Origin of the sequence: Rhizobium sp. Root483D2, assembly GCF_001426685.1 — a bacterium.
GTDB lineage: Bacteria > Pseudomonadota > Alphaproteobacteria > Rhizobiales > Rhizobiaceae > Pararhizobium > Pararhizobium qamdonense.
This window is the reverse complement of record NZ_LMFB01000020.1, coordinates 57,260-114,930: the sequence shown is the minus strand read 5'-3', so window position 1 is coordinate 114,930 and position 57,671 is coordinate 57,260. Positions and strand designations below refer to the sequence as shown.

General features: G+C 61.9%; 50 protein-coding genes (2 of these 50 running past the window's edge). 6 read left to right on the top strand and 44 right to left on the bottom strand.

What is annotated here, in order from left to right:
* The 9 genes from ASD32_RS19370 to speB all read right to left on the bottom strand — a co-directional run.
* A protein-coding gene (locus ASD32_RS19370; protein ID WP_060639691.1) for a carbon-nitrogen hydrolase family protein crosses the window boundary here: on the bottom strand, positions 1–24 show its beginning. It extends 753 nt beyond the left edge of the window; only the first 24 of its 777 coding nucleotides appear in the window; it begins with the start codon at positions 22–24; its stop codon lies beyond the left edge, outside the window.
* Positions 21–821 carry an ABC transporter permease gene (locus tag ASD32_RS19365; RefSeq protein ID WP_060639690.1) on the bottom strand — a complete coding sequence of 267 codons (801 nt, stop codon included), beginning with the start codon at positions 819–821 and terminating at the stop codon, positions 21–23. The genes ASD32_RS19370 and ASD32_RS19365 overlap by 4 nt, the downstream gene beginning before the upstream one ends.
* Positions 818–1,672: an ABC transporter permease gene (locus ASD32_RS19360; RefSeq protein WP_060639689.1), complete on the bottom strand. Its 855-nt coding sequence runs from the start codon at positions 1,670–1,672 to the stop codon at positions 818–820. Before ASD32_RS19360 ends, ASD32_RS19365 begins: the two co-directional genes overlap by 4 nt.
* A complete protein-coding gene (locus ASD32_RS19355; RefSeq protein WP_060639688.1) occupies positions 1,669–2,706 on the bottom strand; it encodes an ABC transporter ATP-binding protein in 1,038 nt (345 codons plus the stop codon). Before ASD32_RS19355 ends, ASD32_RS19360 begins: the two co-directional genes overlap by 4 nt.
* Positions 2,707–2,879: 173 nt before the next feature.
* Complete coding sequence (locus ASD32_RS19350; protein WP_060639687.1) at positions 2,880–3,968, bottom strand: ABC transporter substrate-binding protein; 1,089 nt, start codon at positions 3,966–3,968, stop codon at positions 2,880–2,882.
* Between the two features lie 94 nt (positions 3,969–4,062).
* Positions 4,063–4,710 carry an amino acid ABC transporter permease gene (locus ASD32_RS19345; protein WP_060639686.1) on the bottom strand — a complete coding sequence of 216 codons (648 nt, stop codon included), beginning with the start codon at positions 4,708–4,710 and terminating at the stop codon, positions 4,063–4,065.
* Positions 4,707–5,375, bottom strand: coding sequence for an amino acid ABC transporter permease (locus tag ASD32_RS19340; RefSeq protein ID WP_060639685.1), 669 nt, complete (start codon positions 5,373–5,375; stop codon positions 4,707–4,709). The genes ASD32_RS19345 and ASD32_RS19340 overlap by 4 nt, the downstream gene beginning before the upstream one ends.
* A 4-nt stretch (positions 5,376–5,379) precedes the next feature.
* Positions 5,380–6,186, bottom strand: a complete 807-nt coding sequence (locus ASD32_RS19335) for a transporter substrate-binding domain-containing protein (protein ID WP_060639684.1) — start codon at positions 6,184–6,186, stop codon at positions 5,380–5,382.
* 289 nt (positions 6,187–6,475) lie between these two features.
* Positions 6,476–7,537: an agmatinase gene (gene speB / locus ASD32_RS19330; RefSeq protein WP_060639683.1), complete on the bottom strand. Its 1,062-nt coding sequence runs from the start codon at positions 7,535–7,537 to the stop codon at positions 6,476–6,478.
* Between the two features lie 255 nt (positions 7,538–7,792).
* On the opposite strand from speB, the gene ASD32_RS19325 reads away from it, so the two are divergent.
* Together ASD32_RS19325 and ASD32_RS19320 are read left to right on the top strand one after the other, a co-directional pair.
* Positions 7,793–8,839 carry a LysR substrate-binding domain-containing protein gene (locus ASD32_RS19325; RefSeq protein ID WP_060639682.1) on the top strand — a complete coding sequence of 349 codons (1,047 nt, stop codon included), beginning with the start codon at positions 7,793–7,795 and terminating at the stop codon, positions 8,837–8,839.
* A gap of 48 nt (positions 8,840–8,887) precedes the next feature.
* Entirely contained in the window at positions 8,888–10,066 is a 1,179-nt protein-coding gene (locus tag ASD32_RS19320; protein WP_060639681.1) for an aminotransferase, read from the top strand.
* A 31-nt stretch (positions 10,067–10,097) separates the two neighbouring features.
* Here ASD32_RS19320 and ASD32_RS19315 read toward each other — a convergent pair whose 3' ends face one another.
* From ASD32_RS19315 to ASD32_RS19300, 3 genes are all read right to left on the bottom strand, one after another.
* Complete coding sequence (locus tag ASD32_RS19315; RefSeq protein WP_060639760.1) at positions 10,098–10,943, bottom strand: DMT family transporter; 846 nt, start codon at positions 10,941–10,943, stop codon at positions 10,098–10,100.
* Positions 10,944–11,419: 476 nt separating this feature from the next.
* Positions 11,420–12,853 carry an aldehyde dehydrogenase family protein gene (locus ASD32_RS19305; protein ID WP_060639679.1) on the bottom strand — a complete coding sequence of 478 codons (1,434 nt, stop codon included), beginning with the start codon at positions 12,851–12,853 and terminating at the stop codon, positions 11,420–11,422.
* 802 nt (positions 12,854–13,655) lie between these two features.
* On the bottom strand, positions 13,656–14,573 hold the full coding sequence (locus ASD32_RS19300) for a transglutaminase family protein (RefSeq protein ID WP_060639678.1): 918 nt from the start codon (positions 14,571–14,573) through the stop codon (positions 13,656–13,658).
* 266 nt (positions 14,574–14,839) lie between these two features.
* Here ASD32_RS19300 and ASD32_RS19295 point away from each other — a divergent pair, with 266 nt between their 5' ends.
* Entirely contained in the window at positions 14,840–16,756 is a 1,917-nt protein-coding gene (locus tag ASD32_RS19295) for a PAS domain-containing protein (protein ID WP_082546830.1), read from the top strand.
* 18 nt (positions 16,757–16,774) lie between these two features.
* Here ASD32_RS19295 and ASD32_RS19290 read toward each other — a convergent pair whose 3' ends face one another.
* The 10 genes from ASD32_RS19290 to ASD32_RS19245 all read right to left on the bottom strand — a co-directional run bounded on the left by ASD32_RS19290 (position 16,775) and on the right by ASD32_RS19245 (position 27,488).
* Positions 16,775–17,173 (bottom strand): response regulator, encoded by a 399-nt coding sequence (locus ASD32_RS19290; RefSeq protein ID WP_060639676.1) that lies wholly within the window; start codon positions 17,171–17,173, stop codon positions 16,775–16,777.
* Between the two features lie 286 nt (positions 17,174–17,459).
* Positions 17,460–18,731: a glycerate kinase gene (locus tag ASD32_RS19285; RefSeq protein ID WP_156383247.1), complete on the bottom strand. Its 1,272-nt coding sequence runs from the start codon at positions 18,729–18,731 to the stop codon at positions 17,460–17,462.
* A gap of 3 nt (positions 18,732–18,734) precedes the next feature.
* A complete protein-coding gene (locus ASD32_RS19280) occupies positions 18,735–19,049 on the bottom strand; it encodes a Dabb family protein (RefSeq protein ID WP_060639674.1) in 315 nt (104 codons plus the stop codon).
* 9 nt (positions 19,050–19,058) lie between these two features.
* The gene (locus tag ASD32_RS19275) at positions 19,059–20,714 is read right to left on the bottom strand and encodes a GMC family oxidoreductase N-terminal domain-containing protein (protein WP_060639673.1); all 1,656 of its coding nucleotides are present in this window, start codon (positions 20,712–20,714) and stop codon (positions 19,059–19,061) included.
* Positions 20,715–20,938: 224 nt separating this feature from the next.
* On the bottom strand, positions 20,939–21,712 hold the full coding sequence (locus tag ASD32_RS19270; protein ID WP_060639672.1) for a 3-ketoacyl-ACP reductase: 774 nt from the start codon (positions 21,710–21,712) through the stop codon (positions 20,939–20,941).
* On the bottom strand, positions 21,709–23,205 hold the full coding sequence (locus ASD32_RS19265; RefSeq protein WP_156383251.1) for a GMC family oxidoreductase: 1,497 nt from the start codon (positions 23,203–23,205) through the stop codon (positions 21,709–21,711). The genes ASD32_RS19270 and ASD32_RS19265 overlap by 4 nt, the downstream gene beginning before the upstream one ends.
* An 11-nt stretch (positions 23,206–23,216) precedes the next feature.
* Complete coding sequence (locus ASD32_RS19260) at positions 23,217–24,329, bottom strand: ABC transporter ATP-binding protein (RefSeq protein ID WP_060639670.1); 1,113 nt, start codon at positions 24,327–24,329, stop codon at positions 23,217–23,219.
* A gap of 4 nt (positions 24,330–24,333) precedes the next feature.
* On the bottom strand, positions 24,334–25,215 hold the full coding sequence (locus ASD32_RS19255; protein ID WP_060639669.1) for a carbohydrate ABC transporter permease: 882 nt from the start codon (positions 25,213–25,215) through the stop codon (positions 24,334–24,336).
* Positions 25,212–26,093 (bottom strand): sugar ABC transporter permease, encoded by an 882-nt coding sequence (locus ASD32_RS19250; protein WP_060639668.1) that lies wholly within the window; start codon positions 26,091–26,093, stop codon positions 25,212–25,214. The genes ASD32_RS19255 and ASD32_RS19250 overlap by 4 nt, the downstream gene beginning before the upstream one ends.
* Before the next feature lie 171 nt (positions 26,094–26,264).
* Positions 26,265–27,488, bottom strand: a complete 1,224-nt coding sequence (locus tag ASD32_RS19245; protein WP_244490207.1) for an ABC transporter substrate-binding protein — start codon at positions 27,486–27,488, stop codon at positions 26,265–26,267.
* Between the two features lie 371 nt (positions 27,489–27,859).
* Between ASD32_RS19245 and ASD32_RS19240 the strand changes: the two genes are divergently transcribed.
* Positions 27,860–28,903, top strand: a complete 1,044-nt coding sequence (locus tag ASD32_RS19240; protein ID WP_156383246.1) for a LacI family DNA-binding transcriptional regulator — start codon at positions 27,860–27,862, stop codon at positions 28,901–28,903.
* Positions 28,904–29,172: 269 nt separating this feature from the next.
* On the opposite strand, the gene ASD32_RS19235 is transcribed toward ASD32_RS19240, so the two are convergent.
* The 5 genes from ASD32_RS19235 to ASD32_RS19215 form a co-directional block, all read right to left on the bottom strand.
* Complete coding sequence (locus ASD32_RS19235) at positions 29,173–30,684, bottom strand: aldehyde dehydrogenase family protein (RefSeq protein ID WP_060639666.1); 1,512 nt, start codon at positions 30,682–30,684, stop codon at positions 29,173–29,175.
* Positions 30,684–31,463: an enoyl-CoA hydratase/isomerase family protein gene (locus ASD32_RS19230; RefSeq protein ID WP_060639665.1), complete on the bottom strand. Its 780-nt coding sequence runs from the start codon at positions 31,461–31,463 to the stop codon at positions 30,684–30,686. Before ASD32_RS19230 ends, ASD32_RS19235 begins: the two co-directional genes overlap by 1 nt.
* Positions 31,456–33,069 carry an acyl CoA:acetate/3-ketoacid CoA transferase gene (locus tag ASD32_RS19225; protein ID WP_060639664.1) on the bottom strand — a complete coding sequence of 538 codons (1,614 nt, stop codon included), beginning with the start codon at positions 33,067–33,069 and terminating at the stop codon, positions 31,456–31,458. Before ASD32_RS19225 ends, ASD32_RS19230 begins: the two co-directional genes overlap by 8 nt.
* Positions 33,070–33,314: 245 nt before the next feature.
* Positions 33,315–34,316, bottom strand: coding sequence for a Gfo/Idh/MocA family oxidoreductase (locus tag ASD32_RS19220; protein ID WP_060639663.1), 1,002 nt, complete (start codon positions 34,314–34,316; stop codon positions 33,315–33,317).
* On the bottom strand, positions 34,313–35,362 hold the full coding sequence (locus tag ASD32_RS19215) for a LacI family DNA-binding transcriptional regulator (RefSeq protein WP_060639662.1): 1,050 nt from the start codon (positions 35,360–35,362) through the stop codon (positions 34,313–34,315). Before ASD32_RS19215 ends, ASD32_RS19220 begins: the two co-directional genes overlap by 4 nt.
* 334 nt (positions 35,363–35,696) lie before the next feature.
* On the opposite strand from ASD32_RS19215, the gene ASD32_RS19210 reads away from it, so the two are divergent.
* On the top strand, positions 35,697–36,860 hold the full coding sequence (locus tag ASD32_RS19210) for a dihydrodipicolinate synthase family protein (RefSeq protein ID WP_060639661.1): 1,164 nt from the start codon (positions 35,697–35,699) through the stop codon (positions 36,858–36,860).
* Between the two features lie 19 nt (positions 36,861–36,879).
* On the opposite strand, the gene ASD32_RS19205 is transcribed toward ASD32_RS19210, so the two are convergent.
* The 17 genes from ASD32_RS19205 to ASD32_RS19125 form a co-directional block, all read right to left on the bottom strand.
* Complete coding sequence (locus tag ASD32_RS19205) at positions 36,880–37,740, bottom strand: TIGR01459 family HAD-type hydrolase (protein WP_060639660.1); 861 nt, start codon at positions 37,738–37,740, stop codon at positions 36,880–36,882.
* Positions 37,737–39,026: an FGGY-family carbohydrate kinase gene (locus ASD32_RS19200; protein WP_060639659.1), complete on the bottom strand. Its 1,290-nt coding sequence runs from the start codon at positions 39,024–39,026 to the stop codon at positions 37,737–37,739. The genes ASD32_RS19205 and ASD32_RS19200 overlap by 4 nt, the downstream gene beginning before the upstream one ends.
* Positions 39,023–40,078, bottom strand: a complete 1,056-nt coding sequence (locus tag ASD32_RS19195; RefSeq protein WP_060639658.1) for a class II aldolase/adducin family protein — start codon at positions 40,076–40,078, stop codon at positions 39,023–39,025. Before ASD32_RS19195 ends, ASD32_RS19200 begins: the two co-directional genes overlap by 4 nt.
* 15 nt (positions 40,079–40,093) lie before the next feature.
* Entirely contained in the window at positions 40,094–41,605 is a 1,512-nt protein-coding gene (locus ASD32_RS19190) for a glycerol-3-phosphate dehydrogenase (RefSeq protein WP_060639657.1), read from the bottom strand.
* Between the two features lie 66 nt (positions 41,606–41,671).
* Complete coding sequence (locus tag ASD32_RS19185; RefSeq protein ID WP_060639656.1) at positions 41,672–42,343, bottom strand: class II aldolase/adducin family protein; 672 nt, start codon at positions 42,341–42,343, stop codon at positions 41,672–41,674.
* A gap of 10 nt (positions 42,344–42,353) precedes the next feature.
* Complete coding sequence (locus ASD32_RS19180) at positions 42,354–43,391, bottom strand: 2-hydroxyacid dehydrogenase (RefSeq protein ID WP_060639655.1); 1,038 nt, start codon at positions 43,389–43,391, stop codon at positions 42,354–42,356.
* A 10-nt stretch (positions 43,392–43,401) separates the two neighbouring features.
* Positions 43,402–44,964, bottom strand: a complete 1,563-nt coding sequence (locus tag ASD32_RS19175; RefSeq protein WP_060639654.1) for an FGGY-family carbohydrate kinase — start codon at positions 44,962–44,964, stop codon at positions 43,402–43,404.
* Positions 44,964–46,088: an ABC transporter ATP-binding protein gene (locus tag ASD32_RS19170; RefSeq protein ID WP_060639653.1), complete on the bottom strand. Its 1,125-nt coding sequence runs from the start codon at positions 46,086–46,088 to the stop codon at positions 44,964–44,966. Before ASD32_RS19170 ends, ASD32_RS19175 begins: the two co-directional genes overlap by 1 nt.
* On the bottom strand, positions 46,085–47,203 hold the full coding sequence (locus ASD32_RS19165) for an ABC transporter ATP-binding protein (RefSeq protein WP_060639652.1): 1,119 nt from the start codon (positions 47,201–47,203) through the stop codon (positions 46,085–46,087). The genes ASD32_RS19170 and ASD32_RS19165 overlap by 4 nt, the downstream gene beginning before the upstream one ends.
* 3 nt (positions 47,204–47,206) lie before the next feature.
* A complete protein-coding gene (locus ASD32_RS19160; protein WP_060639651.1) occupies positions 47,207–48,064 on the bottom strand; it encodes a carbohydrate ABC transporter permease in 858 nt (285 codons plus the stop codon).
* Positions 48,065–48,074: 10 nt separating this feature from the next.
* Positions 48,075–48,998, bottom strand: coding sequence for a sugar ABC transporter permease (locus tag ASD32_RS19155; protein WP_060639650.1), 924 nt, complete (start codon positions 48,996–48,998; stop codon positions 48,075–48,077).
* Positions 48,999–49,154: 156 nt separating this feature from the next.
* Positions 49,155–50,591, bottom strand: coding sequence for an extracellular solute-binding protein (locus ASD32_RS19150; RefSeq protein WP_060639649.1), 1,437 nt, complete (start codon positions 50,589–50,591; stop codon positions 49,155–49,157).
* A gap of 201 nt (positions 50,592–50,792) precedes the next feature.
* Positions 50,793–51,758 (bottom strand): sugar-binding transcriptional regulator, encoded by a 966-nt coding sequence (locus tag ASD32_RS19145; protein WP_060639758.1) that lies wholly within the window; start codon positions 51,756–51,758, stop codon positions 50,793–50,795.
* Between the two features lie 215 nt (positions 51,759–51,973).
* Entirely contained in the window at positions 51,974–52,957 is a 984-nt protein-coding gene (locus ASD32_RS19140) for an ABC transporter permease (protein WP_060639648.1), read from the bottom strand.
* Between the two features lie 6 nt (positions 52,958–52,963).
* Positions 52,964–53,911 (bottom strand): ABC transporter permease, encoded by a 948-nt coding sequence (locus ASD32_RS19135; protein WP_244490206.1) that lies wholly within the window; start codon positions 53,909–53,911, stop codon positions 52,964–52,966.
* 52 nt (positions 53,912–53,963) lie between these two features.
* Positions 53,964–55,460: a sugar ABC transporter ATP-binding protein gene (locus ASD32_RS19130; protein WP_060639646.1), complete on the bottom strand. Its 1,497-nt coding sequence runs from the start codon at positions 55,458–55,460 to the stop codon at positions 53,964–53,966.
* Between the two features lie 84 nt (positions 55,461–55,544).
* Positions 55,545–56,528, bottom strand: coding sequence for an ABC transporter substrate-binding protein (locus ASD32_RS19125; RefSeq protein ID WP_060639645.1), 984 nt, complete (start codon positions 56,526–56,528; stop codon positions 55,545–55,547).
* Positions 56,529–56,705: 177 nt separating this feature from the next.
* Here ASD32_RS19125 and ASD32_RS19120 point away from each other — a divergent pair, with 177 nt between their 5' ends.
* Positions 56,706–57,671: the 5' portion of a LacI family DNA-binding transcriptional regulator gene (locus ASD32_RS19120; protein WP_060639644.1), read on the top strand. 111 nt of this gene lie beyond the right edge of the window; 966 of the gene's 1,077 nt are visible here — the first part of the coding sequence; the start codon lies at positions 56,706–56,708; the stop codon falls past the right edge of the window.

Here is a 57,671-nt window from a genome sequence, read left to right as displayed (position 1 = left end):
CTGCAAGGCGGCGAGCGTGATCATGTGTCGTCCGATGACATGGCGCCGAGCAGCTTGGGCAGATCGCCAAACCGCGCGACAAGGGAGAAGATGACCGCCGCCGTTGCGACGAACAGGATGGTGACCGATGCCATGGTCGGCGTATAGCCATAGCGCAGCGCGTTGAAGATCTTGATCGGCAGTGTTTCCATGGTGAAGCCGACGGTCATATAGGCAACGATATATTCGTTGAGCGACAGCACGAAGGCAAATGCATAGCCCGAAACGATATAGGGCAGGATCAGCGGCAGCACGACGGTGCGGAAGATCGTCCGGTCATCGGCGCCCATGGTCGCCGCAGCCTCGACCAGCGAGCGGTCGATCGCGGTAAAGCCGAGCGACAGCGTCACCAGCGGCAGCGTCACGAAAAAGATCGCGTGGCTGACAACGGCGGTCCAGGGCTGGCCATAGAAACCGGTCGTTGCCCAGAAGGTCAAAAGGCCAAGCGCCGTGATGACAGGCGGCAGCGTGAACGGCGCGATGCCGAGAAGCTGGAAAATATTGGCCCAGGGCGCAATCCGCCGCCACAGGAACCAGGCAAGCGGCAGCGCGATGGCAACCGCCAGGGCGGCCGACAGGACCGCAAGCGTCAGCGAGGCAAACAGCGCATTGCGCCATTCCGGATTGAGGAAAATCTCGCCGTACCAGGAGAGCGAAAACCCCTTGGGCGGAAAGGCGAGCGTCTGCCGGGCATTCACTGACACGCCGGCAACGACGATCATCGGCGCAGCCAGGAACAGGCCGATCAGGAAGAAATAGACTTTGCTCAGCGCCCCCGTCATGCCGCTTCTCCCTTGCGTCCGGCAAGCACGGTCAGAGCGACCAGCCCCAGCGTCACCAGCACCAGAAACACCGCCATTGCTGCGGCAAACGGCATGTTCGACTGGTAGATCGCCTGGTCGGTGATCAGCACCGACAGCGTCCAGTGCTGCGGCCGGCCGAGCAGCTGTGGCAGGAGATAGGAGCCGAGCGCGAAGATGAACACCATGATCAGCGTCGCCGTAATCGTGTTGCGAAGGGCCGGAATGACGACCGTGAAGAACGCCTTGACAGGCGATGCGCCGAGCGTTCTCGCCGCTTCGGTGAGTGTTGGATCAAGCCGCACCAGTGCGGGATAAAGCACGAGGACCGTGTAGGGAAAGGCCTGGTAGACCATGCCGGTCAGCACCGCGCCGAAGCTCGGCAACAGCGCCTTGGCCTCGCTCATGATACCGGCCATGACCAGAAGATTGGTGATCCCGGCCGTGCGCGAAAACAGCGTTGACCAGGCAAAACCGATAATGACCTCGGACAGCGACAGAACCGACAGCAGCGCCACCAGCCAGATGATCTGCACCTTCCGGGTCATGCGGGTCAGGAGATAGGTGAAGGGAACGGCGAGCACAACGCAGCAGATCGCCACCGTGACCGCGAGCATCAGGGAGAAGCCCAGCACGTTGGCAAAGAACAGGCTGAGGAAGCGCTGGTAATTGGCGAGCTCGAACGCCGGTACGTAGAAGCCGCCCTGTTGGCGCTGGAAGAAGGAGACGGCGATCATCGTCGCAAACGGCACGACGAAGAAGACGATGAGCATCATCGCCGGAAAGAACAGCGGTCCGTAATCGCCGAGTTTTTGCGGGGCTTCGCGTCTCATTTGGCCAGCACCACGCAAACATCGGGAAGCAGCACCACGCCGACCGGCTGACCGACGGTGACATCCGGCCGGGCGCGCGGCGTCGAGACCGCAACGATCTGGCGGCCGGCGATATCGACGAAGGTTTCGATCGTGCCGCCAAGGTCGCGCACGAAGGTGACGGTGCCGGACAGCGCGCCATCGCCAGGCGCCGTCAGATGCACGTCTTCCGGCCGGATCGACAGCGTTGCCTTGCTGGTAGCGGCACCGAGAGACAAGCCGGACACCGGCTGGCCGAGCACGGTGACGCGGCCGGCGCTATCGGCTTCGGCCTCGAGCAGATTGGTCGAGCCGATGAAATCGGCAACAAACGTATCGGCCGGGCGGCGGTAGATCTCGATCGGCGACGCGGCCTGGCGGATTTCGCCGCCCTTCATGACGACGACCGTATCGGCCATGGTCATCGCCTCGCGCTGGTCATGGGTGACCACGATGGTGGTGATGCCGAGCTGCTGCTGCAGCTGGCGTAATTCCACCTGCATCGCCTCGCGCAATTTCGCGTCGAGCGCCGAGAGCGGCTCGTCGAGCAGGAACAGTTTCGGCGAGATCGCCAGCGCCCGGGCAATCGCCACGCGCTGCCGCTGGCCGCCGGACAGTTTCGACACCGGCCGGTCGGAATAGCCGCTCAGATGGATCATCGACAGGAGTTCATCGACCCGCTTCTTCTGATCCTCCTTCGGTGCGCCGCGAATGCGCAAGGGATAGGCGATGTTTTCACCGACCGTCAGATGCGGAAACAGCGCCAGCGACTGGAACACCATGCCGAGATTGCGCTTGTGGGTGGGAACATGGGTGATGTCCTCGCCATCAAGCCGGATCGCACCGCCAGTCGGCAGGTCGAGCCCGGCGATCATCCTGAGCAGCGTGGTCTTGCCGCAACCGGACGGTCCCAGCATGCAGACAAACGTACCATGCGGCACCGTCAGCTCGACATTGTTGACCGCAGTGAAAGTCCCGAATTCCTTCGTGACATTGTTGAGGACGAGGCCTGACATCGTGTTCCTGTCTTTTCGCATCATGCGGAAATCGTATCTTCAGTCACCGCGCAGGACCCATGAAGGTCGTGGCGCAGCGCAGCTGCGGGTGGGGGTGATCCCTTGTTTGGCGCAAAAGGTCACCCCACCCCGGCACTGCGTGCCGACCCTCCCCCTCAAGGGGAGGGTAGAAATCAACCGACGATCAGTTCCGTCCATTTCTGGTTCAGCCAGTCCGACTTCGTCTGGTAGAGATCGTAGCGCGGAATGATCGGTTCGATATCGGAGGAGACGGCGGAAAATTCCGCGTCCGTAAGGTCCGTCAGCTCGCGCTTGACCGTCGGCGAGGTGCCGACCTTGCGCGACAGGATTGCCTGGATCGACGGCTGGCTCATGTAGTTGATGAATTCATGGGCCTCATCGACCTTCGTCGATGCGCGCGACAGCGCCCAGCAACCACTGTCCTGAATGCCGCCTTCCTTGGGGAAGGTCGAGCGGACGGGATTGCCGTCGGCAGCGGCAAGGCCGGTGACGTCGTGGTAATACTGGCCCATCGGGATTTCGCCAGATTTCAGCGCCTGTTCGAACTGGGCTTCGTCACGGTACCACAGGCGCACGTTCGGCTTGACTTCGGCCAGCTTGTCGAAGGCCTTCTGGACGCCCTCTTCCGTATCCAGCGCATTGGTGCCGCCAAAGAAGGTCTTGGCTGTCACTTCGAGCAGGAAGGAATTGGACACCAGCGCCAGGAGACCGAGCTTGTCGGCATTTGCCGGATCCCAGAACGCCTGCCAGGATGTCGGGGCTTCCTTGTAGACGTCGGTATTGGTAACGAGCGTGATGTACCAGGACACGGCACCGATGCCGGCGACGCGGCCGTCCGGATACTTGTTGACGAACCGCTCGATGAGGTTTGCGCCATTGGGGATCTTCGCCATGTCGAGCGGCGCCCAAAGGTCGGTCGCCTGCCCCTTCAACATCGCCACCTGCGACATCATCGACACGTCGGCCGGAGCCTGGCCTGCCTTGGCGGCCTGATCGAGCTGCACCAGCCAGGCTTCGCCGGTCGGCTCCGCGATCGCCTCGACGGCAATGCCAGTCGCCTTGGTGAAATCCGGGAAGATGTTCTTGTCGAAGGAATCCTTGAAGTAGCCGCCATAGACGCCGACCTTCAGCGACTTTTCCTGCGCGCGCAGGATGGACGGCATGGCCAGCATCGATGCACCGGCAAGGCCGGCACCGAGCACGGCGCGGCGGCCGATCGTCTGTTTGAGAAAGTCTGTCATCCTAGTTCTCCTGTTCTATGCCGGTGCCGTCTTTGTGGCTTCCGGTCTGTTCCCAATTTTTGGTCCGGCTTGCAAGCCCCGGACCACGGATTGATCAGTGTTTTAGCGCGCGAAGCTCCAGCATCTTGGCGTAGCGCGTCAGCGGAAAACACAAGGCGAAATAGATCAGCGCCACGAAGCCATAGACCTTGAACGGCTCGAAGGTCGCATTGTTGATCGCATTCGAGGTCCTGACCAGTTCCTCAAATCCGATGATCGATGTCAAGGCCGTGCTCTTGATCAGTTGCACCAGAAAGCCGACCGTCGGCGCCCGCGTCATCGCAAAGGCCTGCGGCAGGACGATCAGCCGCAACTGCTTGAGATAATGCAATCCCAGGCTGCTGCCGGCATCCCATTGCCCAAGCGGCACCGCCTGCACGCCGCCGCGCCAGATTTCCGCCAGAAACGCGCTGGCGCACAGCGTCAGGCCCAGTACCGCAGCCGTCCAGGGCTCGATGCGCAGGCCGATCAGCGGCAGGCCGAAGAACAGCAGAAACAGCTGCATCAACAGCGGCGTGCCCTGAAACAGGCCGATATAATATTCGGCAAAGCGCTGCACCCAGCGCCGCTTGGAAATGCGCATGAACAGGATGACAAGGCCGACGATCGTGCCGCCCACGAAGGCGACGGCCGACAGAAGGATGGTCCAGCGCGCCGCCAGAAGCAAATTGCGGATGATGTCCCAAAGGGTGAATTCGATCACGACACGCCTCCCGCCAGAAAGCGGTTGCCGCCGGCGACGAGCAAGCGGCGCAGGCCGATGCTCATGGCAAGATAGACGAGCGTCACGATGAAATAGGTCTCGAAGGCCCGGAACGTTCGGGCCTGCAGGAGATCTGCCTCATAGGTGAGCTCGCGCACGGCGATCTGCGAGACGACGGCCGATTCCAGCATCATGATGACGATCTGGCTGGTCAGCGCCGGGAAGATCACCTTCAGCGCCTGCGGCAGCACGATCTTGATAAACACCAGGCGGGGCCGCAGGCCAAGCGCAAGCGCCGCCTCCTTCTGTCCCTTGGGCACCGCATCGAGACCGGCGCCAACGATCTCCGTCGTATAGGCCGTCATGTTCAGAGTCATCGCCAGGATCGCAGCCACCACCGGATCGAGGCGGATGCCGAGGCTGGGCAGCCCAAAGAAGATGAAGAACAGCTGCACCAGAAACGGCGTGTTGCGGATAAGCTCGACATAAGCGGCAATCGCGCGGCGCAACAGAGCGTAGCGGCTGCGCCGCGCTGCTGCACCCAGAACACTGAGCACGATGCCGGCAACAGCCGACACCGCGATCAGGAACATCGTCATGGCCGCACCGCTTGCGATCAGGGAGACCGCATCGCTCAGCCAGCCGAAGTCGAGCACATAGCCCAAAGGATCAATCCTTCAGGTTTTCAGGATTGAGCGGCACTTTCAGCCAGGCTTGCGAACTCGCATCCAGCTTGCCATCGGCCAGCATCTTGGCAACGGCATCGTTGACCGCCGCCTTCAGCCGGTCTTCGCCCTTGTTCAGCGCGAGATGCGAAGGCGAGGTCATGAGCTGGAATTTCTGTTCCGGCTTCAAGGCTTCCTGACGGGCCAGAACCTGGGCGCCGACATCATTGCCGACAACCATCAGTTCCGTCTGGCCGGATATGAACGCCTGGATCACCGAGTTGTAGTTGTCGAAACGCTTGATATCGGCATCCTTGGGGGCGGCTTCCGTCAGCGAGGTGTCTTCCAGCGTGCCGCGGTTGACGGCGATGGACTTGCCGGAAAGGTCTTCCTTGCCTTTGACGTCCATGGCGGCCGGGCCGATGACGGCGATGTAGTAGGGCGCGTAGGCTGCGGCGAAATCGATGACTTCGGCGCGCTCCTTGCTGTAGCCGACGCTGACAAGCAGATCGACGCGCTTTTCAGTGAGATACGGGATGCGGTTCTGACCGGTGACCGGCACCGGAACCAGCTTCACCTTCAGGCTATCGGCAATATATTGCGCAACGTCGATGTCATAGCCCTTCAGGCTCATGTCGGCGCTGGCAGACGAAAAGGGCGGAAAATCGGCAAACACGCCGACATTCAGCACGCCCGCCTTGGTGATGTCGTCGATCGCATCGGCATTGGCGGCGGATGCGAAACCGAGCACGGCACAGCTCAGCATCAGCGCGGCGGTAAGACCGGATTTAAAGGTTGAGAGTGTGGTCATGGTATTCCCCTTTGTGATTTTTGTTTGTGGCAGGCACGGTATTCGGATTGGGGACGTGCCCCTCACCCTAACCCTCTCCCCGTAAACGGGGAGAGGGGACGATCGAATTTGCCGTTAGCTCCCCAAAACTGCCCGGAGCAACGGAGTTTGCCGCGTATCCCTTCTCCCCCGCAGGGAGAAGTGCCGAGCGCAGGCGAGGCGATGAGGGGGCGGTCGGCAGTTCGGAGCGTTCGGCCCCCTCATCCGCCCTTCGGGCACCTTCTCCCCGCTGGGGAGAAGAGAAAATGCCCTAATCCCTTGTCCCGTTGACGAACGGGCTGAACACCATCAGGCTCAGGATTTCGAACAGGACCTGCGAGCCGACATGCGCTGTGTTGGTGGTCGAATCATATTGCGGCGCGACTTCGACGACATCGCCGCCGACGAGATTCAGCCCCTTCAGGCCACGGATCAGCTCCAGCACTTCGCGGGTGGTGAGACCGCCGATTTCGGGGGTGCCCGTGCCCGGCGCAAAGCTGGGATCGACGCTGTCAATATCGAAGGACAGATAGGTCGGGCCGTCGCCGACGATCGTCTTCGCCTTCTCGATGATGGCCGGAATGCCCATGCCGGTCACGTCCTCGGCATGAATGACGGTCATGCCGGACTCGTAGGAGAACTCCCAGAGATATTCGGAGGAGCCGCGAATGCCGATCTGGATCGTGCGGGTCGGATCGAGCACGCCGTCGAGCACAGCGTTGCGGAACGGACCGCCATGATGGAACTTGGTGAGGTCATAGGCGCCGCCGGTATCGCAATGGGCATCGATATGGATCATGCCGACCGGGCGCTTCTTGCCGACGGCTTTCAGGATCGGATGGCTGATCGAGTGGTCGCCGCCGACCGACAAAGGCACCACGCCGGCCTCGACGATCTGGTTGATGCGCTTTTCGATATCGTCATGGCTGAGTTCGAGCCGGTAGCGGCTCTGGAACGGCACGTCGCCGATATCGGCCACGCGCAGGTCATGCACGGGCGCGCAGCCGAGCACGTGATTATAGGGGCCGATGCGCTCGATGGTGCGCATGGCGCGCGGCCCGAAACGCGAGCCCGGACGGTTGGTAACGCCAAGATCCATCGGCACGCCGACAATGGCAACCTGCAGATTGCCGAAATCCGGCTCGTTGGCATCGACAGGCACATAGGGCGCCATCAGGAAGGTCGGAACGCCGGAGTAAGGCGCAAGGCGCGTGCCGTTCTTGGAGAAGATCTTGTCGGCAACCTTGCGGAAGGTCGGGTCGAACATCTCGCCACCATGGGCTTCGCCATACTTCGCCTTCAGTTCGTTGAGCTTGCTGTCATCCCACGCCATATCCGCTTGACCTCGTGTTGGGCCTGGAAAACCGTGCGATTCTAATGGTTATCGAGCGTGAAATGCGCTGCTCGTGCCGCCAAAAGCCGGAAAACCGCCCCTGTTTGCCAGAGAAGCGTCCGGATGCATGTTCCCCAGGCTTTTGCCTTTGTTGATCACATTAGGAAACAATTTCATTGGAAAATCAATTGACATTGTTATAGCGTTTGATGTGAGAAAAACTAACATCATGATCGACGCCCCGGAGCGTGCCTCTTGTCCAGCCGCCTGCCCCCGCTGAACCCTTTGCGCGCCTTCGAGGCGACCGCCCGGCGTGGTTCGGTTTCGGCCGCCGCCCGCGAGCTGAACGTCACCCATGGCGCAATCAGCCATCAGATAAGAGCGCTCGAACTATCCTTCAACGCCGCCCTGTTCGAACGCGGCGGCAAGCGGTTGAAACTCACCTCGCAAGGCGCGCTGCTCCTGCCCGCCGTCACCCACGCTTTTGAAGGCATAGCCGCCGCCACCGCCGCGATGACGCGGCCGACCACCAGCGGCGAGCTGCGGATCGTCTGCGTGCCGGCGCTTTTGTCCTTCTGGATGATCCCGCGCCTGCATCAGTTCACCGAACAGTTCCCCGACGTGCAACTGACGCTGATCGCCTCCAACGATGCCGCCAATCTTTTTTCTGCCGATGTCGATATCTGCCTGCTCTATGGCGACGGCAACTGGCCCGATTGCTGGGCGCGGCTGTGGAGCCGGCTGGAGCTGTTTCCGGTCGTCAGCCCCACCCTCCTCAACATGCGGCCGTTGCGCTCGCTGCGCGATCTGCGCGATCATGTGATCCTGCATGGCGATGACGGGCGCGAATGGAACACCTGGCTTGCCGCCGCCGATGGCATCGATATCCAGCGCGGCCGCCAGCACTTCATGAGCGACGCCCGGCTTTCGACGGAGGCGGCGCTGCACAATCAGGGCGTGGCGCTTGGCGATACCATTACGGCCGGCAGCCTGATTGCCAAGGGCGAGTTGATCGCCCCCTTTGATCTCACCGTTCCGGCCAACGATGCCTTCTATGTCGCCTGCCGCAACGAAAACCGCGCGGCGCCGATCGTCAAGGTCTTCATCGACTGGCTGTTTTCGGCCCTTGAAAACGACCCCATGCCGGAGCTACAGACCTCGGCACGCACCATCATCCGCGCCCGCACTCACAAGGTGAGCGCGCCCGAACGCCTCCCCGCCAAGGACAGCTTTCAGCCCGTCTCCTCGCCCGCCCGCAGCAGGCGTCCGGAGCCGACGCCGAAACGGCGGGCCAAATCATAAGAACCGCAAGATTAATCAGTCACGTCTTAGGAACCACAGGACAATCCGATGCCGCATTTCAATCCGCTGATCGCCAAGCTCTCGCCGCCGCCCGTGCCGTCCGTTCTGGCCTGGGCCAAGGACTATGACGGCGCGCGCGGACCGCTGATTGATCTCAGCCAAGCCGTGCCCGGCTATCCCGCCCATCCCGACATGCTGACCTGGCTAGGCGAGGCCGCCGCCTCCCCCTCATTCACCGGCTATGGCGCCATCGAAGGCGAGGATGTCCTGCGCAGCGCCTATGCGCAGCATGTTTCCGGCCTCTACGACGCCAAGATCGGACGTGAAAACATCCACATCACCTCCGGCTGCAACCAGGCCTTCATCTGCACCGCCATGGCGATTGCCGGTGCAGGCGATACGATCCTGATGACCAATCCCTTCTACTTCAACCAGCAGACGACGCTGGCAATGCTCGGCATCGGCGTCGAACTGGTACCGTGCGATGCGGGCAGCGGCTTCCTGCCGGATGTCGATGCCATTGCCGCAGCGCTGAAACCTGGCATCCGCGCGCTGGCGCTGGTAACGCCCAACAATCCGACCGGCGCCGTCTATCCACCGGCGCTTCTGCACCGGATCTACGATCTGTGCCGCGCCAACCGCACCTGGCTGATCCTCGACGAGACCTATCGCGACTTCCTGCCCGACGGCAGCGGCGCGCCGCATGATCTCCTGTCGATCAAGGGCTGGCAGAACAGTATCGTCTGCCTCTACAGCTTCTCAAAATCTTTCTGCATTCCCGGCCACCGTCTGGGCGCCATCACCGCGGGACCGGCCATGGTCGAGCAGGTTGCCAAGATCATGGACAATCTGCAGATCTGCGCCCCGCGCTCGGCGCAATCGGCCGTCGCCAAGGCCATTCCCGCGCTGGCAGACTGGCGAGCGGGCAACCGGGCCGAAATCGCCACGCGCGCCGACGCGCTCCGCCACGTCATGGGCAAGCTGAAGGGCTGGAAATTGCAGGCGATCGGCGCCTATTTCGCCTATATCCGCCATCCCTATCCGGATATCCGCTCGGAATTCGTCGCCGAAAAGCTGGCAAAGATCGCCGGCATCGTCTGCCTGCCCGGCGACTATTTCGGCGAGGGCCAGGAAGGCTATCTGCGCTTTGCCTTCGCCAATGCGGATGCGCAGACCATCCTGAAGCTTGAGGAACGGCTTTCCGGATTCAATCTGCCCGGGATCTGATCAGGAAGTCTGATCCCCGGGTCGGGCAACATCAGCCGCGGCGGGCGATCAGGATGCCCGCCAGCACGATCGCGCCGCCGATGGCCTGCATCAGGCCGACGGGTTCGCTAAGCAGCAGCCATGCGAGGATCGCCGCCACGACCGGCTGCAACAGCAGCGTCAGCGACGAAAATGCCGGCGGCAGGAAAGCGAGCGCATAGATGATCAGCCCCTGCCCGCCGGCATGGCTGATGAAGGCAAGCCCGAACAGGATGGCCCAGCCGAACAGGGCGGTGGGCATGAAGCTCGCCTCGAAGAAGAAGGCGATCGGCAACATGCAGAGCGCGGCCGATGCCGTGCTCCAGATCATGATACGGTTGGTGGAAAAGCGGCTGCGGAGCCGGCCGATCGACAGGATATAGCCGGCGTAAAATACCGCCGCCAGCGCCGCCGTGGCATCGCCGGCCAGCTGGCCGTCGCCCAGCGCCATCGGCCCGCCCTTCAGGATGACGACCCCAGCCAGCGCCGTTGCAAGGCCGGCAATGAACACGCCGCTGACATGGGCGCGAAACAACAGCCATGAGCCAAGCGTCACGAAGATCGGCGCCAGATTGGCAAGCAGGGTCGCGTTGGCAACCGAGGTCATGTGCAGTGCCAGATGCCAGGCCGCGAGATCGACGGCAAGGAAGATGCCGGGCAGCACCAGCAAGCCGTAATCGGCAAGTCCGGCCGGCCGCTGATCGGTGACGGTATGCCCCGCCGTTTTCGACCAGATGACGAGCGGCAGAAGCGCCAGCGCCACCCGCCAGAATGCCGTTGCCATCGGCCCGACTTCCGACAGCCGCACAAAAATGGGCGAACCGCCGATCGCGGCACCGCCGATCAACAGGGCGATCAGCGCAAGCCGGTTGGCCGATGGCGAGGCCGGTTTCGATGGTGAGGGAAGTACGGTCTCTGACACGGGCGCTGTCCATAGGTCTGGCACGGCGCAATCCGCCGGCGCGATAACGCTCTGCAGGTATCAGAACGCCCCGCCGGGAAACAGCGACTTCTCCTGATGGGATGATGAGAGTTCGTGAACCAATGCCCGCAAGCACGTGCCTGCGGGCATATCACCCACCCCGTCATCTTCGCCCTTCACACACCCCGTCATCCTCGCCCTGAGGCGAGGATCCAGCCACCCGATGTCCGTCGGGTCAGAAAGTCTCTCAACCCAGAAACTTGGGGCCAGCTCGGTTTTCATGACAAGCACGGAGATGACTGACATCTGGGTCAGTTTTCTCTTGCTCGGTTCAGTGTCCGACTCTGGATCCTCGCCTCGAGGGCGAGGATGACGGTAAATGGGGTCGCACCAAAAGTTAACTCAGCCAATCATCAGGCGGCGTCAGGCCGGTGAACAGTCTTCACTTCGAGGAAATCCTCGAGCCCGAAACGGCCGCCTTCGCGGCCATTGCCGGATTGCTTGTAGCCGCCGAACGGGCTGCCATAGCGATGCGGCCCGCCGTTGATATGGACCATGCCGGCGCGAAGCCGTGCGGCAACGCGTTCGGCGCGCTTGGGATCACCGGTCTGGACGTAAGCCGCAAGCCCGTAATTGGTGTCGTTGGCGATCTCGATCGCTTCCTCTTCGGTCTCGAACGGCATGATGGCAAGCACCGGACCGAACACCTCTTCGCGGGCAATGCGCATGGTATTGTTGACATCGGCAAAGATCGTCGGCTTGACGAAATAGCCGGTCTCAAAACCGTCCGGCTTGCCGGCACCGCCGACGAGAACACGCGCACCTTCGGCAATGCCAGCCTCGATCAGGGCCTGCACCCGGCCGAACTGGACATCGCTGACCAGCGGCCCGATATGGCTGCCTTCCTCGGCGGGATTGCCGACTTTCGCCTCGCTTCCGACCCGCGTGGCGATCTCGACGGCCTTGTCATAGACCGACTTCTGTACCAGGAGACGCGTTGGCGCATCGCAGGACTGGCCGGAATTGTTGAAGCATTCCAGCACGCTGCCGGAAACCCGGTCTTCAAGATCGGCATCTTCGAAGACGATGTTCGGCGACTTGCCGCCAAGCTCCAGCGTCACGCGCTTGACCGTTTCGGCCGCATCCTTGCTGACGGCGATGCCGGCGCGGGTCGAGCCCGTGAACGACATCATATCGACGTCCTTGTGCTTGGAGAGTGCGGCCCCGACGTTCGGGCCATCGCCATTGACGAGGTTGAACGTGCCGGCCGGAAAGCCGGCCTCATGCACCATTTCGGCATAAAGCAACGCGTTCAGCGGCGTGAATTCCGATGGCTTCAGCACGCAGGTCGAGCCGGTCGCAAGGGCGGGCACCACCTTCAGCGCGATCTGGTTGATCGGCCAGTTCCAGGGCGTGATCAGGCCGCAGACGCCGATTGGCTCGCGCAGCATGACATCGCCATTGGGCAGCACTTCGCGGCTGTGCAGGCGCTTCAGCGCGTCGATAAAGCCCTGGAGATGGCCAACGCCGACATCGGCCTGCTGTTCGCGGCTCATGGACAGCGGCGCGCCAAGCTCCAGCGTGATGGTCTGCGCCATCTCTTCGTAGCGGCGCTTGTAGATGGAAAGCAGCTTTTCCAGAAGGGCCAGCCGCTCTTCCGTCGTCGTGCGGCTATAGGTCGCAAAAGCCGTTTTGGCAGCGGCGACGGCGCGGTCGATATCCGCAGCACTTCCCATGGAAATCACCGCGACCGGCTTTTCGGTCGCCGGGTTCAAAACCTCGAGATCGTTGGCCACAAGGGGAGCGACCCATTCGCCGTTGATGTAGAATTTGCGCTTGTCGAGCATGTTTCTTGTCCTTCCCGTCTGATCGTCTTCTGTTTTTCAGTGCGCCAACCGGGATCGATTGGCGATAGCGTTCACCGCTGAAAACTCGCTTGAGCCGCCGCAGCGGTTGCTGCAGGCGCCGTAAAAACCCCTCCCCCTCCTGGGCAGGGTTGCGGAAGGACCCACTTTGAAACAACAGGCATCCCTCCCAACCGCTTCGCTCCGACACTCCTCACACGAAGGAGGGTCGGATCTCAGACGGCAAGGCTACGATATCCGCAAGACTGACGGCAAGGGGGATGATGTGGCCGTCCGCAACCGCCGTCGATTGCGGCATATGCGCCACGGGGTCAAATCAGCTGGGCCGGATGGGTTTTTAAGAGGAAGAGCACGCATGGATCGCAGTGCAAGAAATCTTCTCGTGTACCCCTAAACGCAAGGCCCCTACATCCGGAGGGACGCAAGGGCCTGAAAATGTTAATTTTTTGATTGGACCGCTCAAATCGCGCCAAAAACCAGCGCTGTCACGAACAGGAAGGCGGCGGCAAGGGCTGTGGCCTGCGCGGCCATTGTCCAGGAAAACTGCGGTGCCGGATGAACGCTGTAGCTCACCGGACTTTTCTGCATGACTGGTTTCGAACCTTGCATAATGTCCTCCACTTGAGTTGTTGCAGATTATCAGAAGCCTGAAGGGCGACTGTGTCTGGTACTTTTCTCCGCTATTTTACACCAAGTTTATAGAGATTATTTTCTACCTTTTGCGCGGTTAAGGAAAAAACCAACCTGAAGCATGATTTTCACCGGGCGAAATACCCGGCCACTCTCAATGCCCCCGCTCCAGCTCCCGCTGCTGCACGAGCTTGGACCAGCGTTCGCTGAACCACGGCGTCAAAAGCGACACATCCGCCCGGCTATGCCGCTTGGTCAACGCACTGTCCGTTTCCTTTGAGGTCCACACTTTGAACGTCGTCAATTCATGCTTGCCGAATGTCTGGATCAGCGGAATGTCGGCGGCATCGCGGCCTCGCGCAACCGCGACCCGGCCGATGCGCGGGGCATTGTGGCGGGCATCGAACGTATACCACCGGTCGTCAAGGTAGACTTCGAACCAGGCGTTGAAATCCATGGGGGCTGGATGATCGGTTTCGCTGAAATCGCCCATATAGCCGTTGACGTAACGCGCGGGCATATTCATCGCACGGCAGAGCGCCACGGCAAGATGCGCATAATCGCGGCATACGCCCGACCGCTCATCATGCGCTTCCATCGCTGTGCGCAGCGTCGCCGTATAGCCATAGCTGAAGGTCAGGCGCTGATGCACGTAGTCGCAGATTGCCTGTACACGGGCCCAGCCCGGTTCCACTTCGCCGAACAGACGCCAGGCAAGTGCGCCGAAACGGTCGGTCTCGCAATAGCGGCTGGCGGAAAGATAGGGAAGGCATTCGGCGGGCAGGTTTTCGACCGGCACCTGCTGTGCGGCCCTGTTGACCGGGTCCGGCCGGCCACTGTCCTTGATCACCGCATCATAGCTGAGACGCAGCCCGCCGGCTGGAACGACCATACGCATGCAGACATTGCCAAAAGGATCGGTCACTTCCCCCATCTTGACGACAGGATCGGAAATCGGTCCGCGTTCGCTGACGATATCATGCCGTCTGGCGCGATCCACCGACAAAAACGTCATCATCGGGGTCGGCTGATCGCAGCTGATGCCTATTTCGTAACCCAACCGAATGAACATAAATGCTTCCTCCACCACATCGCAGGAACGGGCAAAAGGTGAATTTGTTCCGGTGTGATGCCTCGAAAAAGAGCCGGACGGGCAGCCAGAGAAGGACGCCGGCTGAACGTTCTGACCCGTCCGGACCGGGCGAATATTCGCTCCGCCTTGGTAAGTGCCGATGAAGAAAAACCGTGTGCAAAGGATGACTTCCGGCAAACCCTCTCTATATGCCGGGTTCTCGCCAAGGCCCGATGAGGGCCGCCCGTCAGAGCATTTGAGAGCGCATGGATAGTCAGTCGTCTTTGTTTTCCCGATCAGGGGGAAAGATCCCAGCCAAACTTGCCGCCAGCGAGATGCTGCGCCGGTTCAATGGCTTGAATTGGGCGACGACAAGTCTTGGGGCCCTCGACGGCTGGCCTGACGCACTGAAGGCTGCCTGCCGGATGCTGCTGGCATCGCCGATCCCCATGGCGCTGCTGGCCGGGCGCGACGGCATCATGCTCTACAATGACGGCTATATCGCCATCGCCGGCGGCCGCCACCCGGATTGTTTCGGCGCATCGGTCCTTTCCGCATGGCCTGAGGTGGCGGACTTCAACGCCGATATTATCGGTCGCGTATTTGCCGGCGAGAGCCTGTCCTTTGAGGACCAGGAGTTTACGTTCCATCGCAATGGCATGGCGGAAAACGTCTGGCTCGATCTCGACTACAGCCCGATCCTGGATGACGACGGCAGCACCGTCGCAGTCCTCGCCCTGGTCGTCGAGACGACCAAGCGTGTGACTGCCGAACAGGAACTGGCCCACAGCCGCGAACAGCTTTCGCTGGCGCTTGGCAGCTCCGCCGTTGTCGGTACCTGGGACTGGCATGTTCCTGAAGATCGTGTCTATTCCGACGAAAAGTTCGCGCAACTCTACCGCGTCGATCCCAAGGTCGCGCGCCATGGCGCCCCGATTGCGGATTTCATCCGCACGATCCATCCCGACGATGTCCAACAGGTCGGCGGCGCCATGCAGAACGCCATGCAAACCGGCGGGCGCTTTTCAAAGGAATACCGGCTTGTTCAGGAAGATGGCAGCATCAAATGGGTGCTTGCCGAAGGCCAGCCGCTGATCGACGAACACGGTACATGCATCCGGTTTCCCGGCGTCTCCGTCGATATCACCGCCCAAAAGGAAGCGCTTGAGGCGCATGCCCGCTCTGAAATCGGCTTTCGCACCCTTGCCGATGCCATGCCGCAGATGGTCTGGTCGACGCTTCCGGATGGTTTTCACGACTATTACAATGCCCGCTGGTACGAATTCACCGGCGTTCTAGAGGGATCGACCGATGGCGAGGGCTGGAACGGCATGTTCCACGAGGAGGACCGCGAACGCGCCTGGGCCACCTGGCGCCAATCGTTGCAGACGGGAGAGGCCTATCAGGTGGAATACCGCCTGCGCCATCACAGCGGCGTCTATCGCTGGGTGCTCGGACGCGCATTGCCCATTCGCAATGACAGCGGCGGGATCATCCGCTGGTACGGCACCTGCACGGATATTCACGACACCAAGATGGTTCAGGCCGAACGCGAGATCGTTGCGCACGAACTCAGCCACCGCATTAAGAACATCTTTTCAGTTTTGAGCGGTATCATCAGCCTGTCCGCCCGTTCAGCGCCTGAATCGCGCGGCTTTGCCGATCTCCTGCGCAAGCGCATCGAAGCGATGGGCCGCGCCCATGATTTCGTCCGACCGCACAGCCGGACGTCGCGACCGGTGGATCTGGAAACCAGCATCTTCGGCCTGACACAGCGGCTGCTCGAGCCCTATGGGCTGGAGGATATGGAAAGCCGGATCATCTTTGCAGGCGACGACACCGTCATCGGCGACAGCGCCGCCACGCCGCTGGCGCTGCTTCTGCATGAACTCGCGACCAATTCCGCCAAATATGGCGCCCTGTCCCATGCCGGCGGACGCCTGGCCATTGCGGGCCGCCACGACGGTGAAAACTACGTGCTGGAATGGAAGGAAAGCGGCAATGAAATTGCTGTGCGCCAACCGGACCAGGAAGGGTTCGGGTCGCGCCTGATGCGGATCAGCGTCGAAGGGCAGCTCGGGGGACAATTTCATCGTCAATGGGACGAGGATGGCGTGCGCGTCCATGTGACGGTGCCGCTCGCCTCGATCGTGCGCAGCAGCAAGCTTGCGGCGCGGCCATGACGCCGCGCTGAGAAAAATTTACTGGAAGACCCGCAGACGTGGCGGCACGTCGGCTGCAACCGAATTCCGCTTGGCGACCGCATAGCTGACCACCTGGCGCAGGTCGTCTTCACCAACCGGCTTGGAAATCACCCCAACCGTGCCCGGAACGCCATCGGCAAGCTGTGACGGATTGGCAGTCATGAACAACACCGTGACCCCGTGCTGTTCGGCCAGCATGCGGCCGATCTCGGTTCCTGTCGGCCCATCGCGTAGATTGAGATCGACCAGAGCGATCTCGGCGAACGGCGCGAGGTTGAAAGCCGATACCCGGTCCGCAGCGATGCCGATCGGGTTATGCCCAAGTTCTGCGACCAGATACTCAATTTCGGTGGCAACGAATATTTCGTCTTCGACCACCAGGATTTTGCAACTCATTTTCAAACTTCCGTACATACATCATGTGCGTTCTGCGGAGCGCGGCATAGGGGAACGATATTGGTTTGAGAAGCCCCCTTCATCGTTCACGTCCATTCATCGTCTCCGAAGGAAAGAAGTTCACAACTGGCGGCAACTCCCGCAGTGCGGAATCTCGAACCTTCGATGGCGGGCAACGCATGCCTCCCGGAATTGTTCCAGCCCATATGCGCAATATCTACAATATCCACAGTTACCCGCTTTGCAGCGGCTGGATGGCCGCGCATGCCGGTTTTCCGATGCTGTCTTAAACGATCAGCATCGCCCTGAGGTCGTTGACATTGGTGCCGGTCGGGCCAGGCACGAAGAGATCGCCGCTCGCATGAAATGCGCTCCAGGCATCGTGGCGGGCGAGATGCTCGCGCGGATCGGCGCCTGCCGCGCGCATGCGGGCCGTGGTCGCGCCATCGGCAAAAGCGCCGGCATTGTCCTCGGACCCGTCAATGCCATCGGTATCGGCGGCCAGCGCATGCACGCCGTCAAGGCCGTCGATATCCAGCGCAAGCGACAGCAGGAATTCGCTGTTGCGGCCGCCCTTGCCATAGGCATCGCCCGAAATCGTCACCGTTGTTTCGCCGCCGGACAGGATCACCACCGGCTTTGAAAACGGCCGGTTGCGCAGCGCCGTCTCGCGCGCGATCGCCGCATGCATCCGGCCGATATCGCGGGCCTCTCCCTCGATCGCATCCGACAGGATGACGGCCTCGACGCCAAGCGCCCGCGCCTGCGCAGCCGCAGCTTCCAGCGATACGCTGGCAGAGGCAATGATATGATGCTCATGGCCGGCGAATGCGGGATGGTCCGGCCCGTGCGCTGCCGACTGCTCCGATTGCAGGTGCCGCATCACGCTGTCAGGCAGCGTCATTCCGTAGCGGCTGATGACGGCAAGCGCATCGGCGGGCGTGGAGACATCGGGAATGGTCGGCCCGGAGGCGACGAAGGCGGGATTGTCGCCGGGTACATCCGATACGATCAGGCTGACCACCCGCGCCGGGGCGCAGGCAAAGGCCAGCCGTCCACCCTTGATGCGGGAGATATGCTTGCGCACCACGTTCATTGCCGAGATCGGCGCGCCGGAAGCAAGCAGCGCCCGGTTGACGGCGATTTCGTCGGTGAGGGTCAGGCCTGCCGGCGGCGCGGGCAAAAGCGAGGACCCCCCGCCCGAAATCAGGGCCACCACCAGATCGTCCGGCGTCAGCCCCTCGACCAGCGCCAGCAACGCGGCCGATCCTGCAAGTCCGGCCTCGTCCGGGACCGGATGGGCCGATTGCAGGACCCGGATGCGCTTGCAAGGGGCGACCGGGCCATGGCGGGCAACGACTGCGCCTTCCAGAGGTCCATCCCACAGGCTTTCGAACGCCGCCGCCATCTGGCTTGCCGCTTTTCCGGCACCGACAACGATCGTGCGTCCCTTGGGCTTTTCCGGCAGATGGGCGCGGATGGCCGCCAGGGGATCGGCGGCTTTGACGGCAGCCTCAAACAGGCTCGTCAGGAAGGCGCGGGGTTCGGCGATCATCAAAACTCAGCCCGCAATCTCGAAATCATAGACGAAGACGCCATCGATACCGCCCTCGGCCGCCGCCACGATGCGGCCGCCAGCCTTTTCATGGGCGGGATGGACGAGATAAGCGTCACGCGCCGCAACATCGGCGAAGTCGATGATGAAGCCGCTATTGTATCCCTTGCCGAGACCTTCCGGGCTGGAATTCCCCCCCGCCGTAAACGCCAGATAGCCGGGAACCAGCCGCTGCAGCGCGGCAATATCGGCAAGTATCGACTGACGCTCGGCATCGGCGATGGTGGACTGGAAGCGGATGAAGACACAATGGCGGATCATTTCAGGTTCCTATCGGATATCGGCGCGCGCCCGCGGCCGCTGGTCGTTGCGCTCATGGCTGAAGATGGTGGCCGGCAAGGGTTGCCGCCCGCGGATGATGTCGGACCCCTTTTCACCCATCATGATCGTCGGCCCGTTGGTATTGCAAGAGGGAACACGCGGCATGACCGAACTATCGCAGACGCGCAGGCCCTGCAGCCCATGCACCTTCAAGTCCAGCCCGACGACCGCATCGGCGCCGGTGCCCATCTTGCAGGTCCCGACCGGATGGTGATCGGTCTTGGCATTGGCGCAGCCGTAGTCGAACAGTTCGTCATCGGTCATCACCTTCGGCCCCGGCAGCCGCTCGGCCATGATGAAGGGTTTTAGCGCCTGCTGCTGGAAGATTTCGCGGGCGATCTTCAGGCCTTCGAGCGACATCTTGCGATCATGCGGGTCGCTCCAGTAATTGGGATCGATCAGCGGGGCTGCGACGGGATCGGACGACGAGAGCCGCACGGTGCCGCGCGAGCGCGGATGCAGGTAAGCCGAGTTCAGCGTCACGCCGGCATTCTTCAGTTTCTCGACACCTGCCTCGATGCCCGACCCGAGACCGAGATGGAACTGGATATCGGGCGAGCGCGCATCCGGATCGGCATACCAGAAGCCGCCGGTCTCAAACAGCGACGAGGCAACCGGCCCGGAGCGGAACAGCACATATTGCAGCCCCGCCCAGACGGTACGGTGCAGCTTTGCGACGCCGTCATAGGTGTGGTCGCCGGTGCATTCTGAGATCACAAACAGGTCGAGATGGTCTTGCAGATTGCTGCCGACGCCCGGCAGGTCATGTTTCACCTCAACGCCGACAGAACGCAGATGATCGGCCGGGCCGATGCCCGACTGCTGCAGAAGCTTCGGCGATCCGATGGCGCCCGAGGAAACCAGAACCTCGCGCTCCGCGCGGATGATTTCGAGCCCCTTTGCGGCCGCGACCTCGACGCCGGCGGCGCGTGTCCCTTCCAGCACGATCCGCGTGACGCGGGCGCCGAGCCGCACCGTCAGGTTCTTGCGGGTCCGGATCGGATTGAGATAGGCGAGCGAGGCCGAGGAACGGCGGCGGTTGCGCTGGGTCAACTGATAGAAACCGACGCCCGCCTGCTGCCTACCGTTAAAATCGTGATTGTAGGGAATGCCGAGCTCCTGGCCCGCGCGGATATAGGCATCGCAGATCGGCAGGCCGGAGACCGGCATGGAGACCCCGAGCGGCCCACCATAGGAATGATAGTCGTCGGCGAAACGCTGGTTGTCCTCGGACCGTTTGAAATAGGGCAGCACGTTGCGGTAATCCCAGCCGGTGCAGCCGTCCTCGCTCGCCCAAAGATCGTAATCGGCCGCATTGCCGCGCGTATAGAGCTGCGCGTTGATCGACGAACCACCACCGATCACCTTGGCCTGCGTATAGCGCAGCACCCGGTTCTTCATATGCTTCTGCGGCACCGTCTCCCAGCCCCAGCTGGCGACGCCCTTGGTCATCTTGGCAAAGCCGGCCGGCATGTGAAACAGCGGATTCCAATCGCTCCCCCCGGCCTCCAAAAGCAGCACCTTGACATCGGCGTCTTCGGTCAGCCGATTGGCCAGCACGCAACCGGCCGGTCCGGCACCTGTGATGATGTAATCGTAGCTCATGTCGTCGTCCTTAAAACACAATCGCTGTTCAGCGATCTCAAACGGAGCAAGCCGCAGGCTCCCTCTTCTCCCCAGCGGGGAGAAGTGCTGAGCGCAGCGAAGCGATGAGGGGGTCTCGCCGCAAATTCGCGTGTGCTTGGCTCCCCCTCATCCGACCCTTCGGGCCACCTTCTCCCCGCTGGGGAGAAGAGGGTGCGCCCCGCCCCTTCCCAGCCAAAACTCGCCTACAACCGCCCGATCGACAGCCCGCCATCCGCGTTAACAACCGTCCCGGTCGCAAATCCGAAACTGCCGTTTGCCAGCGCCGCCACCATGCGGCCGATATCGTCCGCCTCGCCCCAGCGCTTCATCGGCACCAGACCGCCATCGATCAGCGCGTCGTATTTCGCAGACACGCCCGCCGTCATGTCGGAGCGGATAATGCCGGGCCGCACCTCGAAAACGGATATACCGGTCTCTGCCAGACGCAGCGCCAGGCCTTGCGAAAAGGCGGCAAGCCCGGCCTTGCTCATGCAGTAATCCAGCCGCTCCGGAGATGTCATCGCCGCAGAAACCGAGGTGATGTTGACCACAGAGCGCGGCCCGTTGGCACCGGCGGAAAGCATGGCTCTCACCACCGCCTGCGTGAAAAACACCGTGCCGCGCAGATTGGTGCCCATGATCACGTCGAAATTTTCCGGCACAAGGTCGAGAAAATCCCCGCGCAGCACCGATGCCATGCCGGCATTGTTGACGAGGCAGTCGATCCCGCCAAACTCAGCCAGAACCGCATCGACCGTCGCCTGATGGCCCGAAAGGTCGGATATATCCGCTTTCAGGAAGATTGCCCGGACGCCCAGCGCCTCAAGGTTTTTCAGCACGCCGGACACCTGATCGGCATCGCCGATACCGGTGATGGCGATATCGAACCCGTCGTTGGCGAGCGCCGTAGCGATGCCGAGCCCGATGCCGCGGCGGCCGCCGGTGACGATGGCAACGGGGCGTTTGTGCTCGCTCATGCCGCCAGATCCTTCGCAACGATATGACCGGCAACCCGCAACGCCTGGGCCGCAACCGTCAAGGCCGGGTTGACCGCAGCCGAGGTCGGCAGGCAGCTCGCATCGACGACGAAGAGGTTCTGGTGATCGAAGGCCCGGCAGAGCGGATCGAGCGGTGCCGTGGCCGGGTCGTTGCCCATACGCACCGTGCCGCACTGGTGCGAGGGCGTGCGCTTGTCAAACGGTTGGGACAGCACGATCGGATAGCCCGCCGCCTTGAAATGCGCGCGCATTTTCACTTCGAGCGCAGACAGCGCTTCCATGTTCGAGCGCCGCCACTGCATGATGATGCCCTTGCCATCGACCATGATGCGGCTTTCGGGATGCGGCAAATCCTCCGTCATCATGTACCAGTCGATGGCGTGGCCCGCCATGAAATCGAGCGCAAAGCGCGGCGCGTAACGCGGCGCATTGGCCTTGAGAATGTCGCCGTTGATCTTGCCGAGCAGCTGCACATTGCCGAGCGGCAGGCCGTCGCGGCCACCGGTCAGGTAATAATCATTCACCATCAGCGTCTTCTGGTAGACACTGTCGTTGCGCCGGAACGGGTTGATCGCCAGCGTTGCGCTGCAATTGTGGTTCATGAAATTGCGGCCGACCTGATCGGAGCGGTTGGCGAGCCCCTTCCCGTCACCGGACCGCAGCAGGATCGCGGCGGAATTGATCGCACCCGCCGACAGGATCACCAGCTTCGGGGAGAGCCGTTTCCTCTCGCCGTGATGGGTGTAATGCACGGCCTCGATCCGGCCGCCCGGCCCCGCTTCCAGCGTTTCGACATGGGCGGAGGTGATCAGCTCGATATTCGGGTCCTTCAGCGCGGCGGCGAGCGGCGCGGTTTCGGCATCCCTCTTGCCCTGGCCGGTATTGGGGAAACCATCCCAGGGCGTGCGGCCGCCCGCCAGCCAGGCGTCGATGTCAACGCCGAGCGGCAATGTCGCCGGATGAAGCCCCTGCGCCGTCAGCTCGGCGCGGGCGCGCGCGATCGACGGCTCGTCGGGGACCGGACCGTGGGGATAGGGCGTCGAGTGAGAAGGCTCGGTCGGATCTTGTCCAAGCTCGCCGCGCACATCGAACAGCCGCTCCGCCTTCCCATACCATGGCTCCAATTCTTCATAGGGAAAGGGCCAGGCCGGCGAGACGCCGCCAAGATGCTGCATCTCGGTAAAATCCTCGGCGCGATAGCGCAGCAGGACTGCGCCAAAGAGCTTGGAATTGCCGCCGACGAAGTAGAAGTTTCCCGGATTGAACGCCGTGCCGTCCGGTTCGCGCCACATCTCCTTTGGCCGGAAATGCCCATCGACGAAGATGGAGCGGTAGCTGCGCGTTTCCGGCGTGTCCGCAAGGCGCTCGCCACGCTCGAGGATGGCTACGCGTGCGCCCGAGCCGGCCAGCGCGGAAGCGACGGTTGCTCCACCGATACCGGAGCCGATGATGACGATGTCGGGCTGCGTGATCATGGTAAGGCTCAGCCGATGCGTTGCTGGCTTTGCGGATCGAAATACACCGCCTTGTCCAGGTTGAAGGCCAGTCTGGTATTCTGGCCGGGGGCGATGCGGGCGTCGGCACGCAGACGCGCCACGACTTCCTTGCCGCCGAGCTTCGTGACCGCGAACGTATCAGACCCTGCCGGTTCCACCACCTCGATCAGGCAGTCGCCTTCCACCAGCAGGCGGGCATTGCGATCGGCGCCGTCGGGATCGGTGAGCGCTTCCGGCCTGATGCCGAAGACGACCTGCTTGCCGCTATAGGCGGCAAGGCCAGAGACCTGGGCGACCGGCAGATGCAGCGGTTCGGAATCCGGGCGCACCAGCGAGACGCGCAGATCGTTGCCGCCGCCTTCGACCGTGGCGGTCAGGAGGTTCATCGCCGGCGAACCCATGAAGTCGGCAACGAACAGATTGGCGGGATTGTTGTAGATCTCAGCCGGCGTGCCGAACTGCTGCAGGATGCCATCCTTCAGGACGGCAATCTTGGTCGCCAGCGTCATCGCCTCGATCTGGTCATGCGTCACGTAGACGATCGTCGTCTTCATGCGCTGGTGCAGGCGCTTGATCTCGGTGCGCATATCGACGCGCAGTTTCGCATCGAGATTGGACAGCGGCTCGTCGAACAGGAAGACCTGCGGATTGCGCACCAGCGCCCGGCCCATGGCCACGCGCTGGCGCTGGCCGCCGGACAGCTGGCTTGGCTTGCGGTCGAGCAGATGGCCGATCTGCAGCATGTCGGCGACCTGCTTGATTGCCTTGTCGCGCTCGTCCTTCGGCACGCCGCGAATTTCCATGCCAAACGCGATATTTCCGGCCACCGTCATGTTCGGATAGAGCGCGTAGGACTGGAAGACCATGGCGATGTCGCGCTTGGACGGATGCAGGCCCGCCACCGATTTGCCGTTGATCGAGATTTCGCCGGAGGTGATCGGCTCGAGCCCGGCAATGGTGTTGAGCAAGGTCGACTTGCCGCAGCCGGACGGGCCGACCAGCACCAGGAAGCCGCCCTCGTCAATTTCTAGGTTGATGTTCTTCAGGATTTCCAGCGAGCCGTAGGACTTGCGCAGATCGGTGATTTTCAGAAAGGACATGGCTTTAACCCTTCACGGCGCCGGACATCAGGCCGCGGACGAAATAGCGGCCGGAAACGATGTAGACGACAAGCGTTGGCAGGGCGGCAAGGATCGCGCCTGCGAAATGGACATTGTATTCCTTCACCCCGGTGGAGGAGGAAACGAGATTGTTGAGCGCCACCGTCATCGGCGTCGAATTGGCGCCCGAGAACGAAGCCCCGAACAGGAAGTCGTTCCAGATATTGGTGAACTGCCAGATGACGGAAACGACGATGATCGGACCGGATGACGGCAGAAGGATACGCCGGAAGATCTGGAAGAAGCTGGCGCCATCGATCTGCGCGGCCCGCACCAGTTCGGTCGGAAACGCCTCGTAATAATTGCGGAAATACAGCGTGGTGAAGCCGAGGCCATAGACGATGTGCACGAAGACCAGTCCGGTCGTCGTTCCGGCAAGCCCGAAAATGCCGAGCATGCGCGCCATCGGGATCAGCACGATCTGGAACGGGATGAAGCAGGATAGCAGCAGCATGCCAAAGAAGATGCCGGAGCCGGGAAAGCGCCATTTGGTCAGCACATAACCGTTGAGCGCGCCGATGATCGTGGAGATCGCAACGGCGGGAACGACCATCAGGATCGAGTTGATGAAGAAGGGCTTGAGGCCTGTCGGCTGGACGCCGATCTGCGCGGTGGACCAGGCCGAGCGCCAGGGATCCAGCGTCCAGGTCTGCGGAATGTTCAACATGCCGCCTTGGCGGATTTCATCCAGCGGCTTGAAGGAATTGACCAGCATGACGTAGAGCGGCAGGAGCGAATAGGCCGCAAACAGGATCAGCACTGTGTAGATGAGCGCGCGTGTCAGGCGGCCGGACGAAATGGCGTTGTCAGGGCTCTGGACGCTCATACGCGCTTCTCCCCTTTGATTTCGGAATAGAGATAGGGGATGATGATCGAGAAGATCATCGCCAGCATGATGATCGCCGACGAGGCGCCGATGCCCATGGAATTGCGGGTGAACGTGTAGGAATACATGAAGGTCGCCGGCAGCTCGGTCGCCTGCCCCGGCCCGCCGCCCGTCAGCGCAACGACCAGGTCATAGGCCTTGATGGCGAGATGGGCGAGCACGACGAAAGCCGACAGGAAAACCGGGCGCATCAGCGGAATGATGATCCGCCGGTAGATCGTCGTGGAGGACGCCCCGTCGATCTGTGCCGCTTTGATGATCTCGTTGTCGACGCCGCGAAGGCCAGCCAGAAACATCGCCATGATGAAGCCGGTGGATTGCCAGACGGCGGCGATGACGACGCAATAGATCGCGTAGTTGCGGTCCTTGATCCAGGCGAACTGAAAGCTCTCCCAACCCCACAGATGCATGGTATTTTCAAGCCCGATGCCCGGATCGAGAAACCATTTCCAGGCCGTGCCCGTGACGATGAAGGACAGCGCCATCGGATAGAGATAGATCGGCCGCAGCAGACCTTCCGCGCGGATCTTCTGGTCGAGCAGAATGGCAAGACCAAGACCCAGCACCGAGCAGATGACGATGTAGAGCGTCGCAAAGATCGCCAGGTTGGAAATCGCCCGCCACCAGTGCGGCAGGGCCCAGAGCTTGGAATAGTTGCTCAAGCCCACGAAATTGTAGGAGGGCAGCATCTTGCTGTCGGTGACCGACAGATAGCCGGTATAGGCGATGAAGCCATACACGAAGACAATGACGATCAGAAAGCTGGGGGCGAGTACCAGTTTTGGCACAAGGTCCTGCAGCCGGCTTCGGCTATCCATAGCGAATACCACCGTTCTATAGGAATTGAATACAGCAAGATGCCCCTCACCCTAGCCCTCTCCCCGCAAGCGGGGAGAGGGGATTACAGAGGTTCCCGCCTGGTCCTTCTCCCCGTCATGACGGGGAGAAGGTGCCCGAAGGGCGGATGAGGGGCATTGTTCGCAGAATGATTACTGCGCGGCAGCCACAGCGGCCGGCAGTTCCTTGACGGCTTCTTCTGCGGTGAGTTCACCATTGAATTCGCGCGTCACGACGTCGTAGATCGCATTCTTGACAGCAGCCGGATTGGCATGGCCATGCGCCATGGAACCGAACAGCTTGCCGTTCTTGTCGGCATCGGCGAGATCGGCGATGGCCTTCTTGCCGCAGGCGTCAAACGCTTCGTTCGACACGTCGGTGCGGGCCGGAGCCGAGCCCTTGACCACGTTGAAGGCCGACTGGAAGGTCGGGCTTTCGATCGCGGCAGCCATTTCCATCTGCGCCGGCACCTTGTCGGCGGCAACCTTGAACATCGCGAACTGGTCGGAGTTGAAGGTTACGGCACCTTGGGTTTCCGGATAGCGCATGCAGACGAAGTCGGTGCCGGGCACCTTCTTGGCCTTGACGAATTCGCCCTTTGCCCAGTCGCCCATGAACTGCACGCCGGCCTTGCCTTCGATGACCATGGCCGAGGCCAGGTTCCAGTCGCGGCCGGAGAAGTTGTCGTCCACATAGGACCGCAGCTTGGTCATGCGCTCGAACGCCGTCTTCATCTTGTCGCCGCCGAGAGCCGCCGGATCGAGATCGATAAAGGCCTGCTTGTAGAAATCGGTGCCGAGCGAAAGAACGACCGCGTCGAACAGGGTCGCATCCTGCCATGGCTGGCCGCCAGCTGCGATCGGGGTGATGCCCTGCGCCTTAAAGTTATCGAGCAGAGCAACCAGCTCGTCCCAGTTCTGCGGCTCCTTGCCACCGGCCTTGTCAAGCGCTGCCTTGTTGATCCACATCCAGTTGGTGGAGTGGACATTGACCGGTGCGGCGATCCAGTGACCGTCATACTTGGAAAACTTCTGCAGGGCAGCCGGGATGACCTTGTCCCAGTTTTCCTTGGCAGCGATTTCGTCGAGATTGCCGAGCGAGCCTTCCTTGGCCCAATCGAGAATGTCGAAGCCGAGCATCTGAACCGCCGTCGGGGCATTGCCCGAGGTGACGCGGGCGCGCAGCACAGTCATCGCTTCCGTACCGCCACCGCCGGCAACCGGCATGTCGGTCCAGGAGATGTTCTTGGTTTCCAGATCCTTCTTCAGAACGTCCAGAGCGGCCGCTTCGCCGCCGGATGTCCACCAATGCAGAACTTCGACATTTTCAGCCGCATGCACGGCAGTGCCGCCCATGACCGCGCCGCCCGTCATCATCAATGCTGCAATGGCTGTCGTCGTCATAAACTTGCGCATCGTAATCCTCCCGTTTGCAAGTCGTAGAGCGGGAAACTCCTCCCCCGCCGTTGAATGCCATCCCCGCCAAACGGGGAAGCAATTGGTTTGCGGCCTTTGCCGCTGGCTCATTTAAAACGTTATAAATCCCAGCAAGTCAAGCGCTCCACATCCTGTGCCGTACAATAGGCTTAACCCGCTGAATTATAGTATTTATAAGCTCGATTTTCGATACCGCACCGCAACAAATTCTTACGGTTTTCCTGCATTTAAAACGTTTGCATAAACATATTGCCTCTGCCCGCGTCTGACGCTACAAAAACGGCTTGTCATTGCCGCAAGGGAGTATTTCATTGGCTGACACTCCCAAATCCTCTGTCCCCGGCACGCGGCTGAAAAGCGCCAAGCCGACCCTGCGCACCATCGCCGATCTGACCGGCTTTGCCGTTACGACCGTGTCGCGCGCGCTGAGCAACGCTCCGCAGATATCGGTGGAAACCCGCAGGCGCGTCCACGAGGTAGCCGCCGATATCGGGTACCTGCCGGATCGCGCCGCCCAGCGGCTGAAGACCGGCCGCACCAATGTCATCTGCGTCCTGCTCGATCCGCACGAGGAAATCCTCGGCTATGGCATTTCGCTGATGCACGGGTTGGCCCAGGCGCTCCAGGACACGCCCTATCATCTGATCGTCATGCCGAATTTCATCGACGGCGCCAATATCGATGCCATCAGCCATATCGTGCGCAACGGCATGGCCGACGGGCTGATCTTTTCGCGCACCGAACCGTTCGATCCGCGCGTGCGGCTGTTGCTCGAAAACGGCTTCCCGTTCGTTACCCACGGCCGCACCGAGTTCACCACGCCGCACCCTTACGTCGATTACGACAACTTCGCCTTCGCCTACGAGGCCACCAAACGCTTGATCACCCGTGGCCGACGCAAGCCGATGATCATCCTGCCGCCCAAGCGCATGACCTTCTCGCAGCATCTGCTGCACGGTTTCATGACCGCGGTGCGCGAAGCCGGCGTCGCCTACGAAATTCCCGACGAGATCGACCTCGACTGTCCCGTCGAACAGATCCGCGACTATATGAGCCGGCGCGCCGGTGAGCCCGGCGCCCCCGACGGCTTTGCCTGCGGCGGCGAGGTCTCCGCACTCGCAACCATCACCGGCATGAGCGACCACGGCCTGACGCTGGGGCTCGAATACGACATCGTCGCCAAGCGAACCTCCAAGCTGCTCAGCCAGATCCAGCCGAAGGTCGAGACCATCTACGAAGACCTGACCGACACCGGCACACGGATGGGCCACGTCCTCCTCGCCCGCATCGCCGGCGACGAGACCACGGACATGCAGGTTCTGCTGCAGCCGCAGATTGATTTTGCGGGGGGTTAAGGCATGAGGGACATCGTTTCTCATCCCGATGAGGCTTACCCCCCTCTGTCGGCGACACCGACATCTCCCCCTCAAGGGGGGAGATTGGCCGCTAGCTGCGTCGGCATAAGGGAAAAGAACGATCTCCCCCCTTGAGGGGGAGATGTCCCAAAGGGACAGAGGGGGGTAAGTGTCCCCGATCTCCGTAAAATATGGAATGGAGACGCCCTGCTCCACAAAATTCAACATCCGCATAACGCCCTCCTTTCCCCTCATCGCCGCAATCCACCTCAGCCGCGCGGCATCCACCAGCCGGTGCGGCCGCCGATATGCATGTTGAGCGTCTTGGTCTCGGTGTAATCCTCCACCGCATGACGGCCGAGTTCGCGGCCAAGGCCCGACTGGCGGTAGCCGCCGAAGGGCAATTCCGAAGCGCCGTCCATGAAGGTGTTCATCCAGACCGTTCCGGCCCTGACCTTGCGTCCAACCGTCAGGCAGGTATCGAAATCGCGGCTCCAAACGCCGGCCGACAGGCCGTAATCGATGGAATTGGCAATCCGGATCGCCTCGTCCGCCGTCTCGAACGTCAGGACGGACAGAACGGGCCCAAAAACCTCTTCGCGGGCGACGGCCATGTCGGGGGTGACCGCAGACAAAATCGTCGGCGACATGAACTGGCCGGAGCCGAGATCGAGTGCCGAACCGCCATGCGAAACCGTCGCGCCATTGCCGGACGCGGCCGTGACGTAGCCGACGATCTTTTCCAGATGCTGCGGCGTGATGATCGCGCCGACCTGCGTTTCGGGATCAAGTGGATCGCCGACCTTGACCTTTTGAGAAAGTGCTGCGACGCGGGCAATCACATCCTCAGCAATATCCTTGTGGACGATCAGCCGCGAACCGGCATTGCAGCATTCGCCGGCATTGAAATAGGCGCCGAAAACAGCCGCATCGATGAAATCGTCGAGATTGGCATCCGGAAAGACGATCTGCGGGTTCTTGCCGCCAAGTTCCAGCGACACTTTCTTCAAAGTCTGCGCCGCATTGGTCATGGTCAGCTTGCCGATCCCGGTCGAGCCGGTGAAGGAAACCATATCGACATCCGGGTGCGAGGTCATGACCGCGCCGACATCCGGGCCGGTACCGGTGATGATATTGACGACCCCCGCCGGAACGCCTGCAGCCTCGAGAATCTCGCCCAGCACGAGCGTTGAGCCGGAGGTGAGCTCAGACGGCTTGACCACCGTTGTGCAACCGGCTGCCAGCGCAAAGGGCAGCTTCTGGCTGACGATGAGGAACGGAAAATTCCACGGCGTGATGATCGAGACGACGCCGATCGCTTCGCGCAGCACGACGCCGAGCGTGCCGTCACCCAGCGTATTGTAGCTTTCGCCGTGCAGGTCGCGGGCGAGCGCTGCGGCATAGCGCCACATATCGGCAGCACCACTGAGTTCGGCCTTGGCCTGGCTGATCGGCTTGCCGCTCTCGATGCAATCGAGATAGGCCAGCTCATCGGCCCGCGCCGCGATCATGTCGGCAGCCTTCAAGAGAACAAGCGAGCGCTCCGAGGCCGTCATGCGCGGCCAGGAACCATCGTCAAACGCCTTGCGTGCGGCCGCGATCGCCCGCTCGGCATCGGGTTTCGTCGCGGCCGGATAGCGGCTGACGGTGACGCCATGGCCGGGCGCGACGCGCTCCAGCGTCCTGCCCTCGGCCGCCTGCCCCCATTTGCCGTCGATCAGCATCTGGAAATCGCGCACTGTCACATCGGCCAAAGCCTTGGGCTTCACCAAAACCGTCATTACCATTCTCCCTTGAATTCCGCGGGGCGCTTGCCGGCAAAAGCCGCAACGCCCTCTTTCATGTCGCCGGTCTTGGCCGCCAGGATCGAACCCAGCGCTTCGACGGCGGTACCGTTGTCTTCGCCATTGGCAGACGCAATCATCAGCTTGCAGATTTCCAGAGCCGCCGGACCGCGCTTGGCAATACGCCCGGCATAATCGCGGGCTGCGTCCAGCACCGTTCCGGTCGGCGCGACAGCATCGACCAGTCCCAATGCCCTTGCCTCGTCAGCTGTAAACATTTCGCCGCCCAGCACCATGCGCCGCACCACCTGCGCGCCAAACCGCTTGACGAGACGCTGCGTACCCGACCAGCCGGGCACCATGCCAAGGCTCGTTTCCGGCAGGCCAATCTTCACCTGGGTATCGGCGATGCGGATATCCGCCGCCGCCGCCAGCTCCAGCCCGCCGCCGAGTGTGTGGCCGTTGATCGCGGCAATCACCGGCATGCGCAATGTCGCCAGCCGCTCGAACACGCGGTGTCCGAAGCGCACCCATTGATGACCGAATTCGTTGGGGCTCATCGCCCCCCAGGCCTTGATGTCGCCGCCGGCGGAAAAGGCCTTGCCCTCCCCCGTCAGGATCACGACGCGGATATTGCCATCCGCTTCCACCGTATCGCAGGCAGAAGACAGCGCCTTCAGCATGTCCATATCGAACGCATTCAGCTTGTCCGGGCGCGCAACCGTGAGCGTGGCAATCGCGCTATCGATCCCGATCTTGATCCGCTCATCAGCCATGCGACGCTCCCTTCAGCGTGCGGACCGGCTTTTGCGGCAGCGTCAGACCGATCGGCGCCTCATGGAACAGCGCTGCATCCATGACCTTCAGCGTATCGGAAACGATCAGCGGGAATTCCGACTGGTCGAGAATATGCGTCTGCAGATCGACGCCCGGCGCGATCTCCGTCAGCATGATGCCATCGGCGGTCAGTTTCATGACGCAGCGCTCGGTGACATAGGTAATGTCCTGCCCCTGTTCGACGGCGCGGCGGCCGGAGAAGGTGACGTGCTCGACTTCGTTGACCAGCTTCTTCAGCTTGCCTTCCTTCTCGATCACCAGCTTGCTATCCGCCATCGAGAGCTTGGCCCCGGCATTGAACATGCCGGAAAACACGATCTTCTTGGCCCGCGCGGTAATATCGACGAACCCGCCCGCCCCGGCCGTCACATGCGGCCGGAACGAGAGTTTCGAGACGTTGACCGAACCGGACCTGTCGATCTCGAGAAAGGACAGGAGCGAAGCATCGAAACCGGCGCCCTGGAAATAGGTGAACTGATAGGGCGAAGGCATGAAGGCATCGGCATTCGAGGCGCAGCCGAAGGCGAAATCGAGCAGCGGCACGCCCCCGACAGCCCCCTGTTCGATCACCCAGGTGACCGAGCCGTGCAGGCCTTCCTCCAACAGGATACGCGGCACATTGGCCGAGATGCCGAAGCCGAGATTGACGCAAGAACCACCCTGAAGCTCCTGCGCGACCCGCCGCGCGATGACCTTCTGGATATTGAACTCCGGCACGCGAAAGCTGTCGAGCGGCCGGAAGATTTCGCCGGAAATCGCCGGATCGTAATCCGTCAGCGTTGTCTGCTTCTGGTCGGGATCGACGATGACATAATCGACCAGCATGCCGGGCACGCGCACCTCATGCGGCTTCATCGAGCCGGATTTGGTGATGCGCTTGACCTGCGCAATGACGATGCCGCCATTGTTACGCGCCGCCAGCGCCTGGTCGAGGCCGCCGAGAGTGGCGCCCTCATGCTCATAGGTCAGGTTGCCGCGCTCATCGGCCGTCGTCGCCCGGATGATCGCTACCTGCGGCACGATGGCCTTGAAATAGAGCCAGTCCTCGCCCTCGAATTCCATCCTCTTGACGACCGGCTCGGCCGCAGCCGACGCGTTCATGGCGCAGCCCTGGCGCGCGGGATCGACGAACGTGTCGAGGCCGATCTTGGTGAGCACGCCCGGACGCTTGGCCGCGGCTTCGCGATGCATGTCGAAGAGAACGCCGGAGGGAATATTGTAGGCGGCAACCTCATCATTGCCGATCATCTGCCAGATCAGCGGCGGCTCGGATGTGGACGGGCCCGACGGGTAGGACCCGCCGATGATCTTTTTCAAAAGACCCTTCTTGGCGATGTAATCCACGCCCTTGATGCCGCTCATGTCGCCGGCGGCAATCGGATGCAGCGTCGTCAGATCGCGCGGATGGCCGGTGGCATCGAAATGCTCGCCGATCGCCTTCAGCATCAGATCCGGACATCCAAGCCCGCTTGACGACGACACAGAAACGATCGCGCCATCGGGGATCAGGGCAGCGGCCTCGGCCGGGGTGATATGCTTGCTCATGGGCGAAACTCTGTCGAATTCATCGTGGTTGTCAGGGGCAGCTCGCTGCCTCTTCTCCCCAGCGGGGAGAAGGTGGCCNGGATGAGGGGGACCGAAGGCAGTTTTGCTGGCTCCAGCTTCGCTGGAGGCCCCCTCATCGCCTCGCCTGCGCTCGGCACTTCTCCCCGCAGGGGAGAAGGGGAAAATCACCGCCTCCGCCTCAGGATAAAAATGCGTTCGCTCGGCTGGGTCCCGTACCATCACAGTCAAAGTCCCGGTTCGATCGCGACGGCATTGCCGCTGGCCGCCGCCTGCATGACCGCAAGCCCTGTCGCCAGCGACCAGACGCCGTCTTCGCCGCCGCAAAGCGGCTGGCCTTTGCCGGTGATGGCTGCATCGAAGGCGATCAGCGTATTCTCATAGAGATTGCGGTGGTCGAGCGTCAGCTCCGTCTCGCCCTCGGCATTGCGCAGGGTCACGGTGCCGATCGGCTTCTGCGTCATGCAGTTGCGCGCGATCAACGATCCCTCGGAACCGTGAACCTCAAAGCCGGTCACCGCATATTTTGTGGTGAACCCGTCATGGAACTGGGCAATCAGACCCGATTTGAAGCGCAGGACGCCCATGGCCGCATCTTCAAGACCGGCCTTGGCCATGCCGCCATACTGGCCGAGCGCCACCGCTTCGACCGGATCGTCGCCAAGCACGAAGCGCAGCGTGTCGGTGTCGTGCACGGTGATATCGAGAATGACGCCGCCGCCCGCTTCCGGCCTGTCGAGACGCCAGCCCTGCAGGTGCGCCGGAAGGTAACCGGCATGGCAGACGCGGGCCGCCAGCGGCTTGCCGATCCGGCCTTGCGCAATCGCCTCGCGCATCGCACGGTGTGTGGCAGCCCCCCGCAGGTGATGGTTGGTCGCCATGACCACACCGGCATCGCGCGCGGCCTTGACCATGATACGGGCATCCTCAAGCGAGGTCGCCAGCGGTTTTTCGCACAGAATATGCTTGCCGGCCTTGGCCGCCGCGATCAGCTGGTCGCGGTGCAATTCATTGGTGGTGGAGATGTAGACGGCCTCGACATCGGGATCGCCGACAAGCTCGGCAAGGCTGGTCACCGATTTGGCAATGCCATGGTCTGCGGCATAGGTGGCGCCGCGTTCCGCACTGGTGCTCATCACCGAAACGATCTCGCCGCCCACGGCACGGATCGCATCGATCACCCATTCATGGGCAATCGTACTTGCCCCGATCAAACCCCAACGTGTCATAACAAGGATAACCTTTCCCGCTTGTCGATGGCGGCGCCGCAACTCTGGCGCACCACCAGCCGCACCGAGCTGACGATCGCTTCCGCGTCCGCCCGTCCGGCATTGATCTGTTTCAAAAGAAGCTGCGCTGCCCGCCGCCCCATGCCCTGCGGATCGACCGAGATCGTCGTCAGCGCCGGCACCGCCGTCTGCGCCTCGATGACATCGTCAAAACCGATCACGGCAAAATCCTCGCCCGGATCAAGCCGGTGCGCCCTCAGGCCATCGCAGACACCGAAGGCGACCGCATCGTTGAAGCACACGGCCGCCGTCGGCCGCTCGCGCAACAGCAGCGCCCGCTGAATGGCAGCAACACCCCCTGCCCGCGACGGCGCCGAGCTGACCACAAGCTCGTCATGCACGGCGAGATCCATATCCGACAGCGCATCGCGATAGCCCTGCATCCGCTCGTTGAACACGGCCGTATCGGGAAAACCGCCAAGAAAGGCGATGCGGTGATGGCCAAGCCCGGCGAGATGACGGACCGCGTCGCGCATGCCGGCATGATTGTCCGATACCAGCGACGACACTTTGGCGCCGGCGACCTGCCGCACGACGTTGACGACGGGGATACCGCTTGCCACCAGCGGCTTCAGATCCGAAGCATCGGTGCCCCGCGCCGGCGACAGGATCAGGCCGGAAATGCCATGTTCGCGCATCGAGGCAATGACCTCGCGCTGGCGATCCACACTTTCGGCGGTGTTGGCGAGGAACTGTACATAACCGGCCGACTGCACGACCATATCGACGCCGACGGCAAGCTCGGCAAAGAAGCTGTTGGTCAGATCGTTGACGACGATGCCAATGATCTTCGACTTGGAATTGGATTGGCGCAGGTTGGCCGCACCGCGATTATAGACATAGCCGAGATCACGGATGACGGCATTGACCTTGGCGCGGGTGGTCTCGTTGACGAGCGGGCTCGCCTGCAGCACGAGCGACACGGTCGATTTCGACACGCCGGCGGCATGCGCAATATCGATGACTGTCACCCGTTCCTTACCCACATTGTCCTCCCGGCGAGGTCTTCTTGCCTCAGCACTTTCGGCAAAATAATTGGAACGTTCCAATTTTGTCAAGCGCATTTCGAAAAAGAAGTTTTACCGCACGCATCTTGACTGGAAACAAACGCATCAAGCAAAATCCAAACGGCAAAAACCCATTTATAAACAACACACTTTACCAAAAAGTATCAATGAAAAGCGCTGTGAACTGGATCAAAACAACGCATGAACGCGTCCAGTGATCGGCCTTCCCACCTCGTTTATCCACCAAATTATCTCTTGAAATTTGGAACGATCTAAATTATTCGGCTTTCACTAGCCTTAGGAGGAGCCCCGCATGTCCGCCACCCTGCCGCTGCCGCGCGCCGACGGTTCGCTTGAGATCTACCGCTTGACGGGAACCCCGATCGCGCGGCCGCAGACGGTCCCCGTCTTCAACCGCATCGCCTATGCGGCTGCCCATGTCGTCTCCGATCCGCTGCGCGATCTCGACCCCTGGGGCCGGCCTGCGATCGACTGGGAGCGGACCATGGCGTTTCGCCATCACCTCTGGGCGCTCGGCTTCAAGATCGCAGAAGCGATGGACACTTCGCAACGCGGCATGGGTCTGAACTGGGCGGGTGCGCAAGAACTCATCCGCCGGTCGCTCACGGAAGCCCGCAGCGTGCCGGGCGCCGATCTCGCCTGCGGCGCAGGCACCGATCATCTTTCCCCCGCCGATACCCGCTCGCTCGACGACGTCATCCGCGCCTACGAAACCCAGGTCGGCTTCGTCGAGCAGGAAGGCGGCCGGTCGATCATGATGGCCAGCCGTGCGCTCGCGCGCATCGCCGCATCGCCGGACGATTACCGCAAGGTCTACGGCCGCATCCTGTCGCAGGCCAAGGACAAGGTGGTGCTGCACTGGCTCGGCGACATGTTCGATCCGCAGCTGAAAGGCTATTGGGGCTCGGAAAATTTTGAAACCGCGCTCGATACCGTGCTTTCGATCATCGAGGACAACAAGTCCAAGGTCGAAGGCATCAAGATCTCGCTGCTCGATAACGCCTGCGAAGTCGCCCTGCGCAACCGCCTGCCCGGCGATATCCTCTGCTTCACCGGCGACGATTTCAATTATGCCGAACTGATCGAGGGCGACGGGCAGAAATACAGCCATGCCCTGCTCGGCATCTTCGACGCCGTCGCGCCATCCGCCTCAAAGGCGCTGGCTTCGCTGGCATCGGGCGATACCGGTACGTTCCGCGCGGTGATCGAGCCGACCGTGCCGCTGTCGCGGAAGATCTTCGAGGCGCCGACGCAATATTACAAGGCGGGCGTCGTCTTCCTCGCCTGGCTGAACGGCCATCAACGGCATTTTACCATGCCCGCCGGCATGCAATCCGCCCGTGGCGTCCTGCACTATGCCGACATCTTCCGCCTGGCCGACAAGGCCAATGTCCTGGATATGCCGGATATGGCGGCGGAGCGGATGAAAGCGTTTCTGGTTACGCAAGGGTTTTGAGCGCCGCCTGCGGGAAGTCTTAGCGCCCGGACCAGGTAAACGCCGGCAGGATGAAGTCTGGCATGGCGCCATGCTCGGCAAACAGCGCCTGGCGCTGCGCGTCCGATGCGGTTTCCAGAATGCCCGTCGTCACCAGGATCGATTTCAACCCGGCGCCCGCAGCACCGGCAATGTCATGCTCGATACTGTCGCCGATGCAGCAGATTTTCTCAGGCGGAAGGTCCCCGAGGAATTCGCGCGCCGTCGCATAAATGTCGGCAAACGGCTTGCCGATCCAGCGGACCTGCCCGCCCAGTTCCTCGTAAAGCTCGGCAATCCGCCCCGCTCCAAAGGCCGTGCCCTCCTTCGTCAGCATGATCTTGTCCGGATTGGTGCACAGGCATGGCACGCCACGCCTGGCCGCCGGCGCCAGCAGCGTCTCGTAAAACGACAGCGGATGGAGATCCCCTTCGCTGGCCGCAAGCATGATGAAATCCGCATCTTCGCCGCTTTCGGTCCGCTCAAGACCCAGCCCGTCAAGCGGCGAGGTATCGCCGTCGCGGCTGACCAGCAGGCATTTGCGGCTCACACCGCCTGCTCCCTGCCCGCTTTCCTTCTGCAGGATACGCCAGGCGACCTCGCCGGAGGTCAAGAACCAGTCCCAGCTCGTGCGATCGAAACCAAGGGCTGCAAGCCGCCGGTCATTCTCCGCCGAACGCTTGCCGGAATTGGACAGGATGATGATGGTCTTTCCGGCCTGTTTCAGCCGCATCAGCGTGTCCACCGCCCCCGGATACGGCCCCTTGCCATCCCGCAGCACGCCGAACTGATCGATCAGAAACGCGTCGAAACGCTCGGTGACCTCATCAAGGCCGGCGATTTCCAGTGGCCCGCCGCTCATATCACACCCGCCGATTTGGCGCCCGTCAGCGCAAGCCGCGCCGTGCCGGCCGCTGCCTCTTCCGAAGCCACAGGCAGAAACGGTACCGGCATTTTGCGGTTGCGTATCTGAGTCCAGACCGCATTCTTCGCCCCGCCGCCCACCGTTCGGATGGAGCGCAACGGCGGACTGCCGAGCGAAACCAGCCGCTCATAGGCGAGAGCCTCGACACCGGCGATCCCCTCGAAGATGGCCTTCAGGAACATGGCATCGCTGTCCGGCCGCGGTGTCATGCGCGGCTTCATCGCCGGATCATTGACCGGAAACCGCTCGCCATCCCTGACCAGCGGATAATAGTGAAGACCGGTATCGTCAGCCGGATCGATGTCCGCTGAAAGGGCGGCAATCTGCGCATTGTCGAAATGCGCCGCCAGGACCACGCCGCCGGTATTGGAAGCCCCGCCCGCCAGCCACATGTCGCCGATCCGGTGGCTGTAGAGACCGTATTCCGGCGCAAACAGCGGCCGCCCGGACAGCATCTTCACCGTCAGCGTCGTCCCGAGCGCCGAGACGGCATCGCCGGGCTGATCGGCGCCCGTTGCCAGAAACGATGCGCAGCCATCCGTGGTGCCCGCGACAATCACGACGTCATCACTAAAGCCGAACGCGTCCGCTGCCTCAGCGGAAATTCCGGCCACCGGCGATCCCGCCGGCAGAACGTCCGGCAGCAGATCGGGCCGCATGCCCGTTGCGGCAATCCAGTCCGGCCAGGTGCGCGATACCGGGTCATAGCCGGTCTTCAAGGCATTGTTCTCATCGGACACATCGTAGAGCCCGGTGAAATGCCCGGCAAGCCAATCGGCCTGATGGATGATCCGGAAGACATCCGGCACGGCCTGAAATGCCAGAGCCTTCGCCAGACCGGACGTCGCCCCATGCGCCGCACTTTCTTTCGGCGCATGCGCCTTGATCAGCGCCAGGATATCCGCATCTTCCACGGGATCATTGTACATCATCGGCACCGCCAGCGGCGCACCGTCGGCGCTGACCGGTAGCATCGTGCCGGAGGTGCCGTCGATCGCGATCGCCCGGACCTGCCTGCGGTTAATCGCATCCAGCACCTGCCCCAAGGCCGTCTGCACCGCCTGCCACCAGACGGCCGGATCCCGGTGATCGGCGGAAAAATCCGCAAGCTTCGACGAGCCGGAGGCGACGACGTTGAAGGCGGCATCCATCGCCACCGCGCGCGCGCCGGATGTGCCGATATCGATGCCGATCACCAGCGGCTTTTTTGCGTCACCCGTCATTGCAGCGTCTTTCCGGCCCGGTTCAGTTCCTGCCGGTATTTTTCCGCATCCCAGCCGAGAAGCTCGCCGTTTTCGGCATCCGTCAGATAGCGCAGCCGCGCACCCTCACCGATCCGGCCGAGCACATCCGAGAGGCAGCGCGCCATGGCCAGCGCACCGGCCGTGACGTCCTTGGCGACCAGCACGCCCTTGCCCGGAAACAGCAATGCCGGTGGAACGGCCTGCCCATCAGCGCGATGCCGCTCCTCGATCGAGGCTGCCGTATCGCCGGGGGCTGCAACAAACGAGCCGCGCCCGAGAAAGATCACATGGTCCGGATAGAGGCTGCCCCCGGCAGCAATGCGGCAGCTTGCCAGATCGGTGGCGGCATCATGGATCAGGCTTTCCTGCGGCAAGGTGAACTGACTGCCCACCGCCAGCCGCGACAGGGCCGCGATATCCGCATCCGGCGCCGTGCGGCGCGGCAGGGCGAGCCTTTGGGAGACCTCGGCCAGAAGACGCTCTGCCTGCGCCACCGTTTCGGCTGCCACCGCAAGACCGTGATTGCCGAGGATGAGCACGCTGGTATCCGGCCGGATCCGTGCAGCAATCGCCTTGGCGAGTGGCAGGCCCGGCCGCGCATAGGGCACGAACACATGCGGGATATCCGGCAGTTTCGAGGCGGCGATGGTTTCGCCGTTGACCTGGACAGCGGTTGCGATGGTCTCGACGCAATGAACGTGGATCACCACCTTCTGCGGCATCAGCGCATGCACCGTCGTTTCGATCGAGGGCCGCAAACCGGACGGATTGCGATCCCGGATGACGAAATCCTGCGCCTTTTCCGTGGAAGGATCATCGCGCTCCAGCGCATCGAGCAGAGCATCGAGCGCCACCGGCACCATCACGTCGCGCTTACGGGCATGGGCGAGCCAGAGACCCGATGCCTTGATCCACAGCGTGCCGCCTTCCTTGATCGAGGTATTGCCGCCGGCCGCCTGCACCAGCGACGGATCGGCACCGACCCGGGCCGAAACGTCCAGAAGGGCTTCGAATTCAGAACTTTTCACCATTGTCTCCGATATGTCTCAGGCCGCCTGCGGCTGTTGCAGACACCAGGATGCGAACGCCTCGCGCTCGGCCGGGGTCATGTGCAATCCGTGTTTCGTGCGGCGTTCCAGAATGTCCTGTGGCGTCTGCGCCCATTCGGTCTCGATCAGGAACCGCGCCTCGCGCTCGCGCAGCAACGGGCCGAAAGCAGCACCGAGATCGTCGAGCGAGGCGGCGCCGGAAAGCAGATCATGCGCACGCGTGCCGTAAAGCCGGGCGTAATGCTTGACAAGACCGGCGGGAAGCCAGCGGTACCGGGCGCTGAGATCAGCGAGAAACTGCTCGAAATCTGCGTCTCGCATATCGCCGCCGGGCAGAATGCCGCCTGCGGTCCAGCCCGGTTTCATCGCCGGGAAGAACGGTCTGATCTTTTCCAGCGCGTGTTCGGACAACTTGCGGAATGTGGTGATCTTGCCGCCGAACACGGACAGCAGCGGCGCCTTGCCGCCCTCCGCATCGACCTCGAAAATGTAATCGCGCGTCACGGCGGACGGGTTTTCGGCATTGTCGTCATAGAGCGGCCGCACGCCCGAAAAGCTGTGGACGATATCGCCGGGCGTCAGCTGCTGCTTGAAATAGCGGTTCACGGATTTGATCAAATAGTCGATCTCATTTGCATCCGCCTTCACGTCTTCCGGGCGCCCCTCATAGGGAATATCGGTCGTGCCGATCAGCGCCAGATCGTTTTCATAGGGGTTGATGAAGATCACCCGTTTGTCCGGGTTTTGCACGAGATAGGCTTGCCGCCCCTCCCAGAATTTCGGCACGATGATATGGCTGCCCTTGACCAGGCGGACATTGCGGCGGGAATTCAGCCCGGCAACCCGGCCGATGACATCGTTGACCCAGGGACCCGCCGTGTTCACCACGCAGCGTGCCTTGAGCGCGGTCTTGCGGCCCGTGCCGGTTGCGGTCATCTCGATATCCCAGAGATCGCCATTGCGGCGCACCGAGGTGCAGGCGGTCCGGGTGTGGATTTTCGCGCCGCGCTGCTGCGCATCGAGCGCGTTGAGCAGCACCAGGCGGGCATCATCCACCCAGCAGTCGGAATATTCGAATGCCTTGCGATACTCCGTCTTGACCGGCGCGCCCTCCGGCGCGGTGCGCAAATTAAGCGTACGCGTGCCCGGCAGGCGTTTGCGGCCACCGAGATGATCGTAGAGAAACAGGCCGAGCCGCACGAGCCAGGCCGGCCGGTCGGACGCGCTGTGCGGCAGGACGAACCGCATCGGCCAGATGATATGCGGCGCGGATTGAAGCAGCACCTCGCGCTCGATCAGCGCCTCGCGCACCAGCCGGAATTCATAATATTCGAGATAGCGCAGGCCGCCATGCACAAGCTTGCCGGAGCGCGAGCTGGTCCCCTGAGCCAGATCGTCCTTTTCGCAGAGCACGACCGACATGCCGCGCCCGGCCGCATCGCGGGCAATGCCGGCGCCGTTGACGCCGCCGCCGATGATGAACAGGTCGATGATCCCTTCAGCACTCACGCTCGTCTCTCCTGTCTAACGTGCATTGGACCAAGCATGACCAGCCGGCACCTTCGCTCGCCTGCGTCATCCATTAGAGGCCTTCTTTGCGCCATCCTGCAATCCGTAGCTGGCAAAGCCCTTGCGGACGCCGGCAATCTCTTCCGCTGGCAATACGACCGGGCCGCCGATCAGCAGCGCATGGTAATATTGCTTGGCAATGGTCTCCAGTTCGACCGCCGCCCACATCGCCTTTTCGAGGCTGGCACCGGTGGCCAGCATGCCGTGATTGGCCATCAGGCAGGCGGTGCGGCCCTCCATCGCCTTGAGGATATTGTCGGAAAGTTCCTTGGTGCCGTAGCGCGCATAGTCGCAGACCTTCACATCGTCACCACCGAAGGCGGCGATCATGTAGTGGCAGGCGGGGATCGGCCTATGCGCAATGGCGAGAATGGTCGAATAGATCGCATGCGTGTGGATGACCGCGTTCACCTCGGGCCGGCTGCGCAGGATATCGAGATGGAAGCGCCATTCCGTCGAGGGTTTGCGCGGGCCGTCCCAGGCGCCGTATTCGCCCTCCAGCGGCAGCGAGGCAATCATATCCGGCGTCATCTCGTCATAGGGTGCCGCCGACGGCGTGATCAGCATGCGGTCTTCGTAACGAGCGCTGATATTGCCGGATGTGCCCTGGTTGATCCCGAGCGCATTCATCTTGCGGCAATGATCGATGATCGACTGGCGAACGTAATTCTCTGTCATTGCGGCGCCCTCAGCACGGATTGACGGGCGGGAGGCCGGCGATGTAGCGGCGCACCTCTTCGGCCGCCATCTCTGCGGCATAGGTGACCGTGCGCACGGATGCCCCGGCAATATGCGGCGTCAGCGTCACGTTCGGCAATTGCAGCAACGGCCAGTCGGCAGGCACCGGTTCGACGGCAAAGGTTTCCAGCATGGCGGACGAAAGCTGGCCGTTCACTAAGGCCTCATACAGCGCATCATAATCGCAGAGCGGTCCGCGCGCCGTGTTCACGAAGATCGCACCCGGCTTCATTTTGGCAAAGCTTTCGGCATTCATCATATTCCGCGTCTCGTCCGACACCCGCGCATGCAGCGTCACGAGATCGGAGCGCGACAGGAGATCGTCGAAGCTTACATGCTCGACACCGGCATTGCGGTCATCGGCAGACAGCTGGACATAGGGATCGTAGACCAGCACCTTGGTTCCGAATGCCCGCAGCAGCCGAACCACCTTGGTGCCGATATTGCCGTAGCCGACGACGCCGACGGTCATTTCCGAAAGCTCGCGGCCGGTCTTGTCGGCACGGTAGAGCTCACCACGCCATTCGCCCTTGCGCAGGGATTCGTGGCCGGACCGGATCAGCCGGGTTTCGGCAAGGATCGCGCCGAGGGTAAATTCGGCAACTGCGCTGGCATTGCGGCCGGGCGTGTTGACCACCAGGACACCGGCATCGCGCGCGGCATTCATATCGATATTCACCGGCCCGCCACGCGAAACCGCGACGAATTTCAGGTCCGGCAACTTGGAAAACATGCCCCGGGAAAACGGCGCCAGCTGTGTAATCACCATCTCCGCATCGTCAACGAACGCGATGATGTCGTCGGCCTTGCCCATATATTCCTTCAGGCCGTCCATGCCCTCCACCGCATAGCCATGCTCCATCGGCTCATCCGGCCAGGGCTGTTCGAGAAGACGGATATCATGCCCCTCGCCACAGGCTTCCACGACCTTGTCGCGAAAGACCGTCGGTAGCATGAACCGGTCTCCGATGATGGCAATTTTCTTCATTTCAGTCTTCCTATTCAGATGCCGGGGCGGCGCCGTGGGACAGGGCGTGCCAGACCGGACGAAGGGACAGGCGCGATTGCCTGTAGAGTGGAAACGCCGCGTCAAAACGCGCCGCCATGGCTTTGTCGGCCGGTTCCGCCGGCCGCTGGTAGGGGGTGACCCATTCCTTGACGCACTCTTCCATCGAGCCGTAGATGCCAAGCGAGACGGCGGCGATCATCGCCGTGCCGGCAGCCCCCGCCTCCTCGCGCTCGCTGGTCTGCACCGATGAACCGAGCGCGCCGCCAAGAATGCGCCGCAAGGATGCGCTGCGCGCCGCACCGCCCGTCAGCCGCACCCGCGATGGCAGCGGCCCCATCTCGACGTAGCAATCGCGCGATGCCATGGCGAGACCATTGAAGACGGCGCGGACCATGTCGGCAAAGCCGTGGTTGAGATCAAGCCCGATGAAGGATGCCCGCGCAGACGCATCGACGAACGGCCCGCGTTCGCCGGCCTCGGAAATATAGGGATGAAAGAGAAGCGAGGTTTCCTTGGCTTGCGACAGCCAGTCCTCGACATGGCCGAGCAGCTCGGACTTGCTTTTCTCGATCCCCATGCCCTTCAGCACGCTGCCGGCCAGGGACAAAATCCAGTCTATATTGAGCGTCGCCGCCATGTTCGACTGCATCTGCGCATAATGGCCTGATATCGGCATGCACATGGTGTAGCCGGTGAGGTCCTTGTTGAGCTGAACGTCGTCAGGGCTTTTCGCCAGCCGCATATGCATGCCGGTCGAGCCGATGATCGAGCAGCCGGTATCGGTGCCCGGCTCGTAAAGCCCGGCGCCGAGCGAGGTGCAGACGACATCGACATAACCGAGCACAACGGGGGTTCCCGCCAGAAGCCCTGTCAGCGCGGCAGCCTTATCGCTCAACGCATGCCGGGTAACAGCGCCATCGACGATTTCAGGCAGGAGGTAGCGCTGTTTGCGCAGGTCGAGAAAGTCGATGACATCCTCGCAATATTGCCGGGTGCGAAAATCACCGAAGGTGAAATTGGCCTCGGAGGGATCGGTCGCCCGCTGGCCGGTCAGCTTGAAATAGAGCCAGTCCTTGCAGTGAAACCCCGTCGTAGCGCCTTCGATCATCTCGGGCGCATTTTCAAGGATCCACCTGAGCTGCGAGCCCATCTGGCAGGCGGCAAGGCCGGAGCCGGTATGGGAAAAGCGCGTGGCATCGCCGCTGTCGCGGCGCAGGCGCTCGACGGTGTCGCCAGCGCGGGCATCGAGCCAGAGCCAGCCCTTGCCGACGGGATCGCCGTTTTTGTCGATCAGCCAGGTGCCGTCGCCCTGGCCGGTCACCGAGATCGCCGCAACCCGGCTGGCAAGGTTCTCCACCTTGCCGGCGAGATCGGCCAGCGTCTTTGCGGTATCGGCCCAGGTGCGGTCAAGATCCTGAACGACACCCCGTCCGCCCTCGCTTTCATAAGCGTTGGGAATGGCTGAAAATGCGATCTGCTTGCCGCCCAGGTCAAAGGCGACCGACTTGATGACGGAGGTTCCCGCATCGATCCCGATCAGGATATCGCGCATCAGGCCAGCTCCTGCCCATGGCTGATGGCCCGCCCGCTCTCGCCGTCGAACACGTGCAGGCTCGAGGGATCAAGCCGGATACCGACATTCTCGCCGATGGCCAGATTGGTGCGGTCATGCTCGACCAGCACCATCGTACCGCCGGCAAAATCGGTGGCGATATGGGTCTGGTCGCCCAGCCACTGGTTGACAGCCACTTTCGCACCAACGCCGCCTTCGCTGCGGCGAACGGCATAGGGCCGGATGCCAAGCACGACCTTGCTGCGCTTCATCAGTTCGGCGCGCACTTCATGCGAAAAATCCGACGCCTTGTAGTCAAGCTTCACGCCCTCGTTCAGACCGAAGGAGACGGTATCGCCGGTGCCGGAAATCCCCGCCGAAAACACGTTCATCGGCGGCTCGCCGACAAAGGTGCCGGTGAACAGATTGGCCGGACGCTCCTTGATCATCTGCGGCGTATCGAACTGCTGCAGCACGCCGCCTTCCATGACGGCGATCCGGTCGGCCAGCGCATTGGCCTCCGTCTGATCGTGGGTGACAAGAATGGCGGTCAGGCCGCGCTCCTTAATGAAATGCTTGATGCGGCCGCGCAAAAGCGCGCGCAACTGCGGCTCCAGCTGCCCCATGGGCTCATCGAGCAGATGCAGGTCCGCATCGCGGATCAGCGCCCGGCCCAGCGACGCCCGCTGCTGCTGGCCGCCCGAGATCGAACTCGGATAGCGGCCCATGATATCCTCGATCTCAAGCAGCTTGGCGATATTGGCGACCTTTTCGTCCACCACGCTCTGCGACAGCTTGGAGGCCTTCAGCGCAAAGGCGATGTTTTCGCGCACCGTCAAAGGCGGATAGAGCGAGTATCCCTCGAACGCCATGGCGACATTGCGCTTGACCGGCGCAAAGGTCTGGACCTCGCGCCCCTTCATCGCGATCGTACCGCGCGACACGGCCTCGAAGCCGGCGACCATGCGCAATGTCGAGGTCTTGCCGCAGCCGGAAGAGCCGAGAAGCGCGATGATCTCGCCCTTCTTCACGTCCATGTTCAGCTGCTTGACGGCATGGACGCCATGATCGATCGGGCCATAGAACTTGTCGACGCCCTTGATGAACAGTGCGGTCTCGCTCATGCCGCTTCTCCATTGCGTGTTACCTGGGTTGCGGCAGACCGGATCAGCCCGCCACTCTCCTTGTCGAACAGGAAGGCCGCCTGGCCATTGACGGCGATATGGGCAGGGCCGGATACGGGACCCGGCGTCCCCGCCGGGCGCGATACCAGAATTTCCCGGCCGCGTGCCGTCAGAACCAGCGTGACGGTCTTTTCGTTCAGCGGCGTTTCGGCTTCCACCGTCACCGGAATGGCGGCAGCCGCGCCCGCATCTGTAAAGGCGATTGTCTCTGGCCTCAGACCGATGACGCAGGTCTTTCCAACCACATCCGACGGCATGCCGGGCAGTGCCACCTTGACGTTCGAAAGCTCGACATAGACCCCGTCCGGTCCGGATTTCGGCGTGACATCGAGAAGATTGATGGTCGGATCGCCGAACAGACGGGCGATCTCGATATCGGCGGGGGCATTGTAGATATTCTCGGGCGTGCCGATCTGGCGGATGCGGCCCTGTGACATCACGGCGATCCGGTCTCCCAGCGCCATGGCTTCCTTGTAGTCCTGCGTCACATAGACGACCGTTGCCCCTTGCGCGGCGAGCAGGCGCGGCAATTCCAGCCGCATCTCGAAACGCAGCTTGGCGTCCACATTGCGCAAGGGATCGTCAAGCAAAAGCAGCGGCGGCGAGCCAGCAAGCGCTCGGGCGAGCGCGGTCCGCTGCTTCTGGCCGTTCGACAGCGCCTTGGGATGATGCGACAGGACCTGATCGATCTTCAGGAGCTTGGCCACCTTGTGCACGCCCGCCGAGATCGCATCCTTCGTCGCGTTGGTCGCCGTCAACGGGCTGGCAATATTGTCGAAGGCGCTCATATGTGGAAACAGCGCGAAGTTCTGGAAAGCCATGCCGATGCCGCGATGTTCGGCGTCGATATCGGCGACATCCTCGCCGCCGATCAGGATCTGCCCTTCCTCCGGATCGATCACACCGGCCACCAGCCGCAGCAGCACGGTCTTTCCCGCCCCCGAAGGACCGAACAGGACCAGCGTTTCGCCATCGGCCACATCCAGCGACAGATTGTCGAGAACCGTGTTGGTCTTGTAGCGCTTGACGATGTTTTTAAGCTGAAGTGTCGTCATGATTTATCCCTTCACCGCGCCGAGCGACAGGCCTTCGACGAGGTAGCGCTGGGCGTAGAGTGCAAGTGCAAGCGTCGGTGTTACCGACAGCACGATGGCCGAGGCGATCTGGCCGTACTGGATGCCCGACGAGGTGACGAAGGCAAGCGCGCCGACGGTGACCGGCTGCTTGTCGGCCGAGGCCAGCACCAGCGCGAACACGAAGTTGTTCCAGGCGAAGATAAAGGCCAGCAGGCCGGCTGCCGCAATCCCCGGACCTGCCAACGGCAGCGCGATCTTGCGGAAGGTGGCAAACCAGGAGTGACCGGCGATGCGATAGGCATATTCCACATCGGCCGAAATATCCTCGAAATAGCCGCGCACGATCCACAGGATGAGTGGCAGGCAGATCAGCTGGTAGACCCAGATCAGCCCGAAATAGGTGTCGGACAGCCCAAGCCACTGGAAATACTGGGTGAGCGGCAAGAGCACGAGCAAGGGCGGCGCAAAGCGGAAGGACAGGAGCGTGAACGCGATATCTTCAGAGCCCTTGAACTTGTGGCGGGCAAAGGCATAGGCCGCGGGAACGCCGAGAACCAGCGCGATGGCAACCGACGTCACCGACAGGAAGATCGAGTTCATCAGGTTGCGCATGAAGGCGATGTCGAGCGTGCCGGCCGCCGTCGTCAGCTTGCCGGTGATGAGTGCCGCATAGTTGGACAAGGTGGGCGTGAAGATGATCGATGGCGGGATCGCCAGAATTGTCTCGTTGGTCTGGAACGACATCAGGAAGATCCAGAAGATCGGGAACATGAAGAAGATGACGACGAGCGTCAGCGCGATCAGCCGCAGCGTTTTTTCAAGCGTGGATGTGGTTTCCATGGTTTTCCCCTCACGCTTCGCCACGGGCGCGTTCGCGCAGCCGCAGCCAGTTCTTGATGAAGATATTGGAGAGCAGGTACGTAATCGCCCACAGGATGACCATCAGCGCGGCGGAGCGCCCGACATTGGTCGACTGGAAGAAGTTGAGATAGGCTTCCACCTGGAAAACGGTCAGCGTATTGCCCGGTCCGCCTTGCGTCATCGCATAGATGATGTCGAACTGCTGGATGCTGTCGAGCAGCCGGAACAGCGTTGCCGTCAGGATATAGGGCGTCAGCATCGGCAAGGTGATGCGGAAGAACACGAAGGTCCTCGGCACGCCATCGAGCGCCGCAGCCTCGAACGGCTGGGTCGGCAGCGAGCGCAGGCCGGCCAGCAAAAGGATCATGATGAAGGGCGTATAGACCCAGATATCGACGAGAACGACGGTGAGCAGCGCCGTGCTCGGCGACGAGGCCCAGCGGAAATCGTGCAGTCCGATGAGGCTGGCAAGATAGCTCAGAATGCCGAAGCTCGGATTGGTCATCAGCTTCCACATCAGCGCGGCGAGCGCTGGCGCGATCATCAGCGGCAAAAGCAGCATGATCGAGATGAAATTGTTGACCGTCGAACGGCGCTGCAACAGGAGCGCGATGCCAAGACCGAGCAGGAGTTCCAGCGTCACGGTAATGCCGGCATAAAGCAGCGACACTTTCAGCGTGTTCCAGAAGGCCGGGTCGGTGAAGAAGTTGAGATAGTTTTCACCCCAGTTGAACTGCCGCGCCCAGGGTTGGCTCAGGCGGTAGCGCTGGAAGGAATAGATCACGGCGGTGAAGAAGGGGATCAGGATGCCGATGCACACAAGCAGCGCCGGCAGGCTCAGCACATAGGGCAGCATCTTCCGGCTGATGCGGAAACCTGAAGCGGGCTTGCGGAGGGTTGCTGTTGAAGCCATGTCGAGCTCCGTTCTTTGTCTGTGAAGAAAGCGCGCGGCACGCGGATCGTCCCCGCGTCAGTCCATCGGCATTTCAGGTTGTCTCAAGGTGGCGGTCAGCCGGTGTGCGGGTGCCCGGCGCTCTTTCAAGCGCCGGGCTTCTGCTTGGGAGGCAGATCAGCCGAGACCGGCTTCCTTCAGCTGGCGATCGATGCTCTCGACCAGCTGGTCGAGACCTTCGTCGACAGGCACTTCCTTGGCGACCATCTTCTGCAACGTCGCCGCCCATTCGGTGGTGACGTCGAAGAACAACGGCTGCGGCGTGAACTTGATCGATGCGCCGGCGGCAGACGCGTCGAACATGTCGACATAGCCCGGATATTTGTCGAGCTTGGTGCGGAAGGCCTCGTCCTTCCAGACCGACTGGCGGACCGGATCGACGAAGTCCATCTTGGTGGCGCCGAAGATCGCGTGTTCGGGGCCGGTTGCCCATTGCAGGAAGTACCAGGTGGCGTCCTTGTCCTTGGAAAAGTTGGACATGGCGAGCGACCAGATCCAGATGTTCGGCGTCGAGGCCGTTGCATCCGGGTTGGCGGTGAAGGCGGCATAGGACAGCTGTCCGGCCATCTTGTTGTCACCGCCATTCATGAAATAGCCCAGGCAATCGGCGTCGAAGATCATCGCCGACGCGCCGGCGCCCAGATCGGTACCGACCTGATACCAGGTATAGGTCGACCAATCCTTCGGGCCGCTTTCCTGGATCATCTGCACCCATTTGGCGTGGAACGCCTTGGAACCGGCCGTGCCCATCGCCGCCGACAGCTTGCCATCGGTGACGTTCAGGTCCTTTTCGTTGAAGTTCGAATAGGCCGACAGGAAGCCCGGATGGATCGTCGCCCAGGAACGCGAGCCGCGAACGCCGATACCGTAGATCCCGCCGACATCCTTCTGCAGCTTGGCGGCCACGGCGATCATGTCGTCGAGGTTCTTGGGAACCGAAACGCCGGCCTTGTCGAACATCGCCTTGTTATAGGTGATGTTGTTCTGCTCGAACGCCCACGGAATGCACCACTGCTTGGCATCGTCGGAACCGAGCGCGCCGCCGGGCTGGCCGTTCCAGGCGCAGGAATTTTTCACGCCGGGCAGGAAATCGTCCCAGGCATAGCTCGGATTGGTCTTTTCCGGATCGTTGATCCATTCCTTGAGGTCGGTGATCCAGCCGGCCGGACCGTAGGTCCAGGTCATGTAGGCACCGGTCATAAACGCATCATATTCGGTGGAACCGGACGACAAAGCCGCCGTCACCTTGTCGAAATAGACGTCTTCGGGAAACACGTCATACTTGACGTCCATGCCCGTCAGGTCCTTGAAGGCCTGCAGGTTGGCGATCATGGCGTCGGCATAGGGATGCTTGTTGAGCAAAAGCTTTACGGTCTTGCCGGAATGTTTCTTCCAGTCAAAATCGGCAGCCATTGCCCTGCTCGACATCATGTTGAGCAACGTGCCGCCGGCACCGGCCGTAACGCCCATGGCGCCCAGGCCCTTCAGCATTCCGCGGCGGTCCACCTCTCCCCGCAGGAATGCACTGATCAGGTCTTTCTCTTTCTCATGCATTGGTCTTCTCCTCCTTCACGGGCAAAAAATGCTCAATTGATTGAGCCCTACCGGCTTACCCGACCGGTATGTCCTCCTGATCGCAACGCAGGCCCCGCAGCCAGCGGCCGGACGGGATGCTTTGCATTGCGAAAGACTTGTACCGGACCACTCCCAGGACCGGTCTTCAGCCTTTATTCCCGATGCCTGGAAGGCGCCGTGTCAGGCAACCTCCTCCATCAATGTCTGCGCCGTTCTCTCGTCGGTGATCAGACCGCTCAGAAACCGGCTTTCCAGCACGGCGCGAATGGCGCGAGCCTTGACCTTGCCGCCGGCAACGGCGACCGTGCGGCGGTTTTTCAGCGCCTCGCGGCTCAGCGTAAACGTGCGGTTGGACAAAGAGGTCTCGATCGGCTGGCCCTTGTCATCGAAGAAATGGCCGAGCAATTCGCCCGCACCGCCGCCCTTCTTGATTTCCTCCAGTTCGCCCTTTTCGATCATCCCGGTTGCCACCAGCGATGCTTCCCGCTCGACCGTGCCGATGCCGACGAGGAGCAGATCGGCGCTGCTGGCGAGATCGAAGATTTCCCGCACGCCGCGCTGGTTGAACAGAACGTCCCGGTCTTCGACCGTGTTGGCGAAAAACGGCACCGGCATCACATAGGCTTCCGCGCCGGTCCGTTCGGCCAACCGGTGGATCACGTCATGCGGATTGGCAGAGAACCGCCGCGTCAGGCCCCCGAGCAGCGAGACGAAGCGGACGTCCCTGTTGGTGGTGCGCGGCAGATATTCGACGCAGGCCGCCAGTGTGCGCCCATGGCCCATGCCGATCAGCAGGGAGCCGTCCTTCTCAATCTCGCGCTTGAGAAACTGCGCGCCGGAAATGCCGAGCGCCTTGAGCGGCAGTTCCTCCGGATCGAAATCCGGCACCACTTCGCAATAGTCGAGGCCGTAGCGGGCGGAAAGCTTCTGTTCCAGCTCGACGCATTCGGAGACTTCGCCATCGATATAGACCTTCACCAGGCCTTCCTGATTGGCCCGGGTGATGAGGCGGTGCGCCTTGAGGGATGTCAGGCCCAGGCGCTTGGCAACTTCGGCCTGGGTCAGGCCGCCGGCATAGTGCAGCCAGGCCGCACGCGTCGCCATGCTCGACTCGTCATCCCGGATGGACCCTGCGCCCGCAACCATCTCCGCCCTCGCCTCTGCCATATTTTTCATGGCATGATATTTTTATCTCTTGCTGAAAGAATTTTCATGACCTGAAAAATTTGTCAAGCGGCTTCGATGCGGCGGCGCACCAATTCGATATGCGCTTGCAACAGGAGGGGCTCGCGTGTGGACAAGCGCAAAACGCGCCCGGTTACCCGGACGCGCTTGGAATTACGGCGGCGATTTTAGGAGGTCTAGGCCTCGGTCTTCTTCATCAACCGGGCCTGCAGCACCACGACGACCAGAAGGAAGGCGCCGCGGATGACGGATTGCCAATAGGCCGACAGCGAGATCCACCCGAGGCCGTTTTCGAAATTGAGGATGTTGAAGACCATCGCAAGCAGCAGCGCGCCCGCCAGCGTCGCACCGACCGAGCCAGAGCCGCCGGTCAAAAGCGTGCCGCCGACCACGACGGAGGCAATCGCAAACAGCTCCCAGCCCACGCCCTCGGTCGGCTGCCCCGCCCCGAACTGGGAAGCCAAGATGACGCCGGCCAGACCGGCAAGCAGCCCCGACAGCGCGTAGACAGCAAACAGCGTCTTTTCGACCTTCAACCCCATCAGGTTGGCCGTTGCCTCGCCGTCGCCGATTGCCAGAACATGGCGTCCGGCCGGATGCCGCTCCAGAAAGATCCAGCCGAGCACATAGGCCAGTGCCGCAATCCAGGCCGGGATCGGGAAGCCGAGAAAATCGTCCTGACCGATGGTGGTAAAGCCGGTATCATAGGACACCGAGACCGACTGGTTGTTGGCCAGAAGCAGCGCTGTTCCATAGGCTGCAAGCATCATAGCCAGCGTCGCGATAAACGGCTGTATGCGCATCCGCGTGATGATCAGTCCATTGATCGAACCGGCGATCAATCCGGCGGCCATGCCGCCGGCTAGTCCCGGAACCCAGCCATAGGGCGACAGATAAGCGGCCACCACGCTTGCCATCGCCGCCACGCCGCCGACAGAAAGATCAATGCCGCCGGTGATGATGACGAAGGCCATGCCGAGGGCAATCAGCGCGAACATGGAATTATAGCGCAGGAAGCTGAGAATATTGAACGGCGAGATGAAATTGTCGTAGCGCAGCGCGCCGAACAGGATCAGCCCGGCCAGCGCAAGCAGCACGCCGAGACGGGCGAAATCGCCGGAGGATTTGGCAATGAAGGGCCGCATGAAGGTTTTGAGCATGATCCGTTACCCCTTGGCACGCTGCTGGATGAACACGGCGATGACGATCAGCCCGGCCTTGACGATCAGTGCCGCCGCATCGGGCACGCCATTGGCAAGAAGCGTATAGCGCACCAGCTGGATGACGAAGGCGCCAAGCACCGTGCCGATAATATTGGCGCGGCCGCCGGTGAGAAGCGAACCGCCGACCGCGACGGCTGCGATGGCGTCGAGCTCCATGCCGAGCCCGACCAGATTGGCGTCGCTTGCGGAATTGCGCGCAACGACGATCAGCCCGGCAATACCAGCCAGGGCACCGCTGACGATATAGACGAAGGTCTTGACGCGGCGCACCGGAATGCCGGTCAGCCGCGCCGCCTTCTCATTGCCGCCCACCGCGATAATCTGGCGGCCGATGACGGTGTAACGGATCAGGCAATGGGCCAGCACAGCAACGATGATCATGATGATCACCTGCGCCGGAATACCGGCAATGCGGCCCATGGCGATAAACTGGAAATCCGGGTTCTTGAACACCTGCAGATTGCCGTTGGTGGCGACCTGGGCAATGCCGCGGCCGGCGATGAACAGCACCAGCGTCGCGATGATCGGCTGGATCGAAAACCGCGTCACCAGCACGCCGTTGAACCAGCCAAACGCCATGACCAGAAGTACCGGCAGAATGAAGGAGAGAATGACGAGAACACCCATATTCTCGATCGGCAGCAGCGTGCCCATGAAGATCATCGGCGCCGCAGTGCCGGCAATCGCCATCAGCGACCCGACAGACAGATCGATGCCTCCCGTTGCAATCACCAATGTCATGCCGACGGCAACGATGACGATGGTCGCCACCTGGGTCAGATTGACGTTGAGCGTCTGCCAGGAGAGGAAATTAGGCGTGACAATCAGGTTGAACAGCACGAGCAGAATGAAGGCCGCAAACGTGCCGTAGCGGCTGAGAAACTGCGCCATGTTGGGGCGGACGGGCCGCTCGCCCGGAGCGGATGTGTCGATCGTCGTCATGTTAATTCACCTGATGGGCCATGGCGGAAAGAAGCGCCGTCTCGCTGAGTTCGTCGCGCTTGAGGACGGCAACCGAGCGTCCGTCGCTGAGCACCGTGACACGGTCTGCGGCCGCCAGAAGTTCCTCCAGTTCCGACGAGATCATCAGGACGCTGAGGCCCTCGTCCGCCAGGCTGCGCAAAAGCTTGAGGATTTCCGCCTTGGCGCCGATATCGATGCCGCGCGTCGGTTCGTCAATGATCAGGATGCGCGGATCGGTGCAGAGCCAGCGGGCCAAAAGCACCTTCTGCTGGTTGCCGCCGGAAAGCTCCTTGATCGGCTGGTCCGGCGAGGCGCATTTGACGCCGAGCGCCTTGATATAGCGCGTGACGATTTCCTGCTGGCGGGCGCGATCGACAATGCCGGCCTTTTTCAGCTTTGGCAAAAGCGCCAGCGTCATGTTCTCACGGATGCTCATATCCGGAATGATGCCGTCAATCTTGCGGTCCTCGGAGACGAGCCCGATGCCATCGGCAATCGCGTCGGCCGGTTCGGAATAGGTCCGCGCCTTGCCGTCGATGCGGATCGAGCCCTTTTGCAATTTATCGACCCCGAAGATGATCCGCGCGGTTTCCGTGCGGCCGGAGCCCAAAAGACCGGCCAGGCCGGAAATCTCGCCTTCGCGCACGCTTATGCTGACATCGCGCACGCGGACACCGGACCCGGCGCTCTCGACGGAAAGCCGCACCGGCTTTGCCTCGTCGTCGCTGCGGTCGCGGGCAATCGCCTGGAAGGCGGCCAGTTCCTTGCCGAGCATGTGGCGGACAAGCTCCATCTTCGGCATGTCGGCCATGGTGCTCTGCGCCACCGTCTGGCCGTCGCGCATGATGGTGACGCGGTCGCAGATTTCGTAGAGTTCATCCAGCCTATGGCCAATGAACAGCACGGCAACACCATTCTTCTTCAGCGTGCGGATCGTCTCGAACAGGATGGCGACCTCGCGCTCGTCCAGCGACGATGTCGGCTCGTCCATGATCACCAGCCGCGCCTTTTGCGTCACCGCACGGGCAATCGCGATCATCTGTCGGGTTGCGGCGCTGAAATGTCCGACGGGCATGTCCACGTCGATATCCAGATTGAAGGTCTTGAGGACGCCGGCTGCCCCTACGCGCATCGCCCGCCGGTCCAGCAGCCCGAGCGCCGTTTTTGGCTCGCGCGACAAGTAGATGTTCTCGGCGACCGAGCGCTGCGGCGCCAGGTTGATTTCCTGATAGATCGTGGCGATGCCTTTGGCCTGGCTGGCACCGGGCGTTGAAAAGACAACGTCCTCGTCCTCAAACCGGATCGTTCCGCTATCGCGCTGATAGGCGCCGGTCAGGATCTTGATCAGCGTCGATTTTCCCGCACCGTTCTGGCCGACCAGCGCCATGACCTCGCCCGCGGCAATGTCGAGCGACGCTGACCGGAGCGCAGAAACCCCGGAAAACGCCTTGGAAATTTCCTGCATGGACAGCAGCATGTTCCATCCATCCTCAATAAGCAGACATGAAAAGGCGGCCGGAATGGCAATGCCACCCCGGCCGGAAGCGACAGTCTTGGGAGATCAGTAGGCGCTGGACAATTCGGCCGATGCATTGGATGCATCGTAGAACTTGTCTGTGTTGATGACCCATGCCTCGATCTTATCACCGGCGGCATAGCGCGTCATCGTCTCGAAAGCCTTTGGCCCGAAGCGCGGATTGCACTCGACGACGGCATTGATCTTGCCGTCAACCACGGCCTGCACGGCTTCCTTGCCGCCATCGATCGACAGCACCAGGATATCCTTGCCCGGCACCTTGCCAGCCGCTTCGATGGCCGCAATGGCGCCGATCGCCATTTCGTCATTATGCGCGTAGATCACGTCCGCATCCGGATGCGCCTGCAACAGTGCCTCGGCAACCTGACGGCCCTTGTCGCGGGCAAAATCGCCGGTCTGCGATGCGACGATCTCGAAACCGCCGGCAGCCTTGATCGCGTCGTCAAAACCCTTCTTGCGGTCATTGGCCGGCGACGAACCGGTCGTGCCTTCCAGCTCGATGATCTTCGACTTGCCATTGGCATTCTTGGCCAGCCATTCGGCGACGCGCTTGCCTTCCTCGATGAAATCGGAACCGATGAAGGTCAGATAGTCTTCACCGGCCTTGGCCAGCGACTGATCGACATTGCGGTCGAGCAGGATGACCGGAATGCCGGCCTTCTTGGCGGCCATGACGGCCGGGATCAGCGGCTTTTCTTCGCGCGGCGCAAGGAAGATGACATCGACACCCTGGGCGATCATCGAATTGACGTCGGCCACCTGCTTTGCAGCCGAACCGGCAGCATCCGTATAGACCAGCTGATAGCCGAGCTTCTGGGCTTCCGCCTTCATGCTTTCGGTCTGGGCGATGCGCCAGGGATTGTTGGATTCGGTCTGCGCGAAGCCGACCTTGTAGGTGTCTTTCTTGGCCAAAGCCGGCATTTCCGCAAAGGCAGCCGTGCCGGCCAGCGCGATGGCTCCCATGGCCGTTGCGGCGGCCAGGAACATGCGACGTGAAATCGTGGACATCGGTATTTTCTCCTCCGAAATTTACCGGTACTCCTCTACCGGGCAGTGAGCATTTTCCGCTTCACATCCGTAAATCTTGCGCTAATAATATTATCAGTCAAGCGCTAATTTATTAGCAAGCGCACAAAAAATAATTCTGCATCGCAGCAGAAACCGGGATGGAAGCGAGACGGGACGATGGCAAGAGGAAATGGGCGCAACGGCGCCTCCGAAAAACAGGGGGATTCGGGCCGGCCAACCATGACGGACGTGGCACGCATTGCCGGTGTCTCCCAATCCAGCGTCTCGCTCGTCCTCAATGAAATGTCCGGCGCCCGCATTTCCGCCGAGACCCAGATGCGGGTCCGCGAGGCTGCTCATAAAATCGGTTATCAATTACCAACCACCCGCAACGAGGTGGACACGACCCCGCATGTGGACAAGGACACGATCGCCTTCATCGTCGATGAGATCTCCACCAGCCCGCATCCCGTCGTCAGCCTCGACGGCATCCGCGACTATGCGTTCGAACAGGGGCTCTTGGTATCAGCGCACGCCACCCGCTCCAACCCGGACCTGCAGGACGCGGTGCTGCGCTCGATCCTGCGCGACCGCTCCATCGCCGGTGTGATCTATGCGACGATCTTCACCCGCAAGGTCACCGTACCGCCGCAGCTGAAGAACATCCCGACGGTGCTGCTCAACTGCTATTCCGAGCCGCGCCAGCACATGGCGATCGTCCCCGGCGAAGTGGCTGGTGGCTTCACCGCAACGGCGCATCTGACCAGTCTTGGCCACAAGCGCATCGGCTTCATCAACGGCGAACCCTGGATGGATGCGGCAATGGACCGCCTCAAAGGCTACAAGCAGGCGCTCGCCACCGCCGATATCGCTTTTGACGAAACGCTGGTGCGCGACGGTGACTGGCTGCCGCTGCGCGGTTACGAGGCCGGGCTTGATCTGCTCTCTATGGCCAATCCGCCGTCGGCGATTCTCTGCGGCAACGACCTGATGGCGATCGGCGTCATGGAGGCGGCTGCCGAAAAGGGCCTGCGCGTTCCGCAAGACCTCTCCGTCATGGGCTATGACGACCAGGAACTGGCCCGCTACACCCACCCGCCCCTCTCCACCCTCGTCCTGCCCAATTACGAGATGGGCCAGAAA

Coding starts and splice junctions, on each gene's coding strand:
- ASD32_RS19365 (WP_060639690.1), bottom strand. CDS start 821: ATGACGGGGGCGCTGAGCAAAGTCTATTTCTTCCTGATCGGCCTGTTC.
- ASD32_RS19360 (WP_060639689.1), bottom strand. CDS start 1,672: ATGAGACGCGAAGCCCCGCAAAAACTCGGCGATTACGGACCGCTGTTC.
- ASD32_RS19355 (WP_060639688.1), bottom strand. CDS start 2,706: ATGTCAGGCCTCGTCCTCAACAATGTCACGAAGGAATTCGGGACTTTC.
- ASD32_RS19350 (WP_060639687.1), bottom strand. CDS start 3,968: ATGACAGACTTTCTCAAACAGACGATCGGCCGCCGCGCCGTGCTCGGT.
- ASD32_RS19335 (WP_060639684.1), bottom strand. CDS start 6,186: ATGACCACACTCTCAACCTTTAAATCCGGTCTTACCGCCGCGCTGATG.
- speB (WP_060639683.1), bottom strand. CDS start 7,537: ATGGCGTGGGATGACAGCAAGCTCAACGAACTGAAGGCGAAGTATGGC.
- ASD32_RS19320 (WP_060639681.1), top strand. CDS start 8,888: ATGCCGCATTTCAATCCGCTGATCGCCAAGCTCTCGCCGCCGCCCGTG.
- ASD32_RS19305 (WP_060639679.1), bottom strand. CDS start 12,853: ATGCTCGACAAGCGCAAATTCTACATCAACGGCGAATGGGTCGCTCCC.
- ASD32_RS19300 (WP_060639678.1), bottom strand. CDS start 14,573: ATGTTCATTCGGTTGGGTTACGAAATAGGCATCAGCTGCGATCAGCCG.
- ASD32_RS19295 (WP_082546830.1), top strand. CDS start 14,840: ATGGATAGTCAGTCGTCTTTGTTTTCCCGATCAGGGGGAAAGATCCCA.
- ASD32_RS19290 (WP_060639676.1), bottom strand. CDS start 17,173: ATGAGTTGCAAAATCCTGGTGGTCGAAGACGAAATATTCGTTGCCACC.
- ASD32_RS19280 (WP_060639674.1), bottom strand. CDS start 19,049: ATGATCCGCCATTGTGTCTTCATCCGCTTCCAGTCCACCATCGCCGAT.
- ASD32_RS19275 (WP_060639673.1), bottom strand. CDS start 20,714: ATGAGCTACGATTACATCATCACAGGTGCCGGACCGGCCGGTTGCGTG.
- ASD32_RS19270 (WP_060639672.1), bottom strand. CDS start 21,712: ATGAGCGAGCACAAACGCCCCGTTGCCATCGTCACCGGCGGCCGCCGC.
- ASD32_RS19260 (WP_060639670.1), bottom strand. CDS start 24,329: ATGTCCTTTCTGAAAATCACCGATCTGCGCAAGTCCTACGGCTCGCTG.
- ASD32_RS19255 (WP_060639669.1), bottom strand. CDS start 25,215: ATGAGCGTCCAGAGCCCTGACAACGCCATTTCGTCCGGCCGCCTGACA.
- ASD32_RS19250 (WP_060639668.1), bottom strand. CDS start 26,093: ATGGATAGCCGAAGCCGGCTGCAGGACCTTGTGCCAAAACTGGTACTC.
- ASD32_RS19245 (WP_244490207.1), bottom strand. CDS start 27,488: ATGATGACGGGCGGCGCGGTCATGGGCGGCACTGCCGTGCATGCGGCT.
- ASD32_RS19235 (WP_060639666.1), bottom strand. CDS start 30,684: ATGACGGTTTTGGTGAAGCCCAAGGCTTTGGCCGATGTGACAGTGCGC.
- ASD32_RS19230 (WP_060639665.1), bottom strand. CDS start 31,463: ATGGCTGATGAGCGGATCAAGATCGGGATCGATAGCGCGATTGCCACG.
- ASD32_RS19225 (WP_060639664.1), bottom strand. CDS start 33,069: ATGAGCAAGCATATCACCCCGGCCGAGGCCGCTGCCCTGATCCCCGAT.
- ASD32_RS19220 (WP_060639663.1), bottom strand. CDS start 34,316: ATGACACGTTGGGGTTTGATCGGGGCAAGTACGATTGCCCATGAATGG.
- ASD32_RS19210 (WP_060639661.1), top strand. CDS start 35,697: ATGTCCGCCACCCTGCCGCTGCCGCGCGCCGACGGTTCGCTTGAGATC.
- ASD32_RS19205 (WP_060639660.1), bottom strand. CDS start 37,740: ATGAGCGGCGGGCCACTGGAAATCGCCGGCCTTGATGAGGTCACCGAG.
- ASD32_RS19200 (WP_060639659.1), bottom strand. CDS start 39,026: ATGACGGGTGACGCAAAAAAGCCGCTGGTGATCGGCATCGATATCGGC.
- ASD32_RS19195 (WP_060639658.1), bottom strand. CDS start 40,078: ATGGTGAAAAGTTCTGAATTCGAAGCCCTTCTGGACGTTTCGGCCCGG.
- ASD32_RS19185 (WP_060639656.1), bottom strand. CDS start 42,343: ATGACAGAGAATTACGTTCGCCAGTCGATCATCGATCATTGCCGCAAG.
- ASD32_RS19180 (WP_060639655.1), bottom strand. CDS start 43,391: ATGAAGAAAATTGCCATCATCGGAGACCGGTTCATGCTACCGACGGTC.
- ASD32_RS19175 (WP_060639654.1), bottom strand. CDS start 44,964: ATGCGCGATATCCTGATCGGGATCGATGCGGGAACCTCCGTCATCAAG.
- ASD32_RS19170 (WP_060639653.1), bottom strand. CDS start 46,088: ATGAGCGAGACCGCACTGTTCATCAAGGGCGTCGACAAGTTCTATGGC.
- ASD32_RS19165 (WP_060639652.1), bottom strand. CDS start 47,203: ATGACGACACTTCAGCTTAAAAACATCGTCAAGCGCTACAAGACCAAC.
- ASD32_RS19160 (WP_060639651.1), bottom strand. CDS start 48,064: ATGGAAACCACATCCACGCTTGAAAAAACGCTGCGGCTGATCGCGCTG.
- ASD32_RS19155 (WP_060639650.1), bottom strand. CDS start 48,998: ATGGCTTCAACAGCAACCCTCCGCAAGCCCGCTTCAGGTTTCCGCATC.
- ASD32_RS19150 (WP_060639649.1), bottom strand. CDS start 50,591: ATGCATGAGAAAGAGAAAGACCTGATCAGTGCATTCCTGCGGGGAGAG.
- ASD32_RS19145 (WP_060639758.1), bottom strand. CDS start 51,758: ATGGTTGCGGGCGCAGGGTCCATCCGGGATGACGAGTCGAGCATGGCG.
- ASD32_RS19140 (WP_060639648.1), bottom strand. CDS start 52,957: ATGCTCAAAACCTTCATGCGGCCCTTCATTGCCAAATCCTCCGGCGAT.
- ASD32_RS19135 (WP_244490206.1), bottom strand. CDS start 53,911: ATGGCGCAGTTTCTCAGCCGCTACGGCACGTTTGCGGCCTTCATTCTG.
- ASD32_RS19130 (WP_060639646.1), bottom strand. CDS start 55,460: ATGCTGCTGTCCATGCAGGAAATTTCCAAGGCGTTTTCCGGGGTTTCT.
- ASD32_RS19125 (WP_060639645.1), bottom strand. CDS start 56,528: ATGTCCACGATTTCACGTCGCATGTTCCTGGCCGCCGCAACGGCCATG.